Source organism: Nitrospirillum goiasense, from assembly GCF_034427435.1.
GTDB lineage: Bacteria > Pseudomonadota > Alphaproteobacteria > Azospirillales > Azospirillaceae > Nitrospirillum.
Genome location: NZ_JAXQNP010000003.1, coordinates 798487 through 854315 on the forward strand (window position 1 = coordinate 798487; position 55829 = coordinate 854315).

A 55829-nucleotide genomic window follows, 5' to 3' on the forward strand; every position below is an offset into this window, starting at 1 on the left:
CATGGGGGTGCCCTCCGGCGGCGCGATCTGCGCCCAGGCGACGGCGCTCAGAACGGGGGCGGACGCCAGCCCGGCGGCCAGGGTCAGCGCGGTCGCCGTGCGGGCCCATCCCGCGGTGGTCAACTTCGTGAACATGGGTCGTCCTCCATTCCTCAATTAAAGGGGCCTCATGAGAGGGGTGCCATCAAGGGAGCGGCCAAAGGTGGCGAAAAGAAGTCGCAACACAGCAAATAATGTGGTGTTGCTGGACCTATATCCTTTGCTCCGCCAAAGGCTTAACGCCAGCCCCCCCACTGGCTTGAACTCGTATCCGCACTGAAACGCCCCGGGGAACCATCCGGTTCCACCGGGGCGCGCATTACCCGGCGGGCGTCATTGCGCCCCTATCGGGATTAGCCGTGTGGGTGGGCCACCCGGTGGTGGACATGGTGCACGGCATGATGATGGTGATGGTGGTGATGATGGGGACGGTGAGCCGCCCGGTGGTGGACCACCTCCGCCTGGGCGCTGCCCGCCGTCATCAGCGGCGCCAACGCCAGGCCGAAGGCCAAGGCCAGGGCAGCGATCCCGCGACGGCGCCAGGATTGGCCGACGGGCGACGGACCGCTGGTGGTGGGGCGGGTCAGGACGGGCATGATCTCGATCCTTCTGACAGAAACATATCCCGGTGCTTCCGGGCCCTTTCAGAAGACCGCCCAAAGGTGGCGAAAAAACGCCGCGCCGCGGGATTCAATAAGACCATGCCATGGCGGGCCGCCGGCCCCGCCCCGTGGCCCGGCGCAAATTCCGTGCGCTTTAGGCCGATTTATGGGCCAGACCTTCCACCTTTGGGGAAGATCATGATCATTTGTTATAAGTGCCCGCTTGCAAATTTCACTGACGATCCCGGCCGGCGGATTGTACTGTCGGCGCCGTCTGCGAATTCAAGGAGTGGCCATGTCCGGCGCCGAGCACACTGCCCCCGCCATCCATCCCGAACTGAAGCGCCTGCGCGACAGCATCGATAACATCGATGCCGCCCTGATCTACATGCTGGCGGAACGCTTCAAGTGCACCCAGCAAGTGGGGGCGCTGAAAGCGCGCATCGACCTGCCGAGCAGCGACCCGGGCCGGGAGGCGGCGCAAATCGAACGACTGCGCCGCCTGGCCGAGGGGGCGAACCTGGACCCCGATTTCGCGACCAAGTTCCTGACCTTCATCATCAAGGAGGTTATCCGCCACCACGACAGCTTCCGGGCGGCGGATCAGGCCTAAAACCACGATCAGGGACTGTGGGGCTGGGGCGCATCATTCGTGTGCCCCGGTGCCGGTTGCGGCTTCTGCGGCTCCGGATGATGCTGGGGCGGCTGCGGGTGCTGTTGCGGCGGGGGGGCGTGCGGCGGCTCCGGCCGCGCCTGGGGCGGCGGCATGTGGGGCGGAGGCATGTGCGGCGCTTCGGCCCGATGCTCCACGTTCATATGGGGCGCCGGCTCCGGCGGTGATTGCGGCCGCATCTGGGGCCCCTCCGGCCGGCCGGCTGGAGGGGGAGCGTCGCGCCGGAAATCCCGCTGAAAATCCCGCTGGGGCCGTTCAGGCTGGTGCGCCGGCTGCGACTGAGGTTGCGGCTGGGCCGGCGCCGGGTGCTGTGGCGCCTGGGCGGGGGAATGGGGCGCCGACGGTTCCGCCGACGGGCCGGGGCGACCGTGCCAGGCGGGCGGGCCGGGCGGCTGGTTGTGGTTGGCCAAGGGTGGCAGCGGGCCCGCACCGGACGGGCCGGACTGCGTCATAGGCCGCCCCTGCGCCGCAGCGTTGGGCCCTGAAGAGATGGGGCCCGGAGAATTAGGATGGAAGCCCGGCTCATCGGCGCGACGGTCCAGGGCGCGCATACCCCCGGCATGATCGAACCCCGGCCTGTCACCCCGCGGATCGCCAGGGCGGAAGGCGCCTGCCTGCGCGGCGTCGGGACGCGGCCCAGCGCCAGGCCCCCGCAGGTCCAATGGATGCGGCGGACCGCCCGGCGGATGGGGCTGGAACTGAGGGCCGGGGCTAGGCGGGGGCTGGCCACCCCCCATGCCGGGCGGCGGCCCCGGCAGGTGCATGCGCTGCGCCAGTTGAGGCGTGACGCCCAGGGTGGCGGCCGTCGGCTGCAATGGAGGCCGCCCCACCACCATGCGGGCGTCGGCGAACTGCCGGCCATCCCAGGGGCGCGCACCGCCGTCACGGGGGCCGAGGCGCCCCGCGACCATGGCGTCAGCCGGCATCATCGAGGCGCCGCGGCGATTGGCGAAGTTGTTGATGGTGATATTGGTGACGTTCGTGACGTTGGTGACATTGTGGATGACCGTGATGTCGCGCACCACCGGCCTGTTCACGTATTCGACATAGCGCGGGCTGGTCCGATACCAGGGATGGTAGGGCTCCTGCCAACCCAACGGGCACCAGCCGACCGGGGGATGATCGGCGTAATGAGGCCCGCCGATGGAAACCCCGATGGCCACGCCCGCCCCGAAGAACGCCACCAGCGCCGGGGCATAGACCGGCGGGGGCGGCGGGCCGACGCTGACCACGGCACCCGCTGGGGCCCACGCCCAACGGCCGCCGACATCCACCCAGCGTCCGTAATGGAATGGGGCGAAGCCCCAGGGCGCATTGTCGATCCAGGTCCACCCCCAGGGCGCGACGTAGGCCCAATGGCCATCGCGGTAGGGAACCCAGCCGGGATCCACTTGGGGATACCAGACCTGGCCGTACTGGGGTGACGCCTGCCAACTGCCGTAGTCATCCAGGTCGTCGGCGCCGGGCATGGCGGCCACCACCGCTGGCGGCGTGGACGAACCGACGCGGTCGGCCCGCAGCATGGCGACCAGGAAGGAATCATGATCGGCGGGGCGGACATCGACATTGGGCGGAGTGTCGCCCGTGATCTCCCCGGTCTGGCCGCCGTTGAGGCTGAGGGACAATCCCTGCCCGCTGACGCGCGCCGCCCCCTCCAGCACGGTGACGCGCGTCGGGGTTTCGGTGTCGCCGGCCACGACCTCATAACGGCCGGGGGCGTCCAGCATCACGGTGCCGCGCGGCGTGCGCACGCTGTAGCTTTCGCCTGGGAGCAGGCCCCGGATCCGGACGTAGACGCGCCCCTGCGCCAGGTCGGCGCTCATGTTGCGGTCGTCCAGCGTGTCGATGTCCAACTCGGTGGCGCCATCCATCACCAGGCGGGTGGTGGACACGTCCACGGTGGCGCTGGATCCAGGCTCGGTCCACAGGGCGTTGCCGCTGGTCAGCGGATAGTTGGGGATGGCGGGATCCCACTGCGTTCCATCGGCGGTGTGGAAGGACACGGTGCCCTGCACCCGCGCCAGGCGCCCGACCCGGGCGGGCGGGTCACCGGCGTACTGGTCGCCGCCATCGTCATAGGCGGATGGTCCTTCCTGGGCCCGCGCCACGCCGCTTATCACGGGGGAGAAAGCCAATAAAACCGCCAGCGCGGTCATGGTGCCGCGCAGAACGGCGGAGCGCCGGGGCACGATGAAACTGGACATGATGGCGGAATCCACCCTGGTTATCCTTGATCGCTGTCAGGCTGCACCCCGATGGTGGCATAACTGCGCCGAATGATGGCCCCTATTTGGACAGGACGCGATTCATGTTGCCCGGCGCCAAAGGGCGCGCGCACAGTGCGGCCCCGCGCCAAGGCTCCAAATGGGCGCACCCAGCCGGCGGGCGGGTCCGAGTGAATGGGATTGAGATCATGCAGCAGTCTTTGGATACGGTTTCCCCCGACAAGGTCTCCTTGGAAACAGTCCGGGGCATGTTCGAAGCCGACAACGCCCCGCTCGTCCCCCGGGTCCGGGCCTTCCTGGCCAATGTGCTGCGCACACCCGTCTCACATGCCCGCTTCATGAACGAGCTGTCGCTCATGGAGCATATGGGCAGCAACAAGATCATGGCGACCCAGCATGGCCCCGGCATGGACCTGCCGACGCTGAAGCACCTGGCGGAAGAAGCCCGCCACGCCTTCTTCTTCAAGCGCCAGGCCGAGGCGGTGGCCCGCCGGCCGTTGGACTATGTCCAGGCCGATCTGCTGTCCCCCGCCGCGGGGCGGCTTTACTTCCAGAAACTGGACCTTGGCGTGGAGCAGGCGTTGCCGGGTGAGCCGCCCCGCTCGAAGGTGTTGTACCTGCACGTGTCGCTGATTGTGGAATTCCGCGCCGTGTGGTTCTACCACCTGTATGAGACGGCGCTACGCCAGGCGGGATCGCGGATCTCGCTGAAAAGCCTGCTGGCGGAAGAGCAAGGCCACCTGGGCGACATGGCGGCACGGCTGAAGGCGCTGGGCGCCTGGGACCCGGCGCGCCTGGGCCGGATGTGCGCCCTGGAAACCGCCCTGTTCGGCACGCTGTTGGGCCGCCTGGAGCGCGCGGTGGCGCCGCCGGTGGCCGTGGCCGCCTAAAGCCCACCCTCCAGCAACAGCGGCCAGGCCTGGGCGTTGCGCTCGGCGAACAAGCGTAGGTGCCCGATGGCCTTCGCCCCAACCTCCGCCGGGGTTATGACACGGTGGCGGATGGTCGCGGCCGGATAGAATTCCGCCAACCGGCGCACCCGTTCCGGCGGCATCATGTCATCGTCCGCGATGCCGACCAAGGTCACCGATCCGGTCATGCGGCCCGGCACCGGATGGGGCATGGTCCGCCCCCAATCCGCCCGATAGAAGCCACGCGACACGCACCAGCGCCGCCATTGCCAGAACACCCCCTTGGGCAGATCAGCGCCCAGGCCCAGCAACCGCCCCGGCAGATAGCCGCACATCAGGGTCGCCAGCGGCCCCAGCAGGAACCAGAAGGCGATGACCGAAGGCATGTAGCGCCACGGATGCTTGGTCCAATGGGCCGGGCCGGACGCCACGGCGATCAACCGCGCGACGCGTCCGGCGCTGGCATGGAAGGGCAGGCACAGGCCGCCCAATGAATGGCCGACGACCCAAATCTCGGCCCGGGGATAGCGCTGGCACATATGATCCAGCGCCGCAGCCTGGTCGACCACCCCCCATACGGCCATGGTGGCATCGGACCGGTTGACCGCACCGGCGGCGGAGGCACCGAAATCCCGGTAATCATAGGTCAGAACCGCCGCGTCCTTGGCAACGGCGAGCCAGGCGGCGAAGCGGCGATAGTAGTCGCGCGGCACACCCGTCGCCCCATGCAGGACGATCGCCAGCGCGGGCTCTTGCCCATGGAGCGGCAGTGTCAGCCGGCCGGCCAACCGGGCGCCATCCGGGGTGTGGAGGTCCACCGCCTGTTCCACCACGTCCTCCGCCATCAATCCCCCCTGTCGCCTGGTTCGCGATCTATTCTATGGTGATCGCCATAGAATGGTTATCACTAGACCGACCGACATACAATTGGCATGAAGGGGCATGCCACGCCTGTCCGATGCCAAGAAACACTTCGTCGATACCGCCGTGACCTTGTTCCGGCGCAGGGGCTACAACGGCGTCGGCCTGAATGAGATCATCGCCGTCAGCGGCGCCCCGAAGGGCTCGTTCTACCATCACTTCCCCGGCGGCAAGGAAGAACTGGCGGAAGAGGCGGCCCGGCTGGCGGGCCACCGCATCGGCCGTATTATCGACCAGGCGTTCGCCGACGCCGCCACCTTCGCCGATGGCGTGCACGCCCTGGCCGATACCATCGCCGACTGGTTCGAGGCGTCGGACTGGCGCGACGGCTGTCCCGTCACCGCCCTGGTCATTGGCGCCATACCCGAGTCCACCCGCCTGTCCGCCGTGGTGGCGGACGTGCTGGAGGATTGGGCGACACGCACGGCGGGACATGCCGAGCGTCTGGGGGTCAGCGATCCGCGCGAACGCGCGGCGCAATTCTTCATCGCGCTGGAGGGCGCGTGGCTGCTGGCGCGGGTGCAGCGTAGCCGCGCGCCGTTCCGGTTGGCCGCGGCCATGGTTTTGTAGGCCAAGCGGTGGCCTGGCTGAATATAAGGCAGACGATTTTCCCGTTAACAGATTAATATTGCTGCGATTCACGCCTATGGATTGCATTCCTTCCTGGGCGCGCTAGCATGACGCCAACGGGTCGGTTGGCGGGGTTGGGTTTTGATCAAGTGGGCGAAAGGGGCCTTGGGCCTGGCCGTCGTGGCCGCGGTGGTCGCCGGGTGGAACCTGGCCAGTGTCACCCTGCCCGTGGCGCGCGCCTTGGGCCAGGATCCCGCCAACCGCACCGTCCATGTCGTGGCCTACCACCGCGCCCTGATCCTGCCGGGTACGCTGGTGGTGGACGTATGGGGCGCCCAGCGCACGGCCACGCCGGAGGATGTCCTGCGTGTCCTGTTGCAAGCCGCCGCCGCGCTGAACGAACACAGCTACGACACGATCGTCCTCGCCTACCGGGGCGCCCCCCGGTTCATCCTGCCCGGATTTTATTTCCGGCAACTGGGGCATGACTACGGCCAGGGCCAGAACATCGCCGCCCTGATCCGCACCCTGCCCCAGAACGTCCGCACCCTGGATGGCGGCGCCGCGTTCGAAACCTGGACCGGGGGCATGCTGGGCGTGCTGGATCGGCAAATGGACGACGTGAAAACCTTGAGCCGCCGGTGGTGGATGGACCCGCACAGTTCATAAGCTGGCGCAGGTCCGTCAGGGCCAGCGCTCCACCGACAGGTGGACGCCGCCCACCTCCCGGCCCAGGCGCGTCAACGTGTCGGCGGTCACCAGGGCGGCGTCCAAACCGGTGACGCCATAACGCCCCATCAGCAGGCTGGAGGGGAACCACCACCAGACCTGGTCCCGCGACAGGCCGGGATGGCCGGCCAGATAGGCGTCGGTCGCGCGGTCGATGTCATCCAGCAGCGCGGGGGCCATCCCCCATTCCGCATAGAGATCGCCGATGGCCTGCCGCAATTGGGCGGCGTTCTGCCGGCGGGCGGCCAGGATGGCGTCCACCGTGGCGCCGCCCAAATCTGGCGGCGTGACCGTCACGCCATCCCGCGACAGGTCGGGCAACTGGCCGCGTATCGCCTCCATCTCCCGGGTCAGCCGGGCGCGTGCGTCCGGCGTGTCGCGCGGATCCAGGCTGTTGGTGGAATGGAACTCCACCACCGCCCCGGGCGCCACCTCCTTGCGCCGCCCCGCCAGAAAGGGAAGCAGGGCGCAGGCCGAGGCGCAGCGCCCCTGGACCCTGACATCCAGCCCACGGTCATGGATCAGCCGCGCCATGGCCAGGGCGACCATCACGTCGCCGCCGCCGGAGTCCAGCACCAGGGTCCGCGTCTCCGCCGTCAGGTTGCGGGCCAGCAGGTCGGCATCCCCCAGCGGGTGTTCCCCCGGCAGGAAGCGCCGCGGCAGGATCTCACCGCGAAAGGCCAAGGTCGCCGGGTCCACCCGCTGCCAGGCCCGGTCCTGGTACATCACCTGGGACCGCGCCTGGGTGGCGGGGAAGAGGAGGATGCCCGCCCACAGGATGCGCAGCACCAACCAGAACGGCCGCCCCGTCACTGGGCATGCCCTGGGCTGGGGGCATGCCAAGGGCTGGCGGATGCAGGAGGGCGAAAGCGGTGCATTGCGGGCCCGTACTGGTTGCGGCCAGCGCATCGCGGGACATCCGCATGGAACTGACACGATAGCTTGTTAGTCTATTCCCATCGCCCGGCCCATCGATAGATCGGCCAAGGGTGTACCCCCCATCGAGGAGAGATCGCATGGCCCAGTTGAAGCGCACCGCGAATGCCGTTTGGCATGGCACCGGCAAGGACGGCGACGGCGCCTTGACGACGCAGAGCGCCACCCTGTCCAGCGTGCCCTATTCCTACATCGCCCGCTTCGGCGACGGCAAAGGCACCAACCCGGAAGAGCTGATCGCCGCCGCCCACGCCGGCTGCTTCAGCATGGCGCTGGCCTTCATGCTCTCGGGCGCCGGTTTCACCCCGGAAGAAATCAAGTCCGACGCCCTGCTGACCATGGAAGGCGAGGGCGCCGGCTGGCGCATTTCCGCCATCAAGCTGACGGTGCGCGCCAAGGTGCCCGGCATCGAGGCCGGCAAGTTCCAGGACATCGCCGCCGAGGCCAAGGCCAACTGCCCAGTGTCCCGCGTGCTGAACGCCGAGATCACGCTGGACGCCGCGTTGGCTTGATCGCCACAGCGCACAAACGAAACGGGCGGGTGCCGCGAGGCCCCGCCCGTTTCATGTCGATACCAAAACAGCCCTTACTCGGCCGCTTCCGTCCGGCGGGGCTGACCGGTGCGGGAGGCCTTCAGGCCCTCAGCCACCAGGAAGGCCAGCTCCAAGGCCTGGTTGGCGTTCAGGCGCGGATCGCAGGCGGTGTGGTAGCGCTGGGCCAGCGCATGCTCCGTGATGGCCTGGGCACCGCCCGTGCATTCCGTCACGTCCTGGCCCGTCATCTCGAAATGCACGCCACCGGCATGCACGCCCTCCGCCCGGCAGGCGTCGAAGAAGCCCCGCACCTCGGCCAGGATACGCTCGAACGGGCGCGTCTTGTAGCCGGTGGCGGACTTGATAGTGTTGCCGTGCATGGGGTCGCAGCTCCACACCACGGTACGGCCTTCGTCGCGCACGCGGCGCAGCAGCGGCGCCAGCTTGTCCCCCACCTTGTCATGACCCATGCGGGCGATCAGGGTCAGGCGGCCGGCCTCGTCCATCGGGTTCAGGATGTCGATCAGGCGGATCAACTCATCCGGATCGGTGGTCGGACCGCACTTCAGGCCAATGGGGTTCTTCACACCGCGCAGGAATTCCACATGGGCCCCGTCGGGCTGGCGGGTGCGATCACCGATCCACAGCATGTGGGCGGAAACGTCGTACCAATCGCCCGTCGTGCTGTCGATGCGGGTCAGCGCCTGCTCATACGGCAGCAACAGCGCCTCGTGGCTGGTGAAGAACTCCGTCTCGCGGATCTGGGCCGTGGTTTCCGCCGTGATGCCGCACGCGGCCATGAAGGCCAGCGTCTCATCCAGGCGGTTGGCCAGATCGCGATACCGCTCGCCCTGGGGGCTGCGGTCAACGAAGCCAAGGTTCCACTGGTGCACCTTGTGCAGGTCGGCATAGCCGCCCTGGGCGAAGGCGCGCAGCAGGTTCAGGGTGCTGGCGGCCTGGTTGTAGGCCTGCACCATGCGTTCCGGATCCGGCACCCGCGCGTCGGCGGTGAAGTCGAAGCCGTTGATGATGTCGCCCCGGTATGAGGGCAGCGCGGTGCCACCGATCTCCTCCAGGTCGGCGGAGCGCGGCTTGGCGAACTGGCCGGCCATGCGGCCAACCTTCACCACCGGGGTGGCGCCACCGAAGGTCAGCACCACCGCCATCTGCAGCATCACGCGGAAGGTGTCGCGGATGTTGTTGGGGTGGAATTCAGCGAAGCTTTCGGCACAGTCGCCGCCCTGCAGCAGGAACCCCTGGCCCTTGGCCACCCGCGCCAGATGATCCTTCAGGCGCCGGGCCTCGCCGGCGAAGACCAAGGGGGGATAATTGGCCAGGCGGGCCTCCACGGCTTCCAGGCGCTGCATGTCTGGATATGACGGCATCTGCCGCACTTCCCGAGACCGCCAGCTATCGGGCGCCCAGCGCCCCGCCTTTTCCAGTGCCATGACCCACCTCGTGAAACCTGAAAACCGCCCCGTATCCCAAGACGTTAAGAGTAGCGCCGGGGGATTACCCAGGTCGCGGGCGGAAGCCCCCCTCAAGTCTGGCAACAAGCCGGTCTCGTTATGTACTGCCCCATTTTATACTTTTCCAGTCTTCTTGGGGGCTTTTTGCGCATTACTGTTACCCGGCAAATGCGGTTGCCGATGCCGCCCGTCCTTGAACCACCCCACCTATCCAGATGGCATTGCGTAGGCCTAGGCAAAATGGATTAGACTGAGCGTCTTCGCATGCCCAGAACGGGCAGGTCGCGGGGCCGCCAAAGGCGCCCGGGAGACATGGTATGACCGCCCAGCACACGCGCCCGCGCGCCACCTTCGCTCCTCTGGCCCGCCTGGGCTTGCTGGCCAGCCTCTTCGTCCCCGGGATGGCGGCGGCGCAAACCTACGCGCCGGGCTACTCCTCCGGCTGGTGGGCGCAACTGGGCCTGACCAACGCCATTGAGGTGGCGGCCACCGGCGGCAGCGGCATCACCATCGGCGTGGTCGATACCGGCGTGGTGGCGACCCAGGCGGACGTCACAGGCCGCGTGTCCACCGCCTCCGCCTGCGCGGCGCGCACCTTCACCTGCCCCAAGGCCTATACAGACGACAACGGCCACGGCACCGCCACGGCCGCCATCGCCGCCGGCGCGGTCACCAGTTCGGGCGGCGGCATGGCCGGGATCGCACCCAAGGCCACCATCCTGGCGGAAAAGGTGCTGAACGCCAGCGGCAGCGGCAGCGACGTGGACGTCGCCAACGGCATCATCAAGGCCGCCGATGCCGGCGCCCGGGTCATCAACCTGTCGCTGACCTACCTGCCCACCAGCACCATCGTCTCCGCCATCAATTACGCAGCCGGCAAGGGGGCGGTGCTGGTGTTCGCCGGCGGCAATTCCACGACCGCGTTGAACGGTGGCGCCAACACCAGCGGCCTGTCCGCCACCGCGCTGACCCACCTGGCATTCGCCGGGTCGGTCAACGGCGCCAACAAGCTGTCCAGCTTTTCCAACACGCCCGGCGCCGGGTCGGCCATCGCCGGCACCACGCGGGTCAGCTACGCCTCGCTCTGGTTGATGGCGCCGGGGGAAAGCATCGTGGCACCCGGCATCCAGTACGCCAGCAACGCCCTGGCCTATTGGAGCGGCACGTCCATGGCCGCCCCCATGGTGTCCGGCGCCGTCGCCTTGCTGGAGGCGACGTGGCCCGTGCTCTACCGCAACGGCACCGCCACCGCCGTGCTGTTCGCCTCGGCCACCGACATGGGCACCAAGGGCGTGGACAGCACGTACGGCAACGGCCTGATGAACCTGACGGCGGCGTTCAAGCCGCTGGGAACGCTGTCGGTGGTGCAGGCCAACGGCAAGTCCCTGCCCGTCACCAGCCTGAGCAGCACGCTGATCACCGGCGGCGCCCTGGGCGCGCTGAACAGCATCAGCGCCCAGTTGGCGGCCTACACCGCCTTCGACGGCTATCAGCGCAACTTCACCGTCAACCTCAGCGGCCTGATCGCCAAGCAGCCGGTGTCCGCCTCGTCCATCGTCGCGGCCCTGCCGGCGCCCACGGTGACGACCAGCAGCACCAAGTTCGCCGACGGCGGCAGCCTGACGCTGGCCTATACCGGCGATGCCAGCGGTGGCGGCGCCGGCGCGCGGGCCTTCCCGACCAGCCTGCCGCTGGCGGGGCGTGAGGGCTATGCCGGCCGCGACGGCTGGACCCTGGCCTACAGCCAGGGCGGCCTGACGCTGGCCACTGGCCGGGGCTTCCCGGCCGCGGCATCCTTCGCGCAGGCGCTGTGGGGCGGCGGCACGGCGGTGGCCGACGCCGCCGGCACCCTGGGCGTGTCGACCGCCCTCACCGGCTTGGCCCAGGGCGGCGGCTTCGCGGCCCTGGGGGCGGATTTGGATGGCTGGCTGGGCCGCGCCCTGGGCGGCGCGCGGCTGGCCGTCAGTTGGTCGGGCGCCTCGGCCCTGGATGGCACGGACCGCCGCGACCTGGGCGCCGACTGGAACCCCTGGCGGGGCCCGGTGCTGACGGGAGCCGGCTGGGACCGCCGGGCCGACGCCGTGGCCGCCGGCCTGAATTGGACCCTGGCGCGGGGCTGGACCACCAGCCTGACCGCCAGCCTGCTGGATGAGCGCGACGGCCTGCTGGGCAGCCGGTATCGCGGCGGCGGCGTACTGGGGCTGGGTGACCACAACAACACCGTCTCGGTGGGGGTGGCGACCGCCATGACCCTTTGGCAAGGCGGCAGCCTGATGCTGGATGCCAGCCTGGCGCGCACCGGGGCGGCGGACAACGCCCAGGGCGTGGTCAGCGGCATCGGCCCGCTGCTCTCCCGGTCCTACGGCCTGGCGCTGGCCCAGCGCGACGCCGTCGCGGCGGGCGACAGCTTGACGGTCATCTGGCGCCGGCCCCTGCGGGTGGTGGCCGGCAGCGCCACCCTGTTGATGACCGGCGTGGACGACCAGGGATACGCCACCACGGTGCCCACCCGGGTTTCCCTGCGGCCGGACGGGGCGGAAACCGACATGGCCCTGACCTACGCGGCCCCGGTGGCTACCGGCCGCTGGGGCCAGGCCCTGACCCTGAACACCAGCCTGGAACTGCGCCAGGACGCCGGCAACATCCGGGGCCTGACCGATCATGTGGCCCGCGTCGGCCTCAACTTCCGGTTCTAGGGACGGGGTTCGCCAGTCCGGTCCTGTGAAATTCAGGCGTCAGGGTGACCGGGCGCACATCCGGCCCGCGGCCGCTGCGTATCTTGGCCGGCATTCCAACCTTGATCGGAGCGCACCCGATGTCGCTTTCCATGTACCAGGCGTCCGTACCGGTGTTCCTGCGCCTTCTGGGCAACCTGTCGGCCATCCTGGAAAAGGCCCAGGCCCATGCCGAGGCCAAGAAGATCGACCAGTCGGTGTTCGTGAACGCCCGCCTGGCCCCCGACATGCACCCCCTGGCCCGCCAGATCCAGATCGCCAGCGATGCCGCCAAGGGCGCGGTCGCCCGCCTGGCCGGGATCGAGGTCCCCAGCTTCCCCGATACCGAAACCACCTTCGCCGACCTGCAGGCCCGCATCGCCAAGACGGTGGACTTCCTGAAGAGCGTGACCCCGGCGCAGGTCGACGGCAGTGAGGAACGCACCGTCACCCTGAAGATCCGGGGCGAGGATATGCACTTCCCCGGCCAGGCCTTCCTGCTGTTCTTCGCCACCCCCAACTTCTATTTCCACGTCACCACCGCTTACGACATCCTGCGCCACAACGGCGTGGAGCTGGGCAAGATGGACTTCCTGGGCCGCTCGTAAGCGACATCCCAGGACTTACCCGTGCACTGCGGCACGAGACTTTAAACTCGTGCCGCAGTAGCCCGCGACTGCGGGCGCCGGAGATTTCCGGGGAGCCAAAGGCGGACTGGAAATTGAATGCGTCCGCCCGCCGATTGAGGGGGCATTTGGGCGGTCACGATCAAATGCCCCGCGTATTGGGCTACTGCCATATTCTGTCAGTACACCCTGCCAGGGTCCTTCCAACACCAACCCCGGGAGGCCCCGAATGCTCACCTTCTTCCATTGTCCCCACACCCGCTCGTCCAGCATCCACTACCTGCTGGAGGAACTGGGCGTGGCCTATGATACCGAGATCATCGACATCCACGCCCAAAGGGGCGCCCCGGAAAGCTATCGCGCCATCCAAGCGCACAAGAAGGTGCCGGCCATCCGCCACACCACCGCGCAAGCGGATGTGGTGGTGACGGAACGCGCGGCCATCACCCTCTACCTGGCCGACGCCTTTCCAGAGGCGGGCCTGGCCCCGGCCTTGGACGATCCGCGCCGTGGCCCTTACCTGACCAGTTTGGTTTACGTCGACGCCGTGGCGGATCCCTGCCTGGTGGCGCACCTGAACCACTGGCAGTACGAGGGCAAGGGGGCCGCCTTCGGCACCTTCGCCGACATGGTGGCGAACCTGGACCGCACCTTGAGCGCCCACGCTTATGCCGTCGGCGACCGCTTCACCGCCGCCGACACCCAGTGGGGCGTCATGCTGTATTGGGCCATGGACGTCATGGGCCTGTTCCAGGACAAGCCGGTCTTCCGCGCCTATCTCAACCGTCTGGCCACCCGCCCGGCCTTCCAACGCTTCGCCAAGGCCATGGCGGCGGCGGCCTGATAAAAGGGCGGCCCTTAAAATTCGATCTCACGACCCCGGTCAAACTCACGGCCGGGGTCGAAATTCTCACCACCGGAAAGTGTTTCAAGGAACGGCACCAGAGGACCGCCCTCTTGCGCGAGATAGCGCTGGATGAAAGCAATACGGTCCCGAATCCGGTTGGAATCCTGTTCCAGCAAGGCCACCAATGGCTCCCACATTTGCCAGGTGCCCGCCCCCTCGCGCCCTAACGCTTGGGCCAGGGTTGCCGCCGCTGCGGGCGGTAGTGCACGTCGAGCCATCAGCCCCCCACGGCTTGTAATATCCCTCGCCACCCTTGATGACGAAGACGACCTTGGTCGCGGCATCGATGTCATAGACGTCGAGGACTCTATCGACGCCCAAGTCATTGGCGGGAAAGATCCTCTTGGCAAGCAAACCCAGCCATGACAGCTTGCACAGGCGTCACGAATATGGTTCAGGAATTAAAACTTGAAGTCGTTCAGGCTTTAAACAGACACCCCGGAAGGCGGCCATGTATTTTCCAGAATATATTGATACCGCCACTCAGTTGGTCATGGCATTCCTGTCCATGCTGGCCAGAGCTTATGTACTTCATTTTCTGGTCTGGTGGAGTATAAGGTCCGAAAATAAACGTCGCAGAAACAAGGGTAGCGACGCCCTCCTAAGTGTCCGCTATTGGTTTTTCTGAAAGCTTTCCCGTTTTACGGCCTCCGGTAAATCGCGCCACCCTTCATGACGAAGACGACCTTGGCGACGGCGTCGATATCCTGGGTGGGATCGCCGGTCACGGCCACCAGGTCGGCCAGCAGACCGGCATGGATGCGACCCAGGTGGTCGGCCTGGCCCAGGATGCGGGCGTTGGTGGCGGTGGCCGCTGTCAGCGCCTGGGCCGGGGTCATGCCGTAGCGCACCATCCACACCAGCTCGCGCGCGTTCTCGCCATGGGCGAAGACGCCCACGTCGCTGCCGCAGCCGATGATCACCCCCGCCTTCAGCGCGCGCCGAAAGGCGGCCTCCGCCGCCTGCATGGCCGGCGTGGGCGCGGACTGGCCGGGGACGTAGCCCTTGAAATAACGGCTGGTGGCCTCCGGCGCCGTCAGGGTGGGCAGGTAGGCAACGCCGCGCTTGGCCATTTCCCGGAAGGTGGCGTCGGTGCCGCCATAGCCATGCTCGATGGTGTCCACGCCGGCCAGCACCGCCCGGCGCATGCCCTCGTCCGACGCGGCATGCGCCGCCACCGGCCGGCCGGTGTCGTGGGCGGCGGCGATCAGGGCCGCCATCTCCGCCTGGCTGAAGGTGGGGCGGGTGCCGCCATCCGGTCCGGTGCGGTAATCGGCGTAGAACTTGATCCAATCGGCGCCCCGCGCCGCCTGGCCACGAGCGGCGGCGGCCACGGCCGCCTCCCCGCTCGCCTCCTCCGCCCCCTGGGGCAGGTCCATATCCTCGCGGAACTTGGCGACGGAGGGGCCATAGGCGCCGCTGGCCACGATGGCCCGGGTGGCGACGAACAGCCGCGGGCCGGGGACGAGCCCATCCTCGATGGCCTTCTTCAGGCCGACGTCGGCGTAGCCCGCCCCCTCCGTGCCCAGGTCACGCAGGGTGGTGAAGCCCGCCATCAGGGTGGCGGTCGCCTGCCGCCCCGCCCGCAAGGTGCGGTATGACAGGCTTTCGCGCAGCACCTGATCGTCCCACGACGCCTCGTCATAGGGGTGCAGGAAGAGGTGGGAGTGCAGGTCGATCAGACCGGGCAGCAGGGTGGCGCCCGGCAGGTCCAGCACCGGCACGCCCGCCGGCGCGCCCAGCGACGCCTCCGGGCCCACCGCCTGGATGTGGTCGCCCCGCACCAGCACGGCCCAGCCGGCGTGGGGGGCGGCCTCCTCCGCCGTCCAGACCCGGGCCGGGCGGATCAGCAGCATAGCGTCGTCCGCCCAGGCCGCCAGCGGCATCACGGCGAGGCAAACGGCGGCGCAGGCCGCGAGCAGCCGGCGCATGGCGTCAGGGCTCGTTCTTGGGATGGGCCTTGGCGGCGCCCTCATCCTTGAAGATGCCGAATTCCGGCGTGCCCCCTGCGTCACCCGGATGCGGTACATGCCGCTGGTGTTGAAGCCCCAGGCCAGCGTGCCGTCGGGCGCGGCGGCTATGACGCCGCCGTCACCGCCCAGGGCCGTCAGCCGGTGCTGGATGACCTCATCCACCGCCGCCTGCAGCTTCATATGCTTGTACTGCACCAGCGCGCAGATCTCCCGCGCCACCGTCAGGCGGATGAAGTATTCGCCGGACCCGGTGGCGGAAACGGCGCAGGACTGGTTGGAGGCATAGGTGCCGGCGCCGATGATGGGGCTGTCGCCAATGCGGCCCGGCCGCTTGGCCGTCATGCCGCCGGTGGAGGTGGCCGCGGCCACGTTGCCCTTGGCGTCCACGGCGACGGCGCCCACGGTGCCGAAGCGGTGGGCGTCCGCCGGCTCGAAATTCCGCAGGTCCAGCAGGGTGTGCTTGTCCGGTTCCGGCGGGGCGCCCGCCGGGCGCGGCGGCACGGGCAGGCCCTTGTCCGTCAGTTCCTTCACCAGCGCCTGCCAGCGCCGCTCGGTGAAGAACCACGCGGGCTCGGCCTGTTCCAGGCCCGCCTCCTTCGAGAACGCGTCGGCCCCCTCACCCGCCAGCATGACATGCGGCGTCTTTTCCATGACGGCGCGGGCCAGACTGATGGGGTGGCGGGTATGGGTGACGGTGGCGACGGAACCCGCCTTCAGGGTGGCGCCGTCCATGATGGCGGCGTCCATCTCGTTCCGGCCGGCGGCGGTGAACACCGCACCCCGGCCGGCGTTGAACAGGGGATCATCCTCCAGCACCTTCACCGCGGCCTCGACCGCGTCCAGCGCCGTGCCCCCGGACTTCAGCACGGCGGTGCCGGCCTCCAGCGCCGCGGTCATGCCGGCCTGGTAGGCGGCCGCCGCCTCCGGCGTCAGCTTGGCGGGGTCGACGGTGCCGGCGCCGCCGTGCAGTTCCAGAGCCCAAGGGCGTGCCTTTTCCGCCGCCAGCGCGGTGCCGCCCAGCAGCGCCCAGCCCAGCGCCATACCCGCCAGCAGCCGTGCCCCGTTCGTCCCCATATGCCCCTCCGTCCAACGCCGTATCGTGTGCCCGTCCCCAAGAGGGGCCCTGCCGATAGTCCCGCAAAACGGATAAAGGATAAAGACCCAGCCGTCGAAACGGTTAGCCGGTGGCCAGGCGGTCGCGCGCGCTCATGAACGGGCCGGTGGGCGGGCGGGCGTCGGCGAAGGCGCCAAAGCCGATTGGGCGGGGCATGTTGACATAGATGGCCTCCATCCCGCCCTGACGGCGGTAGGTTTCATGCCAGAAACCGGCGCCGGCATCCTTGGCCAGGAAGTCCCGCCACCAGGTGCGGTGGGGGTCGCTGCGGGTGAAGCGCTCCAGGCTGTCCAGGTCGCGCCAGTACTGCCGCATGCCGATGTGGCGCAAGCCATAGAGGACGGGCTCATGCGCCAGCAGGCCGTCGGGAAAGTCCCGGGCGATGGCGGTGAGGCCGCGCGACAACCGAAACAGCCCCAGAAGGCCCCGCAGGCTGTTCACATGGAATCCCAGGTAGATGACAACCAGATCCGGATAGCCGGACAGGTCGACCGAGGCGCGGCGCTGTTGCATGACCCCTCACGATGAAGTTTACTGCGTAAACATTTAGTCATCTAAGGCGGGGATGTTTACAGTGTCAACAGAGAAGTCGGGCTATCATCACGGCAACCTGCGCGAAACCCTGGTGCGCACGGCCCTGACCCTGCTGGAGGAAAGCGGGGTGGAGGCGCTGAGCCTGCGCGCGGCGGCGCGGGGTGCGGGCGTGTCGGCCATGGCGCCCTATCGCCATTTCGCCGACAAGGCCGCCCTGTTGGCGGCGGTGGCGGACCAGGGATATGCGGACCTGCGCGACCGGCTGGCCCAGGCCGACACCCAGGCGGATCCGCGCCAGGCCCTGGTGGAACAGGGTGTCGCCTATGTGCGCTTCGCCTGTGAGCGACCGGCCCTATTCCGCCTGATGCTCGGGGCGCCGGTGGCGGACCTGGCCCCCAACTCCAAGAAGGGGGGCGGCGGCTATGACATCCTGTCCACGCGGGTGGCCGGGCTGGTCGCGGAGGACAGGCGCGACACCGCCATCATCGCCGCCTGGTCCCTGGTGCATGGCTTGGCGTGCCTGGCGGTGGATGGCCGTCTGCATGGGGCGCATGGAGGTCCGCAGGGCGAAGCGGCGGCGCCCGACGCCCTGGCGCGGCAGGTGACCAGCCTGTTCGTCGCCGGCCTGCCGGCGTGATGGCGTCAATCCTGGACGGCGGCGGTCCGCGCAGGCGATGATGTCGCCCTTTCAACCTCTCATCACGGGGACGGCGCCGCCTCCATGACCGCACCTTCCGCACCGCCCACCGCCACAGGCCCCGCCGGCTGGACCCAATGGCTGGACCGCCGCGTGCTGACGGTGCTGTTCCTGGGATTCGCCAGCGGCCTGCCCTATCTGCTGTTGTTCTCAACCCTGTCGGCCTGGCTGACGGAGGTGCATGTCAGCCGCACGGCCATCGGCTTGTTCGCCATGGCCCGGACACCCTTCACTTTCAAGCCACTGTGGGCGCCGTTGATTGACCGGTTGCCCCTGCCGATACTGACCCGGACGCTTGGGCAACGCCGCGGTTGGGCTTTGGCCACGCAGGCAGCGTTGATGCTGACGCTGCTCGCTATGGCGTCAACCAACCCCGCTGCCAATCTATACTGGCTGGCGGTGGCCACGGTCGCCACTTCCTTCGCCTCGGCCAGCCAGGACATCGTATTGGACGCGATGCGTGTGGAACTGCTGCCCGACGCTTTGCAAGCTTCAGGTTCAGGCGGTTACATGGCGGGGTATCGTCTAGGTCTGATTGTGGCAGGCGCCGGCGCCCTGTACCTTGCGTCTATCCTGCCTTGGCCAGTCGTCTACGCCATAATGGCCGTGCTGGTGGCCGTTGGCATGGTGGCTGTCCTGCTTGCACGCGAACCTGCACGTCCTCCCGTCCCGCAGCGAACTACCCTTAAAATCTGGGTGAAAGAAGCGGTCGTGGCTCCCTTTACCCATTTCGCAACCCGTCAAGGCTGGATTTTCATAGTAGCTTTTATCGCAATTTACAAATTAGGTGATGTTTATGTAAATGCGATGGCGACAAATTTTTATTTGTCGGAAGGCTATACGAAGCAGGAAATCGCTGCGGTTACAAAGCTATTTGGTTTAATTTGCGCCCTATGTGGCGCGCTTTGCGGGGGGACTTTGGCCGAAAAGTTAGGTACTATACGCAGCCTTCTTTTATGTAGTGGCTTTATGATCTTCACCAACCTGATGTACGCCGTACTGGCCAGCCAACCGCATAGTGTTGCGTGGCTCACTGGCGTCGTGGGCCTGGAAATGTTCGCTGGCGGCATGAGCTCCGCAGCTTTCGCCGCCTTCCTGTCACGCCTCTGCGATACCGGTTTCACAGCCACTCAGTATGCTCTCTTTTCGAGTTTAGCGACGTTACCGTTGGACTGGTTTGCTGGAAGCAGCGGTCTACTCGCGGACCACCTCGAATCCTGGCCGCTCTATTTCGCCATCAGTGCTTCATTAGGCATACCTGGTCTACTGATGCTGGGGCTCATGTCGCGCCTGGCAGACATTAGCCATCGTCCAGCAACAGAAGAAGAAGCCAATCAAAGCGGGTCACGGCCCGTTCCCGCGTGATCGGACCGGACGGGCGCCGCCTCCAGCGTCACCGCCCCCAGGTCGATGCCCGCCGCCCCGCCCTTGGTTGACAGCGTCACGCTGCCGCCCACCAGGCTGACGGTGTTGGCCACGCCGGCGGCCCCCAGGTTTCGGTCCACCCCCGCCAGCAGGCCGCGCAGGTTGATGGGCCGGTCGGCGTAGATGATGGGGTCCAACAATTGCGTGCGCAGCACCAGCCGCCCGTGGGTCAGTGAGGCCAGCGGGTCCACCTCCACCACCGCGCGGGCCGCGGCGATGGACGGCCGATCCGGCGTCAGGGGATTGGCCAGGCTGAGGTCATGCAGCACCAGGCGGGCGGGAAAGCCCCTCTGCACCTCGGGATTGGCCCGTATTACCACGCCGCTGGCAGGGTCGTCGCTCAGGCGCGCCATGACCGTCTGCGCCCAGCCCGGCAAGTCCACCGCGTAGGGGAAGACCACCACCAGCACGACCGCCATCAGGATAAGGAACGTCACCAGGCGGAACAGCAGGCGGAACGGGGCCGTGATGAGGGACAGCATGCGGGTTTGACGGCGTCCGGGCGGATAGGATGCGGCGGTGACTGTATCGGTGGTGCCCTTGCCCCGCCACCTGTTCTTCGCCGCGCCGATCCCCGTGCGCGGCAGAGATCGGCGCCCGACAAGGGCCGTGGTGGGTCACGCATCGGACCCATGCCGAAAAATGCGCCATGGCCTTGGTCAGGGCCTTGACAGGCCCCCGTCAGGTGTCCTACATGACGGCCCTCACCAACGCCGGCCCGTCCGGCGGCGGTTTATGGCAGCGTAGCTCAGTGGTAGAGCAGGGGAATCATAATCCCTTGGTCGGGGGTTCAAATCCCTCCGCTGCTACCAATCCGGCGGTGTCTAACCCGCACCGACCGCTTACACGAACCCCCGGGAAGACCTGCACGGCTCCCGGGGGTTTGTTGTTTCAGGGCGATCCTTACAGCACTCACTGGCCCGCGGCGTTGCCGACGGACGCCGGCTCTGGCGCCTCTCCATTCATCACCCGCACGAACAACAGTTCGTCGCCCGCGCTGCTGGCCAGGGTCAGGGTGTCCACGTTGCGACCTGGGTCCACCTCCCGGGTCAGGGTGGTGGCGTTGGCCAGGACGTTGAGATAGTCCTGCTCCAGCTTGGCACGTTCAGGCGACAGGCAGGCCATGCGCGTGGTGGCGGCCGGCAGCACCTGCAAGTAGCCGCTGGCCAACGTGTAGCCCCCGCGATAGCGGTTGCAGCCGGCGCTGCCCGACAGGATGTTGGCGGCGCCGTCTCGGCTGAAGCGGATGCTGATGGGGCCGCCATTGCCACCGGGCATCAGCGGATAGGCGCCGCCGTTGTTCTGCTCCCAATGCTGCAGTTCCCACCCGGTGCCGGCCAAGTCCTCCGCCGAGACGTTGGACATGGGCTTGGGCATGGAACAGCCGGCCAAGGCCAAGGTTGCCAGACAGGTGATCACAACGGCGCGCCGCATCCCTCATCCCTCCAGAATTTCCGGCAAGCCCTTGTTCCGCATGCCGAATGTGGTGCCATCACTATGCGCGCGGCGGGTCGCCCCTGGCGATACCTCCTTATGATTGAACCGACCGGCTAGGGCCCCTTGCCCTCTGGCCTAAGCGGGGCCGGGCCAGGCGGGGGCGTTGAACCGTCCTTTTGCCAGAACCAGGCGAACGCGCGGGCGTATTCCGCCCCGGTTTCCGACGCGGCGCCCGGCGTGACCGCCAGGCTGTGGTCGGCGCCGGCGATGCGGCGCAGGGTGATGTCCCGGCCATCGGCCAGCAGGGTGGCGGCCGTCAGTTCCAGGGACAGCAGCGGCGTCGCCTGATCCTCCGTCCCGCCCGCCAGGTACACCCGCGCCGTGGCATGGCGCAGTTCCTCCGTCGCCGAAACCCGCAGGAAGGAACTCCACCGCCGATAGGGGTGGCCCCAGACAAAGGCGGTGGCGTTGTCTGGGTCGGCATTGATGGCGCGCACCTGGTCGGCCAGTCCATCGAGGCCGTCCCGGCCGACATGGGCCCAGCCGCCGCCCAGATAGGCGAAGGCGATGATGTCGAACAGGGGGGTGGGTCCACCAGCGCCGAAGGCCGCGACATCAGTGATGGTGGCGTCGTGCCCCGCCAGCAAGGCGGCCATCACCGCCCCCTCGGAATGACCGAAGGCCAGGGTGCGGGCGGGATCGATTCCGGGTTGGCGGCGCGCGTCCGCCAGTGCCGCCTGCAACGCGGCCAGCCACCGCTGGGCCGTGAAATCCCGGTTGAAGTCGGCGGCGCACCCCTCGGCGCCTGATGTCTTCGCCCCCGCCGGCAGGCCGGCATAGGGCTTTTCCACCGCCAGGACGGTGAAGCGACCATCCTTCAGGGCGGCGCCCAGGGCGAAAAAGCTGGTGCTCTTGCGCCCGTCCGTGGCGCCTTCCCGCTCATGGAACAGCGCGGCGCAGCCGGACCCCTGGATGATCACCGCCAGGGGCCGGGGCGCCCCCTGGGGCGCGGACAGGTAATAGGTGACGTCGCGACCCAGCGGGTCGGTGACATGATGTTCCAGCAGCGGCCACCCCGGCACCGGCAACCCCGCCGCGCACGCCTGGCCCACCAACGCCAAGCCCCAAAGGCCAAGGGCCATCCACCATACCCGCATCCTGCATTCCCCGGCTGCATCACACTGGGGAGTGTAGGGACGGGCACCGTTACAATCCAGGCGCGATTGGTGACGGGCCGGTAACAGCGGCGTGCGCCAAACGGCTGATCCCGCCCAGGCCCAGGCCATCGGCGCGGCCGGCGAAGTACCGGGGGTTCAACTCCGCCGCCCCGATATCCGTCACCGTGCCAAAGCCGACGGCGCTCAAATCCGTCGCTATCGCCTCCGGGGTGAAGAAGCTGCGCCACGGCTCCCCCTCCGTCGCCGCGCGATCCGCCATGGCCTGGAAGGCGGCGCGCTGCCCCTCGCTCAGGGTATCCGGCGGCAGGCTATAATCGAAAACGATGCCGCTGCCAGCGGGCAGGGCCGCGATGGCGCGCAGCGTGTCCAGGATGGCGTCGCGCGTGAGATAGATGGCCACCCCCAACCACGCGACGAAAGCCGGCCGATTCCAGTCAAAGCCGGCGCGGGCCAGCCCCTCCGCCACGGTGTCGTGTTCGAAATCGACGCCGGCATAGGCGACACTGGGCGGCGGCAGGATGCCCGCCGCCGCCAGCGTGTCCCGCTTCCACGCCTGCGTCGCCGGGTGATCCACCTCGAACACCCGTAGATCAGGATGGGGATTACGATAGGCGAAGGTGTCGAGGCCGGCGCCCAGCACCACGTATTGCCGCACGCCATCGGCGACGGCGGTGGCCAGCGTGTCCTCGGCGAACCGGCTGCGGGCCACGACGGAGGCGCGCAGGAAACGGACGGTGGGCGAGCGCAGCCGCGCCTCATCCGCCCGGATGCGCGCCTCGGCACCCGGCCCCAGGATGGGCAGGGCGACCGGATCGGCAAAGATGACGGGCGCATCCATGATCTGGTGCGCCGCCCGCAAACCGGCGACGGCAAGGGCGGTGCGGCTGGGGCCTCCGGCTTCCATCACGGAGCCTCAAGCAGCGACGGCCGTGTGCGCCTTGCCCTTGGCCGGCGTCAGGCGAATTTCCACATCCACGTCCAGATCGTTCAGGAAACGCAGCAACCGGTCCAGGGTGAAGCCCGACAGCTTGCCCCGGACCAGAGCAGACACCTTGGGCTGATCAATGCCCAAGATTTGCGCAGCCTGGGCCTGGGTCAGCTTACGTGCTTCGATCACGTCACTGATGCGCGACGCGATTTCCGCCTTGACCTGGCGTATCTCCGGGTCAGGCAAGCCTAAGTCCGCGAAGACGTTGCCGCTACTCACCATTACGTCGTCATTCATTGCGCTTATCCTTTTGGCGCCGACGATGATCTTCCTCAGCCAACTTCAGGCGGGTTTTGATCAAATCAATATCCGCTTGGGGAGTGGCGATGCCCCTTTTCGATTTCTTCTGAAAAGCATGAAGGACATAGATGGCGTCTTCAAAACGGACCGTATAAACGCACCGGTACGCGTCGCCATCATGATCATCAAGCAGTTCTAAAATCTGACTTCCGCCGAAGCCCTTCAACGGCTTCGCATTGGGATGCTTTTTCCCAATCTGGGCTTGGTACAGTCCAAAACCCACCAAATCCTGAACATCCTCAGGGAATTCCCTCAAATCCTTAAGGCTGGAGGCTATCCATCGGACGTCTCGTTTACCCAGAACCATAACCGGTATGCCCCCCTAAGGGCCGGCTGAATGGATGGTCATTTCAGCTTTTCCTTCATCGTGAGGTCGTCAGGCACATTATGCCAAATTTGGCATTTCCTCAAGCGCACAACGGCTGAGTGGATTTCCACGCTGGCTCCAAAGGCTCTATTTGTGTGGCGGCAGCTTAGGCCGCGCCCACAATCCAGCCGCCGCCCAGCACGCGATCGCCCTGGTAGAAGACGGCGGCCTGGCCGGGGGCGACGCCGAACTGGGGCTGATCCAGTTCCACGATGGCCCCGCCTGGGGCGCCCTCGCCCTCCAGGAACAGACGGGCCGACAGGGCCGGCTGGGCGGAGCGTAGCTTGACGGTCACGGGCAGCCCGTCAGCCGGGGCGGGGCCGCCCAGCCAGTTGACCTCGCGCACCATCACCCGCGTGCGGGCCAGGGCGGCGCGGGGCCCCACCACCACCTGGGCGCTGGCGGCGTCCACGCGCACGACGTACAGCGGATCGGTGTCGCCGCCGGGCTCCGTCGCCAGGGTGGCGTTGCCGCCCAAGCCCAAGCCTTTGCGCTGGCCGACGGTGTAGTTGATGACGCCGTCATGCCGGCCCAGCACGCGGCCATCGACATGGACGATGTCGCCCGGCGTGACGGCGCCGGGGCGCAGGCGGTTCACCACCGCGGCGTAGGAGCCGTTGGGGACGAAGCAGATATCCTGGCTGTCGGGCTTGTCTGCCACCGGCAGGTTGTAGCGGTCGGCCAGGGCCCGGGTTTCCGTTTTGGGCATGCCGCCCAAGGGGAAGCGCAGGAAATCCAGTTGCGCCTGGGTGGTAGCGAACAGGAAATAGCTCTGGTCCTTGGCCGGGTCGGCGGCGCGGTGCAGTTCCGCCCCGTTGGCGCCTGGCACCCGGCGCACATAATGGCCGGTGGCCAAGGCCTCCGCCCCCAGGTCGCGGGCTTGGTCAAGCAGGTCGCGGAACTTGACCCGCTGGTTGCAGCGCACGCAGGGGATGGGCGTCTCGCCGCGCAGATAGCTGTCGGCGAAATCCTGCATCACCGCGTCGGAGAAGCGGGATTCATAATCCAGGACGTAATGGGGGATGCCGATGGTCTCGGCCACGCGCGACGCGTCGTAGATGTCCTGGCCAGCGCAGCAGGCGCCCTTGCGCCCCACGGCCATGCCGTGGTCGTACAGCTGCAGGGTGACGCCCACCACGTCGTAGCCCTCCTCCTTCAGGAGGGCCGCGGTGACCGAGCTGTCCACCCCGCCGGACATGGCGACCACCACGCGGGTGTCGGCCGGCGCCTTATCGAAGCCTAGGGAATTCATGGGCCCGCATATGGGCCAAGACGCGCCAAAGCGCAAGCGCGGCCTGGCGGTCATTCCCGCAAGGCCGCGCTCCCGCGTTTGCATGACCTCAGACGCCGGCGCCCGCATCCGCGGGCTTGGCTGTCCTCGCTCCGCCCTGCGGTACTCGCTCCGGCGCCCGCCGTCGCGGGCTATAACGGCATGAGGCGACCCTCATGCCGTGGGCATCACTTCGCGCCCGGCAGCATGACGACCAGGCCGTCCAGCTCTTCGGAGATGCGGATCTGACAGCCCAGGCGCGAGGTCTTGGTCAGGCCGAACGCCAGGTCCAGCATGTCCTCCTCATCTTCCTTGGCGTCGGGCAGCAGGTCGTACCATTCCGGCGCAACGACGACATGGCAGGTGGAGCATGCCAGCGAGCCCTCGCAGGCGCCTTCCAGATCGATGTTGTGCCGACGCGCGACCTCCAGGATCGACAGGCCCAGCGGCGCGTCCACCTCGCGGCGGGTTCCATCGGTCTCAACGAACGTCATCTTGGGCATGGCACTGCATCGCTCTAACTAGGGGTTGGCCAACAAATCGGGATGTCACCCTCGGGCGCTGCGGACGCCCTGCGGATCAGCCTGCTTTGGTAGAGGGCGGCGGGGCGCTTGTAAAGATGGCGTCGCGCATGCCGGCCGCCAAAGAGCGGCCCCCGCGACCAGACGGAGGGCAGCGACACCGCCTTGGCCACGGAAACGCACATGAGCCGTCCGGCCGATAACGAGGCTGAAACCGGTTCCCAGTCCGCCCTTCCCCCTGGATCCATAATGGCTTAGCTTGGGTGCCCAACGGTTCGGGCGCCGGGCGCCGGACCATCCTGGATGGGGATCGCATGGATCGGGGATTGGGCAAGGGCGCGCGGCGCGCCGTGGTGGCGTTGGGCTTGGCATTGACGCTGGCGGGGGTCATGACCGCGCCGGTGGCGCTGGCGCAAGCGGCGGGCCAGGGGGCGGCGCAACAGGGGCAGGACAAGCCCTACAGCGTGCCGGAACACTACACCAAGTATGAATACCGCATCCCCATGCGCGACGGGGTGGAGCTGTTCACCGTCGTCTACGTGCCCAAGGACCAGTCCAAGACCTATCCCTTCCTGATGGTGCGCACGCCCTATGGCGCCGGCGCGCGGGTCGGACATGGGGAACTGTGGTACGGCAGCGAGGCCTATCCCAAGCAGCTGGGTCCGTCGCCGGACTTCGACAAGTCCGGCTATATCTTCGTCTTCCAGGACGTGCGCGGCCGCTATATGTCCGGCGCCAGCTGGGTGGAGATGCGCCCGCACATCGACGTGAAGAAGTCCAAGACCGACACGGACGACAGCAGCGACATGCACGACAGCGTCGACTGGTTGCTGAAGAACGTGCCGGGCAACAACGGCAAGGTCGGCATCTGGGGCATCAGCTACCCCGGGTTCTTCACGTCATCCAGCATTATCGACAGCCACCCGGCCATCAAGGCCGCCTCCCCCAGGCGCCGGTGACCGACCTGTACATGGGGGACGACGCCTATCATGGCGGCGCCTACATGCTGGCGGCCAACTTCAGCTTCTATGCCGCCTTCAAGCCGCAGAAGAACCCCACCACCGAGCCGCGCGGCTGGGGGGATTATGATTTCGGCACCACCGACGGCTATGACTTCTACCTGAAGAAGGGCAGCCTGGCGCAGATCAGCGACCTGTTCAGCAAGGAGGACGGGATCAATTGGCGCGAGATGGTGGACCACCCCACCTATGACGACTATTGGAAGCCGCGCGCCATCGCCCCGCACCTGAAGAACATCAAGGCCGCCGTGCTGACCGTGGGCGGCTGGTTCGATGCGGAGGATCTGCACGGCCCCTTCACCACCTACAACGCCATCGAGGCGCAGAACCCCGGCACGCCCAACAACCTGGTGGTCGGCCCCTGGGTGCATGGCGGCTGGGCCCGGTCCTACGGCCGCAAGCTGGGCGCGGTCGACTTCGCGTCCGACACCGGCGACTATTACCGCAAGAACATCCTCTTCCCCTTCTTCGAGCAGCACCTGAAGGGCGCGGCCGATCCCAAGCTGGCCAAGGCCACGGTGTTCGAGACCGGCACCAACGTCTGGCGCCAGTACGCCTCCTGGCCGCCCAAGCAGGCGCAGACGCGCACCCTGTACCTGCAGCCCGGCGGCGGGTTGGCGTGGACGGCGCCGGCGGCCGCCAAGAATGGCACCAAGTTCGACGAGTATGTCAGCGACCCGGCCCACCCGGTGCCCTATGTCGGCTATGTCACCACCGACGTGCCCAAGGAATACATGGTGGCCGACCAGCGCTTCGCCACCACGCGGCCGGATGTGCTGGTCTACCAGACCGCCCCGCTGGAGAACGACGTGACCATCGTCGGTCCGGTGTCGCCCAAGCTGTTCGTCTCCACCTCGGGCACCGACAGCGACTGGGTGGTCAAGCTGATCGACGTCTATCCCCAGGAACTGCCGCCGGGCCAGGCCAGCGGCGAGGGACCGGGCGACCTCAAGTCGGACGTGCCGCCGCCGTCGGTGGACATGGGCGGCTACCAGCAACTGGTGCGCGGCGACCCGCTGCGGGGCAAGTTCCGCAACAGCTTCGAGAAGCCGGAACCCATGGTGCCGGACCAGGTGACGCCCATCCGTTACGCCCTGGCCGACATCAACCACACCTTCCGCCGCGGCCATCGCATCATGGTGCAGATCCAGAGCAGCTGGTTCCCCTTGACCGACCGCAACCCGCAGACCTTCGTCGACATTCCCAACGCCAAGCCGGAGGACTTCAAGGCCGCGCGGGAGCGCATCTACCGCAGCCCCGACTATCCCTCGGCGCTGGAGGTGCGGGTGATGCCGGGGGTGGGGGCGCCCTGACAGCCCTTCAACACAGGACGGAGCGCCCTCAAGGTCAACGCGGCGCGGGGGCGCGCCGCAGGTCGTCGATCAGCGGCACGATGGCCAGCAGCAACAGCAGCAGGGCCAGCGGCACCGTGACGGAAAAGCCGATGACCTTGAAGCCCAGGGCGCCCAGGACCCCGCCGCCGAAGAACGACCCGACCAGGCTGCTCAACAGGCGCAGCTTGGGCAGGTCGGCCTGGACGCGGGCGCCATCCTGGCCCACCGCGCTGACGGCGTCCGGCGACCGCCGGTTCCAGTAGAGCATCTTGCCCAGCTCGATCCCGATATCCGTCACCATCCCCGTCATGTGGGTGGTGCGGATGCGGGCGCGGGATATCTTGGTGATGATGGCGTTCTGCAGGCCCATGATGAAACACAGCAGGGGCACGGCCACGCTCAGGAAATAGGGGACGGCGGGGCGCAGGATGCCCAGCGCGCCGAACATCAGCAGCAAGGCCGCCTCCAGCGACAGGGGCATGGCGTATTGGCTGGTGTTGCCCCGCCGCCGGCCCCAGTTGATCAGAATGGCGGAAGAGGCGGCCCCGGCCAGGAAGGCGCCGAGCGCGCTCAACCCAATCAAGACCATGTCCCTGGCGCCCAGCACCAGGTTGTCGGCCAGGCCAGACACCACCCCCGACATGTGCGAGGTGTACTGCCCCACCGCCAGGAAACCGCCAGCGTTGGTCATCCCGGCGACGAAGCACAAGGCCACGGCCAACTGCGCATCCTCCCGGTCGCCGCGTTCCGGCGCGATCAGGCGCCGCAGGCGGTCCAACGGCCCGGCGGGCCCTGGCCGGGGATGATCGTCAAAGGAGGAAACGCCGCTGTAAGTCTTGTCCATGCACCGCATCCCGGTGGCTGCCGGGCGGCATGGGCGCCGCCCACCCCCAGGATAGCGCCGGGGGGCGGGGCGTGATCAAGGCCGTGTTATGCTTAATCGTTGGCGGGGTCGTTGGCGGGCGGCGTGACGGCGCCCAACGCCTCGCCCAATTGCTGGCACAGGGACAGGCGGTCGGCCAGCGGCGGCACGGCGGCCAGGTTGTCGTTGTGGAACGCGGCGGACAGGTCCACCAGCGCGCCGGCGATGGCGCCGATGACCCCTAGGGTCGCCTGCTCCAGCAGGTCCTCGTCCACCGGGTTGGCCGCGTGCAGGTCCGCCACCTGGGCGGCCAGGTCCGCCAGGTCGGCATCTTCCGGCCCCTTGCCGGGCGTGCCGGGCAACTCCCCCTCCGGCCGCACCAGGTCCAGCAGGTAGCGGGCACGGGCGGCCGGGTCGCGCAAGACGGCATAGGCCTGTTCCACCGCCTGGCGATGGCGATCAGCCAGGGCGCGTTCCTGGGGCCCCCGCGTCTTCAGCCGTTCCGGATCCAGAATGCGGGCGAATCCCGCCCGCTGCCGGTCCAGCACGGCGCGTTCCACGTCGAACCGCCGCTCCAGGTTCAGGCGCGCGAAGGCGTCCAGGTCGGCCGGCGGCTGGATGGCGCCGCAGTTGTGGCAGAACAGCGCCCGGCCGGAAACCGGCTTGCCGCAGGCCCAGCAGTCGCCCATGCCCCCCGGCACGACGCCGGAGACACCCTGTCCCACACCATTGCGCGGGCTTTCAGTCCCGCCCGTACCCTCGGCCATGCGTCTGCCACCCCTGCTACACCCCCGCCCCCGGGGACACCTTACTGAGTCCGGCCGCCTCGCGTCGGCCGGGGCGCAACCCTACTGCTGCTGCGTCGTCTGGGAAACGACAGACTGCCTATCCTGTGGCGATAGGTCCGCCTGCTGCGCCACCGGCGACGGTACGCGGCGGGCGTGCAGGCCGATCCAGGCGTCCGCGAAGCGCGTCACCTCCTCCGCCGTGGTGGACCAGCCCAGGCTGACGCGGATGGCGGAGCCAGCCAAGTCCGGCGCCAAGCCCATGGCCGCCAGCACGTGGGAGGCGGCAACCTTGCCGCTGGAACAGGCGGAGCCGCTGCTGACCGCGAATCCGGCCAGGTCCAAAGCCATCACCTGGGTTTCCCCGCGCCAGCCGGGCGTCACCAGGCAACTGGTGTTGGCGACCCGGTCGGCACCCGCCCCCGCCACCCTCAAACCCGGTGCCGCCGCGCGCAACCGCGCCTCCAGCCCATCGCGCAGGCTGGCCAGCCGGTCGAAGGCGGACACGTCGCAGACGGCGGCCGCGGCGCCGAAGCCCACGATGCCGGCCACGTTTTCCGTGCCGGCCCGCCGCCGCCGCTCCTGCCCGCCACCCCGCAGAAGGGGGGTCAAGGGCACGCCGTCACGCACCACCAGCGCGCCCACCCCCTGCGGCCCCCCGATCTTGTGCGCGGAAATGGTCAGGTAATCGGGGGCGATGGCGGCCCAGTCCCAGGACAGGCGGCCCACCGCCTGGCTGGCGTCGCAATGGAACAGGGCGCCGTGCCGCCGCGCCAGGGCCGCCACCTCGGCCACCGGCTGGATGACGCCCGTCTCGTTGTTCACAGCCATGAGGGACAGCAGGGCCGGGCCGCCGGCCAGCAGCGCGTCCAGGGCAGCGACATCCACGACACCGTCGGCCGTGACCGGGCAGCGGATGGCGCCGGGTGTCGCTTCCAGCACGCTGGCATGCTCGATGGCGCTGGTGATCACCCGCCGGCCGCCGGCGCTGGTCAGCGCCAGGGCGTTGGCCTCCGTGCCACTGCCGGTGAAGATGAGGGTGGCGGGCGGCAGGCCCACAAGGTCCGCCACCTGCCGGCGCGCGACCTCCACCCGCCGGCGGGCCTCGCGGCCCTGGGCATGGACGGAGGACGGGTTGCCCGGCAGGGACAGCACCGCCACCATGGCGGCGACGGCCTCAGGGCGGGGCGGACAGGTGCCGTTATGGTCGAGATAGATCGACGGCATCAGCTATGACCGATCACGGAAGAAGGGACACCGGACGCACCTAGACGGACGGCCAGCCGGGCTTGCCGCCATCCTCGTCCAGAACGGCGGCGGAAATCATCTGTGGCGGCACCAGGGGAACGGCGGGGGCCGCCTGCTCCAGCTCCTCGATGCGGCGGCTGAGCGTGCTGACCTGGTCGGTCAGGGCCTGCAAGGCGCGGGCGACGGGGTCGGGCATATTACTGCAGGGCGTGCCATAGGCCAGGAACTGGTCCTTTTCCGTCTTGGCCTTGGAGGTGACGGCGCGGGCGGGAATGCCCACCATGGTGGCGCCAGCCGCCACATCGGAGACGACCACGGCGTTGGCGCCGATGCGGGCGCCGACGCCTATCGTGATGGCGCCCAGGATCTTGGCGCCAGCGCCGATGATGACGTTATCGCCCACCGTGGGATGGCGCTTGCCCTTGCTGAGCGACGTGCCGCCCAAGGTGACCGCATGATAGAGGTGGACGTTGCGCCCGATCTCCGCCGTCTCGCCGATCACCACGCCCATGCCGTGATCAATGAAGAATCCGGCACCGATGGTGGCGCCCGGGTGGATTTCGATGCCGGTGGCCATGCGCGCGACGTGCGAAATAAATCGTCCCAGCGTCGGCCAGCCGTGACGCCAGCAGTGGTTGGCGATCCGGTACAAAAGCACAGCATGTAGGCCCGGATAGCACAGCAGGACCTCCAAGGTGGAGCGCGCGGCGGGGTCGCGGGCCTTGATGCCCTCGATCTCTTCTTGAAGACGCTTGAACACCGATGCGCTCGCTGTGGTATAAATCGCGCCCGGAATGGTCGTCCTGCCATCAGCGCAGCCTGGCCATCCCGCCAAACGGGGGGTCAGATTGTTCGATGCGTCCGCACACGGCTCCAGGAGGCCCAGCCTTGCGATATAAGATCGCGCGCATGCCGGGTCAAGCGATGCCGGGGGCGGGGGCCATGACACGGCCGCTCCTCCCCCAGTCGGGTCCCCACGGTACGGGTGGTAGTTCCCCTACAGCAGCGGAAACGGAGCACGATGCCTGAAGTCATCATCAACGGGCCGGCCGGACGGATCGAAGGGCGCTACCTTCACGGCAAGTCGACCAACGCCCCCATCGCCCTGCTGTTGCATCCGCACCCGCAGTATGGCGGGACCATGAACAACAAGGTGGTCTACACCTTGTTCCACGCCTTCGCCCAGCGCGGGTTTTCCTGCCTGCGCTTCAATTTTCGCGGTGTCGGCCGCAGCCAAGGCACCTATGACCGGGGTGAGGGCGAGCTGTCGGACGCGGCGTCGGCGCTGGATTGGTTGCAGACCTACAACCCCAACGCCACGGCCTGCTGGATCGGCGGCTTTTCCTTCGGGGCGTGGATCGGCATGCAGCTGCTGATGCGCCGCCCGGAAATCGACGGCTTCGTGTCGGTGGCCCCGCCCGCCAACATGTTCGACTTCAGCTTCCTGGCGCCCTGCCCGTCCTCCGGCCTGATCGTCCATGGCGACAAGGACGAGCTGGTGCCCGACGCGGCGGTGACCAAACTGGTCAACAAGCTGTCGAATCAGCGCGACATCAAGATCGACTTCAAGAAGGTCGAGGGGGCCAACCATTTCTTCAACGACCGTTCCGACGCGTTGAACGAGGTCGTGGGGACCTACCTGGACAGCAATCTGGGCAAGACACTTGCCGCTGAATAGCTGCGGCCAAGCCCTTGTCCAACTCTGTGCCCGCCTGGGGAGACGCGCACTGAAAGCCGTTTCCCCGGTGGGTGTCGTTTCGTTTTTGGGTATTTCGTTGTGCGGCGTGCCGGCTGCGTGGGCGGTCATCGATGACGCGACGCCGCCCAACCCCACCCTGACCATGGTGTTCGCCGAGCAGCCGCCCCTGCTGGGCTGGAACCGGGAAACGCAGCAGCCTTACGGTCCGCTGGCCACCGTGATGAACCGGGTCGCGGCCCGCGCCGGCCTGACCCTGGTGTGGCAGGAGCCTTGGGCCAGGCGCCGCCTGCTGACGGATCTGGAGGCGGGCCGGCAACCGCTCTGCACCGTGAACTGGGCGCTGACCGCCGACCGGGCCAAACGTTTCAAATTCACCGAGCCCCTGGGCCCGGCACCGGACTGGGCGCTGCTGGTGCGGACCAGCGACCCGCGCATCGGCACCGCGCCCACCTTGCCGGAGTTGCTGGCCCGCCCGGACCTGGTCTTCGGCTTTTCCGATGGATCGTGGGCGGAGGAGCGTTATGTCCACCCGCCCGCGACCGCGGCGGCGGACCCCGCCCCGGCGCGCGATGTCCACCCGCATGACGCCCCCAACCGGGAACGGGTGCGCGGCGGCATGAGCGTCCTGGTGGCCATGGTCAACAAGGGACGCATCGATTTCACCATCATCGACCGCCGATCCCTGGACCGCATCATGGCGGAACAGGGAATCCACGCCGGCGACCTCAGGGCCATTCCCGCCCCCGATGCCGGCCCCAGCCAGCCCGGGCGGGTGATGTGCACCCTGTCCACGGCCAACACGGTGATCGAACGGCTGAACAAAGCCATCGCCGAAGAGGCCCGACTGCCGCTGGCGGGCGACTGAGCCTGCCGCAGCCCCGTTATCGCCCCGGCGCCGGATGGAACCGGCCGCCGGTCAGGGGTGCCGGCACCCCGGTGGTGCCGGGCAGGGACAGCGGCAGGCCGAGGCGGGAGCGGACGGCCAGGTAGCCGAAGGCCTGGGCCTCCACCGCGTCGCCGGACCAGCCGACCTCATCCACGCTGCCCACACGGACGCCCAGGACGTCCGACAGGGCCCGCATCAGGGTCCGGTTATGGCGCCCGCCCCCACAGGCCAGCCAGGTGCGGGGCGCCTCCGGCATGTGGGCCAGGCTGGCGGCCACGGCGGCGGCGGTGAAACGGGTCAGGGTGGCGGCGCCGTCGGCGGCGGACAGATGGGCCACGGGCGCCGGGTCGAAGGCGTCGCGGTCCAGCGACTTGGGCGCCGGCGCCGCGAAATAGGGATGGGCCATCAGGGCCGCCAGCGCGACCGTATCCACCCGGCCCCGCGCCGCCAGCGCCCCGCCGTCGTCATAGGCCAGGCCGGCCTTGGCCCGCACCCAATCGTCGATCAAGGCGTTGCCGGGGCCGGTATCGAACCCCAGCACCGCATCCTCGCCAGCCCCCAGCCAGGTGACGTTGGCCACGCCGCCAATGTTCAGCAGGGCCACCGGCCGGGGCAGGTCCGCCGCCAGCGCCCGGTGGAACAGCGGCACCAGGGGGGCCCCCTGCCCGCCCGCCGCCACGTCGGCGCCACGAAAATCGTTGATCACGGGCATGCCCGTCAGGGCCGCCAACAGGGCGCCGTCGCCGATCTGGCGGGTGACGCCCTGGTGCGGGGCGTGGTGGATGGTATGGCCGTGGAAACCGATGAGGTCCACCTGCGTCGGCGCCAAGCCCGCCTGTTCCAGCAGCACGGAAACGGCGTGGGCGTGCAACCGGGTCAGCTCGTCCTCCACCGCGCGCACCTGGGGACCGTCCACCTGCCCCAGGACGGCGCGCAGCCGGTCGCGGAACCCGTCTTCATAAGGCAGCGTCAGGTGAGCGCCCGGCTCCACCCGGTCACGGCCATCGGTGCGCACCAGGGCGGCATCGATACCATCCAGCGAGGTGCCGCTCATCAGGCCCAGCGCGCAAACCATGCTCATCATCCCGTTCCTTCCCCGGCGCCGGTCCCGAACGGCTTCCGGTTCCCGTCCGATTTGTGGCCCCTTTGGTTTTACGAAATCACGGGATGTGATAACAGACGTCTTCCTTTTCGACAGTCGCTTCAAAGCTGGCAGAGTTCATCCCATGAGCAGCGCGTCCCCCTACACCCCCAAGTCCGACTTCCTGCGCGCGATGGTCGATCGCGGGTTCTTCAATCAATGCACCGATCTTGAGGGGCTGGACGCCGCCTTCCTGGCCGGCCCGGTGACGGGCTATATCGGCTTCGACGCCACCGCCGACAGCCTGCATGTGGGCAGCCTGGTGCAGATCATGATCCTGCGCTGGATGCAGAAGACGGGGCACCGCCCCATCGCCCTGATGGGTGGCGGCACCACCAAGATCGGCGATCCGTCGGGCAAGGACGAGTCCCGCCAGCTTCTGACCAACGACGCCATCGCCCAGAACATCGTGGGCATCCGCAAGCCGCTGGACCGGCTGCTGGATTTCAACGACGGGCCCAACGGCGCCATCCTGGCCAACAACGCCGATTGGCTGGATGAGCTGGCCTACATCCCCTTCCTGCGTGACGTGGGCCGCCATTTCACCATCAACCGCATGCTGACCTTCGATTCCGTAAAGCTGCGCCTGGACCGGGAACAGCCGCTGACCTTCCTGGAATTCAACTACATGATCCTGCAGGCCTACGACTTCGTGGAGCTGAACCGCCGGTACGGCTGCTCCCTGCAATGCGGCGGATCCGACCAGTGGGGCAACATCGTCAACGGCGTGGAGCTGGGCCGCCGCGTGTCGCAGGCCGCCCTGTTCGGCCTGACCGCGCCGCTGCTGACCACCGCGTCGGGCGCCAAGATGGGCAAGACCGCCAACGGCGCCGTCTGGCTGAACCCGGAACGCCTCAGCGACTGGGATTTCTGGCAGTACTGGCGCAACACCGAGGATGCGGACGTGGGCCGCTTCCTGCGCCTGTTCACCGAGCTGCCGCTGGATGAGATCGCGCGGCTGGAGGCGTTGCAGGGCGCCGAGATCAACGAGGCCAAGAAGATCCTGGCCAACGCCGTCACCGCCTTGATGCGGGGCGAGGAGGCGGGAGCCGCCGCCGCCGAAACCGCCCGCCAGACCTTCGAGCAGGGGACCACGGCGGAGGGCCTGCCCACCATCGACGTCGGCCTGGCGGAGCTGGAAGAGGGCATCCCCGCCTACGCGCTGCTGCTGCGGTCCGGCCTGGCCGGCAGCAATGGCGAGGCCCGGCGCCTGATCAAGGGCGGCGGCGCCAAGGTGAACGACATCCGCATCGCCGATGAACAGGCGAAGATCACCACCGCCGACATCACCGACGGCGACATCATCAAGCTGTCGTCCGGTAAGAAGAACCACGCCCTGGTGAAGGTCGCCCGATGAACACCAGGGGCATGACCCTGCGCCTGATCCTGCTGGGCATGGCGGTCTGCGTGGCACTGTTCGGCACGCTGGGCATGGTCGTCACCCTACGGGTGGCGGCCGGCCTGCTGGGCCTGGGCTTCCTGGCGGCCCTGATGCGGGTGTGGACCAAGGTGAAGCCGGAGCGGCGGCTGCGCGCCACTCTGCGGCTGGCTCTGTTCTCGGTGCTGATCCTGGTGGTCATCGAGCGGCTGGCGGTGCTGGGCGGCTATGGCGCGCAATTGCATGAGGGTCTGCGCCTGGCCTTCGGCCTGGGGTTCTGATCCCCGGCCTAGAGGGGGGCCCTGTTCTTGCGGGACCCTGTCCATAGGGCATAGGCCGGCGGCCTTGCGGGCCGCCGCCGACATGCCAGACTGGCGGACATGGGGTGGACCGGGGGCGGCGCCCCCGGGGGAGCAAGGGGGCGCCCATGTCACAAGACGCCATTCCGGAAAGCGGCCGGCCGGCCGGAGCCGCGGCCCGCATCCTGTATCGCCTGCGTGCCACCCTGGGCCGCCGCGCCACCATCGCCTCGACACTCTGCCGCCTGTGGCTGGGCACGCTGTGGCGCCAGGCACGGCCCGCTTTGGCACGGCCCGCCATAGTACGGACGGCCACGGTCGTTTCAGCACGCCTACAAGCGACTTGGCGGGCGCGCCGGGAAGTGGTGGGGCGCGCGGCCCATGCTGGCAGCCTCGCCTGGGGCCTTCTGAAACCGCTGGCGCGGCGCCTAGGGGGCAAGGCGGATCAGGTCTGGCAGGCGACACGCGCCGGGGCGCGGCCCGCCCTGGCCCGCCTGAAGGCCTATCCCTGGCGGCGCCTGGGCGCGCGTCTGCTGGTGCCGGGGCAATGCGCCCTGGGCATCCTGTTCGGCCTTAGCCTGCTGCGCCGGGGCGACACGGTCCACATGCTGGCCGGCGGCCTGCTGTCCCTGTCCTTCGTGCTGATGGCTGTCATCTACGCTTGGACCCGTGTTCGCCAAGCCAGTGCCGAAACGGCGCCATCGGTGCTGGTGGATGCCGTCGCCGGCAAGGTCACCGCCCTGCCGGAGGAGACGCCGCCGGCGGTGGAGACAGCGCTTCCGGTCACGCCCGCGACAATGCCCGCCCCCGAGGCGCCCCCTAAGCCCAAGCGCAAGCGGGCGCCGCGCAAGGTCACGCCCCCACCGGTGGACCAGCGGACGGGCACCTGAGCCCCCACAAGCCAGAGGCGTAATTGGCCCCATGCCATCGCCCCATAATGGCGTTGATTTGCGCCCTGCCCGCAATACCATGGCTGCCAACGCCCTGATTCCAGGGAAAAACACGGGGGATATTCACACGATGCTGCAGATCGATGGGCTGACGCACACCTATGCCAACGGCGTGCAGGCGCTGCGCGGCCTGACCTTGGACATCCCCCGGGGGATGTTCGGCCTGTTGGGCCCCAACGGCGCCGGCAAATCCACCCTGATGCGCACCATCGCCACCCTGCAACAGCCCACCAGCGGCCGCATCACCTTCGACGGCGTCGACGTCCTGGCCGAACCGGCGCGCCTGCGCCAGGCCCTGGGCTATCTGCCGCAGGAATTCGGCGTTTATCCCCGCGTTTCGGCGGAGGACATGCTGGACCATCTGGCGGTGCTGAAGGGGCTGGCCAACAAGGCGGAACGGCGGGAGCAGGTCGCGGCCTTGCTGCAGCAGACCAATCTGTACGACGTGCGCAAAAAGGCGCTGTCCGGCTTTTCCGGGGGCATGCGCCAGCGCTTCGGCATCGCCCAGGCCCTGCTGGGCGACCCGCGCCTGATCATCGTGGATGAACCCACCGCCGGCCTGGACCCGGAGGAGCGCAACCGCTTCCATGGCCTGCTGTCGGACATCGGCGAGAATGTGGTGGTCATCCTGTCCACCCACATCGTGGACGACGTGGCCGACCTGTGCCCGCGCATGGCCATCATCGAGGGCGGGCAGATCGTGGCGGCCGGCGACCCCGCCGCGCTGATCGAGGGCATGCGCGGCCGCGTCTGGCGCAAGGTGGTGGCCAAGGCGGAGGTGGAGGCCCACCGCCAGGCGTATCAGGTTATCGCCACCCGCCTGGTGGGCGGGCGCAGTGTCCTGCATGTGCTGGCCGACGCCAACCCTGGTGACGGGTTCGAGGCGGTGCCGGGCGATCTGGAGGATGTGTATTTCGCCGCCCTGTACCAGCGGCGCCATCCCACCGTGCTGGCCGCCTGATCCCCCCTCCCGCCCTTACGCCAACGGACAGGTCCGCCCCATGGCCGCGCTGTGCCTCATCGCCCGTATCGCCTGGTTCGAGCTGCGCTACCAGCTGCGCCAACCAGCGTTGATCATCAACTTCATCCTCTTTTTCCTCATTACCTTCCTGGCGACCACCATCGACCAGATCCAGATCGGGGGCCGCAGCAACGGCGTCCACATGGACAGCCCGGTCATGGTGCTGCAGATCGCGGCCATCCTCAGCCTGTTCGGCATGACCATCGGCCTGCGCGGCCTGACCGACCCGGTGCTGCGTGACGCCGACACCGGCATGGCCGGCATCGTCGGAGCCACCCCGGTTCGTCGCCCCCTGATGCTGACGGGGCGGCTGCTCGGCGCCTTCGTGGCCTGCGCCGCCGCGGTTTCGTCCTGCCAATGGGGCATCCTGCTGGGGCGCCTGGCCTGGTGGGTCGACCCTGAACACTTCGGCGCCTTCCGCCCGCTGGACTACCTGTTCGCGCTGGGCGTGTTCAGCCTGCCCAACCTGTTGGTGACGGGCGCCCTGTTCTTCCTGGTGGCGGCGCTTACCCGCCGGCAAATGGCGACCTATGTCGTCATGATCGTGCTGATCAGCGGTTACGCCCTGATCAGCAGCGCCCTGGCGGAGCCCAGCCGCCGCGTCCTCGCGGCCTACGTCGACCCCTTCGGCCTGGCGCCGCTGGCCAACGCCACCCGCTACTGGACGGTGGTGGAGCGCAACACCCAGCTACCCGCCCTGGCGGGGGAATTGCTGGGCAACCGCCTGATCTGGGTCGGCGCGGCCCTGGTTCTGTTCGGCCTGGGACTGGTGGCCGATGGCTGGGCCTTGCGCCGTGGCCCCCGCAAGGCCGCCCCCGGCCGGGCCAAGGATACCACCGCGTCCCCGGCCCCGCTGCGGCCCGTCACCCCACGGCTGGGCACTGGAGCCGCCTGGCAAATGCTGCGCCGGCGCCTGGCGTTCGAGGTGGGCGCGACCCTGCGCAGCCCCAGCCTGTGGATCCTGCTGGCGCTCAGCATCGTCAACATGATGGCCACGCTGCTGCTGCAGAAGACCTTCTATGGCACCGCCACCTATCCCGTAACGCGGCTGATGGTGCTGGCGATCCTGGGCACCTTCTCCATCGCCCCCCTGGCCATCGCCGGTTACTACACCGGCGAATTCGTGTGGCGGGAGCGGCAGGCGGGCGTGGCCGAAATCCTGGGCGCGACCCCCGCCCCCGGGTGGGTCTTCACCCTGTCCAAGTTCCTGGCGGTGGCCTTGGTGCTGGCCGGCTTGTGGCTGGTGGCCATGGTGCCCACGATGGCGATGCAAATCGCCCGCGGGCCGGTGCCCATTGAGCCCGGCCTGTACCTGACGCCCCTGTTGGGCATGGCCTTTCCCGGCATGCTGATCGTGGCGGCGCTGACCCTGTTCGTGCAGGTGCTGTCCCCCAACAAGTTCGTCGGCTATGCCATCATGGTGCTGTATGTGGTGCTGAGCCTGGTGGCGCAGCGCCTGGGGCTGGAGGACAACCTGCTGGTTTACGGCGGCGCGCCGACCCTGCTGCTGTCCGACATGAACGGCTATGGCCGGTTCCTGCTGGCCGACACCTGGTTCAACATTTATTGGGGCATGGCGGCGGCGCTGCTGCTGCTGCTGAGCCACATGCTGTGGCCACGCAGCCGCGCCTTGACTTGGCGTGACCGGGGCCGGGCGCTGGTCACGGGCTGGACCGCCCCCACCCGCGCCCTGGCCGTCGTGCTGCTGCTGGGCTTCATCGGCAGCGGCGTCTGGATCCACCACAACACCCACGTCCTGAACGAATATCGCGACCGGCAGATGAACGAGGATCAGCAGGTCGCGTTCGAGCGGGCCTACCGCCAGTACGAGACCCTGCCCCAGCCGCGCATCACCAAGGTATCGGTGGACGTGGACATCTATCCCGAACTCCAGGGTTTTGACGCCCGCGGGCATTACACGCTGACCAACCGGACCCAGGCCCCCATCGGCCAGGTGCACATGGTGCTGCCCGTGCAAATCACGCTGGAGAAGACGGCCCTTGAGGGGGCCAAGCTGACCACCGACGACCACGCCCTGAACTACTACATCTTCACCCTGGACCAGCCGCTGGCCCCGGGGGAGACGCGGCAACTGGACTTCGCCATCAGCCAGCGCAACCCCGGCTTCACCAACGACGCCACGGCCCCCTTGGTGGTGGACAACGGCAGCTTCATCGGCTATCGCCGCGCCCTGCCCATCATCGGGTTCGACCGCGCGCGCCTGCTGGATGACAAGTTCAAGCGCCGCCGCTACGGCCTGCCCCCCATCGACCGCATGCCCAAGCTGGAGGACCAGAGCCAGTGGGCGGTGTCGGACCTGGGCCCGGACGCGGATTTCGTGGACTTTGAGACCACCGTGTCCACAGCACCGGACCAGACGGCTATCGCCCCGGGTTACCTGGACAAGGAATGGGTGGCCAAGGACACGGCCGGCCGCGACCGCCGCTATTTCCACTATCACACCGACAGCCCCATCGCCCATTTCGAGTCCTGGCTGTCGGCCCGCTACACCGTGGCGCGGGATACGTGGGGCGAAGGCGACCACGCCGTGGACCTGGCGGTGTATTACCATGCACCCCACGCCTGGAACGTGGACCGCATGATGCTGGGCATGAAACGGGCGCTGAGCTATTGCAGCGCCAATTTCGGCCCGTATCAGCATCGTCAGCTACGGGTGCTGGAGTTCCCGGACTACGCCAGCTTCGCCCAGAGCTTCCCCAACACCGTGCCGTATTCCGAAGGCATCGGCTTCATCACCGACCTGCGGGACAAAACCAAGATCGACCCGGTGTTTTATGTGACGGCGCACGAGGTGGCCCACCAATGGTGGGGGCATCAATTGATCGCCGCCAATGTCCAGGGCAACACCTTCCTGGTGGAAAGCCTGGCGCAGTACAGCGCGCTGATGGTGATGGAGCACGAATACGGCCCCAACAAGATGCGGCGGTTCCTGAAATACGAACTGGACAGCTATCTGCGCAATCGCGGGCACGAGGAGCTGGAGGAGCTGCCGCTGGCCCGGGTGGAGGGACAGCCCTACATCCACTACAGAAAAGGCTCGGTCGCCATGTACGCCCTGAAGGATTACCTGGGCGAGGACACGGTGAACCGGGCGCTGGCCCGCGTGCTGAAGGAAAGCAAGGCCCGCACCGACCGGTACGCCCTGTCCACCGACCTGGTGACGGCCCTGAAGGCGGAGGCGCCGGACCAGGCCGACCTGATCAGCGACATGCTGGAAAAGATCGTGCTGTATGACCTGAAGGTCACCGGCTCGCACGCGGAGGCCTTGCCCGACGGCCGTTTCAAGGTCAGCGTCACGGTCAGCGCCGCCAAGTTCGAGGCCGACGGCCAGGGCAAGGAGACGCCCATCCCCTTCGTCGCCATGCCCATCGACATCGGCCTGTTCCGGGCCGACCCGGGGGCGCCCGCCTTCGGTGACCATGACGTCATCCACCTGGCCAAGCACCCGCTGCATTTCGGGGAACAGACCATCGAGCTGGTGGTGGACAAGAAGCCGGACTATGTCGGCATCGATCCCTATAACAAGCTGATCGACCGCAACTCCGACGACAACCTGGCGCGGCTGGGCCAATCCGCGCCCTGACGGGGCCCCATGGATGGGGGCCGGCAGTGACGGGCGGGTATCCCCGTGCCCCCCGTCACTGCCGGTAGCTTTTAGCCGGGTAAAATAGGGCCATCACGCGGATTTAACCTGTTGCGGGGTGGGACCGGAGGGCCCGTCCTGGTAGGCTGCCCCCAACCGGGGCGTTCCGCCCCCAGAACCATATCCCGGAGGCCACCCCCCGCCCATGATGCATGAGACCCCCCTGATCGCCACCATCGTCGGCGGCCTTGGCTGCGCCTTCGTTCTAGGCGCCATCGCCACACGCCTGCGCATCTCGCCCCTGGTGGGCTATCTGTTGGCGGGGGTCATCCTGGGCCCGTTCACGCCCGGCTTCGTCGCGGACCAGCACCTGGCGCCGCAACTGGCGGAGATTGGCGTCATCCTGCTGATGTTCGGGGTGGGCCTGCACTTCTCCCTGTCCGACCTCATGTCGGTGAAGCTGATCGCCATACCCGGCGCGCTGGCACAGATCGGTGTCGCCACCCTGATGGGCATGGGCCTGGCCCACCTGATGGGCTGGGGCCTGGGAGCGGGCTTGGTCTTCGGCCTGGCCCTGTCGGTCGCCAGCACCGTGGTGCTGCTGCGCACCCTGCAGGAACGGCGGCTGATGGAAACGCAGGGCGGCAAGATCGCCATCGGCTGGCTGGTGGTCGAGGACATGGCCATGGTGCTGGCCCTGGTCCTGCTGCCGGCGCTGGGCGACCTGCTGGGCGGCATGGGCACGCCATCGATGTCGCAGCTGGGCCTGACCCTGGCGGTGACCCTGGGCAAGGTCGCGGTCTTCGTGGCCCTGATGCTGGTGGGCGGGCGGCGGCTGATCCCCTGGATCCTGCACCGGGTCGCCCAAACCGGATCGCGTGAGCTGTTCCGCCTGGCGGTGCTGGCGGTGGCCCTGGGCGTGGCCTTCGGCGCCGCCGAGCTGTTCGGCGTGTCCTTCGCCCTGGGCGCCTTCTTCGCCGGCATGACCCTGGCCGAATCCCCCTGGCGCATGAGGCGGCGGAGGAATCGCTGCCCCTGCGCGACGCCTTCGCCGTGCTGTTCTTCGTGTCCGTCGGCATGCTGTTCGACTGGCACATCATCATCCAGCATCCCCTGCCCCTGCTGGGCACCCTGGCCATCATCCTGGTGGGCAAGGTCGCGGCGGCCTATGCCCTGGTCCGGGCCTTCCGCCACAGCGAGGGCACGGCGCTGACCATTGCCGGCGGATTGGCGCAGATCGGCGAATTCTCCTTCATCCTGGCGGCGTTCGGCGTCGACCTGGGCCTGCTGCCCCCCACGGGGCAGAGCCTGATCCTGGCCGGCGCCATCCTGTCCATCCTGCTGAACCCGGTGGTGTTCATAGGCCTGCAGCGGCTGGCCACCCTGCGCCAGCGCAAGGGGACGGTCCCGGGAACCGCCGAGGTGGCGGCGGCCCCAGCCAAGGTCAAGGTCTTCACCGCGCCCGAACCCACCGCGTTGGAGGAGCATGCCATCATCATCGGCTATGGCCGCGTCGGCCGGCTGGTGGGGGAGGCCCTGCGCCAGGACGGCACCCCCGTGCTGGTGGTGGAAGAGGACACCGGCATCCTGGAGCAGTTGCGCGCCAGCGGGCAGGAGGTCATCGCCGGCAACGCCGCCCAGCCCGACGTGCTGGCCGCCGCCAATGTCGAGGGCGCGCGGTGGCTGTTCGTGGCGGTGCCCAACAGCTTCGAGGCCGGCCAGGTGGTGGCCCAGGCGCGCAAGCGCAATCCGCATCTGGACATCATCGCCCGCGCCCACACCGACGCCGCCGTGGACCACTTGCGCCAGCACGGCGCGAGCCTGGTCATCATGGGCGAGCGGGAGATCGCCCAGGCGATGCTGGCCCACACCCACGGCCTGCGCATCCCCGACCCCGCGCCGGCCCGGGAAACCCCGCCGGACGGGGCGCCGCCAGACGGGGCGATGGCGGAAGCGGTGTGATCAGGGTTTCGCCACCCCCAAGGCTGTGGCCAGCAACGGGGAGGGGGGCTCGGCGAAGGGATTGACCAGGGTAACCCCACCCAAGGTTCGCCCGTCCTGCCCATCCTCGGTGATCAGCAGGCGGCACCCCGCCCGCTTGGCGGTCGCCCATATCATGGCATCCCAGAACGACCAGTTGTGGGAGGCGACCGCATCCATGGCATCGACCAGGCAAATGTCGTCCGCCGCCACAACCGGCAGGGCGTCGCGCCACACTTGGACCATGGCCGCGGCCCGCGCCGCCGGAACTTTGTGGCGGCCCGTCAGCGTGCGGAAAAATTCCGCCAAAGCCTGGACGGTCAGAACGCAGTCCCGTCCGCGGGCGCGCGATAGGACGTCCACCGCCTTGCGATGCCGGTCACCGGCTTGATAGTCCGCAGCATAGACCAGGATGTTGGTGTCGATGGTGAACCGCATGGGTGAACTCAGCGGTCGTCGTACAGGTCGTCCCGGATGAAGGCTCCCCCCCCAGAGGCAGCCCTTCCTCAAGCATCGCCATGAGCCTATCCCAGGCACCATCATCCACCGGAGCCGTGTAGGGCACCAGCTTGGCAACCGGCGCGCCCCGGCGGGTTATGATCACAGTTCCCCCGTTCGCCGCCTCACCCAGAATGTCGGAGAATTGTTGATTGGCGTCGCGGGCCGAGACAATGCGGGTCATGGCTCAATCCCCTGGATAGAATTCGCCTTGCCCCCAGGATGCCCCTGGGACCTGATACAATCAAGCGGGGATGTAGGTACATACCTACATCCCCTCAAGACCTCACCGTGCCGGGTCCGGCAGCACCGGCTTGCGGTCCGGATAGGCGGGCCGCTTGAAGGTGGGCGGCGGGTTCTTGGCCAGCTGCTCCAGCGCCACGGCCACCGCCTTTTCCAGTTGCGGATCGTGGCCCTGGCGGATCAGGGCGGGGTCCTGCTCCACCTCCACATCCGGCGGAATGCCGATGTTCTCCACCTCCCACTCGCCATGGGTGCCGTAGATCGCCCAGCGCGGGGCGGTGATGGAACCGCCGTCCATCAGCGGCGGATAACCGCCGATGCCCACCAGGCCGCCCCAGGTGCGCACGCCCACCAGCGTGCCCAGTTGCGCCTTGCGGAACAGCCAGGGCAGGGCGTCGCCGCCGGAGCCGGACATCTGATTGATGATCATGACCTTGGGGCCATAGATGGCCTGCGCCGGCTCCACCATGTCCTCGCCCTCGCGGGTGGTGTTGATCATCTGCGGCGTCTTCTTCATCTGCTCCACGATGAAATCCGCGATCTGGCCGCCGTGGTTGAAGCGCTCATCGATGATGGCACCCTGCTTGCCCACCTGGGAGTAGTAGTAGCGGTTGAAGTTGGCGAAGCCACCGGCCGCCGTGTCCGGCAGGTAGACGTAGGCCAGGCGCCCGCCGGACAGTTCGTCGACCTTGCGGCGGTTTTCCTCCATCCAGGTGTGCAGGCGCAGCTTGGCCTCCGAAGCCAAGGGCACCACCGTCACTTGGCGCGACCCGCCGCCATCGGCCTTGGGGCCCACCGTCAGCACGGTCTGCTTGCCGGCCGTGCCCAGGAAGTAGCGGTAGACCTCCTGGTCCGCCTTCACCTCGTTGCCGTTGACGGCCAGCAGGTAATCGCCCACGGCGACGTTCACGCCCGGCTGGGTCAGGGGCGCCCGCGCGCCCGGTGTCCAGTTCTCGCCCTCCAGGATGCGGGCAAACTGATAGCGGTTGCCCACCACCTTGTAGTCGGCGCCCAGCAGGCCGACGCTGACCTTGTCCTGCTTGGGGAAGGTGCCGCCGCCCACGAAGGTGTGACCCAGGCCGATATGGCCGGTCATCTCGGCGAACAGGGTGTTCAGGTCCACGCGGCCGGCCAGCGCCTCCAGGAAGGGGGCGTAGACCCGCTCCGCCTTGGCCAGATCCAGGCCCTGGGCCTTGGGGTCGTAGAGGAAGTCACGCTCAATGCGCCAAGCCTCGTGGTACATCTGCCGCCACTCGGCGCGCGGGTCCACCCACACCTGCATATCGTCCAGCTTCAGAGCCCCGGCCCCCGCGTCCGGCGCCTTGTCGGCCCCGTTCACGAACCAGCGGCCGTGCTGGGCGTACAGCACCTTCTGTCCATCGGCCGAGACGAAGAAGCTGCCGGGGTCCACGCTGTCCAGGAACTTGTCGGTCTTGCGCGTCTTCAGGTCGAAGCGGGCGACCTCCAGGCTGGGCGAGCCGCTCTCGCCCCCCTCCAGGTAATCCTCGTCCGTCAGGGCGACGGGACCGGCGCTGGCGAAAATGACGCCCTCCGCCCCCACGTCGATGCCCGCCAGGTTCACGCGCGGGATGGGCAGGGCCAGGGTGCGCTGCTCCAGGCCGGCGAAGTCGATGCGGACATCCGCGCCCTTCTTGCCCTCACCCTTCTTGTCGCCGTCCTTTTTGTCGTCATCCTTCTTATCGGCCTTCTTGTCGGCCGCCGGTTCCTCATCGCTCTCGGGCGCCAGGGGCGACGGCAGGTCGCGGCGCAGCACCATGACGTAGACGCGGCCATTGGTGGCGCGGCCCATGCTGGACATGTCCAGCCAGCCCTGGTCCAAGCCGTTGTCGGTGAACGACACAAAATACAGGTACTTGCCGCCCCGGTCGAAGCGCGGTGACATGGCGTTGCTGCGCCCGTCCGTCACCATCTGCGTCTTCTTGTCGGCCAAGCTGTAGACGAAGATGCCATGCAGATGGTTGGGCAATTGCTTGGAATAGGCGATCCAGCGGCTGTCCGGCGACCACGCCGGGTTCAACTGGCTGGTGGGGCTGTCATAGCGGTCGGTGTCCACCTTCACAGGGGCGGGGTGGTCGCCGGCGTGCTCCACATCCACCACCCACAGGTTCAACCGCTTGTCGGTATAGGCGATCTTCTTGCTGTCGGGCGCCCAGACGGGGCTGTAGAAATAGCTGGGCGGCTGGCCCAGGCTGATGACCTTCACCGCCCCCTGCCCGTCGGACGACCGCAGGTGCAGGGCGTATTCGCCCCCTTCGTCGGAGAACCAGGCCACCGTCTTGCCGTCCGGCGACCAGGCCGGATCGCGGTCAGCCACGCCCGGGCTTTGCGTCAGGTTGCGCACGTCGCCCTTTTCCGCCGGCACCGACAGGATCTCGCCATGCGTCTCGAACAGCACGCGCTTGCCGGTGGGGGAGAGTGCCGCGTGCAGGATCTGGTCCGGGTCCAGGGTTTCCAGGTGCGCCCGGGTCTGCGGCAGCTCCCCGGAGATGGTCACCGGCACGGCGCGCGTCTGATGCGTCGCGGTGTCGTACAGGTTCAGGCTGCCGAACTGGTCATAGACGATGCCACCGGGGCCGGCCGCCGCCGACTGGATATCGAAGCCCTTGTCATTGCGGACGACGGACGTGACCTTGGCCGTCTTGACGTCATAGGCGTAGAGGGCCACGGGGCCATCGCGGTCCGACAGGAAATAGACGGTGTCGCCCACCCAGATCGGGTTGCGGTCGTTGGAGTTGTCGCGCGGGATCTTGACCACGCTGCTGTCACTCAACGCCGCGATCCACACCCGCGAGGTCTGGCCGCCGCGATAATGCTTCCACGCCGGCTGCCACTGCGAGAAGGGGACATAGGCCAGGCGGGCGCCGTCGGCCGAATAGCTGGCCTGGAAGCCCGAGGGTAGCGGCAGCTGCGTCGGCACACCGCCACCGACCGGAACGGTGTAGAGCTGTTCCAGGTCGCGCGGCGTGGTGCGCAAGGTGCGGAACAGCACGTTCTTGCCGTCCGGTGTCCAGCCCACCACCACGTCGCGGCCGGGATGCCAGGTCAGGCGCTGCGGCTGGCCCCCGGTGGCGGGCACGACATAGACGTCGGTGTTGCCGTCATAGGTGCCGGTGTAGGCTACGAGGCTGCCATCGGGGGAGAAGACGGGGCCGCTGTTCTGCCCCTGCCCCGACACCAGCAGCGTGGCCTGCCCGCCCGCCCGCGGCACGGTCCAGATCTGCCCGCCATAGTCGAAGGCGATCAGGCTGGCCGACAGGCTGGGATGCTGCAGCATCAGCGGCGGCGGAGCGGATTTTGATTCGGGCGGTTTGACCTGGGCCGTGGCCCCAGAGGATATGACCGAACCGGAAACCAAAAGGCACGCGAGCGCCACGCCAAGCCAACGCATCAGACACCGCCGGGTTGTGAAAAGACTTAAGCCGATTGTTCCATACCGTGCAGCCGCCCGCTACCGCCTTGAACGGCCTTGATGACCGGGAGGGCGGGACCGACCGTCGCACCAGGAACGGCCCTGCCGACGCCGCCCTCAAATCGGCGTCGTGCTACCGATTCCCGGTGGGAAATGCCGTCCAGGGTGGCAGAATCCACGCTGGCCCCCGGACCGGACCACGGTCCTAAGGGCCAGGGGGAAGAACGATGGGTTGGAAACGGTGGCCCGGGACCATGCTGCGCATGGCCCTGATGGTCGGGGCCCTGATGGCGGTTTTGGCCGCGGTGTCGCCAGGCCAGGCCCTGGCCGACGGGCCACAGCCGGCCGATGCCCCCGCCTTCTTCACCATCGTCTATCCCCGCGCCACGGAGAACGCCACCGACCCGCGTGACGATTACCCCTTGGGCCTGCTGCGCCTGGCGCTGGACAAGATGGGCGCCCACTACACCATCCGCCCCAGCGCCCTGGCCATGGAACAAGCGCGCGCCGCCGTCGCCCTGCAACAGGGGCGGGAGATCACGCTGCTGTGGAACGGCATGTCCACCCGGCTGGAGCGGGAACTGCGGCCCATCCGCATCCCCATCTACCGCGGCGTCCTGGGCTATCGCCTGTTCATCATCAACAAGGCGGCGCAGGCTCGGTTCTCCGCCGTCCGGGGTCTTGAAGACCTGAAGGCGTTGACGGCGGGCCAGGCCCTGGGCTGGCCGGACGTGGACATCCTGCAGGCGGCGGGACTGCCGGTGGAGGCCTTTCGCTACGATCTGCTGTTCCGCCTGGTCGGCCTGAACCGCATCGATTATTTCCCCCGCGGCGCCAACGAGATCTTCGCCGAGGTGGCGCAACGCGCATCCGAGGTGCCCGACCTGACGGTGGAGCGGGACCTGGTCCTGGTCTATCCCTTCGACAGCTTTTTCTATACCAGCAAGGCCAACGAGGCCCTGGCGTCGGTGATCGAACAAGGCCTGCTGAAAGCCTATGAGGACGGGTCCTACCTCAAATACTTCAACGACAGCCCCTACATCCGCCAGATGCTGACCGAGGCCCACCTGGACACCCGCCGCCGCATCGACATCCCCAACCCGCTGCTGTCGCCGGAGACGGCCGCCCTGCCGGACAAGTTCTGGTATGGGCGGTAGACGAGAAGAAGGGTTACCGTTATTGTATCCATCAAGTTTTACTTAATCATAATGACGGAGGTCTGCTCTTTGATGCAGCCAAAGATGAGCCATGTACATACATACGATGCAATCCGCAAATGTATATATTGCGGAAAGGGTGATAATTTTGAAAATCTAACGACGGAACACATCATTCCTGAGAGCCTTGGCGGAACAATAAAACTACCTTCTGCAAGCTGCTCCGATTGCCAAAAATTTACGAGCGCATTTGAGGGAAGGAACGCCGGCCGCCTGTTTCGGCCGGTGCGACGTCAATTCGATTTTCCCTCAAAATCCCGCGGCCGAAAACAGAAAGAATTACGTCAAAATGAAACATTTAGGGTAATTGTTGATGGAGTAAAACGTGACTTACCAGCTAAAGATTACCCAGGATTGCTGATAACATTTGAATTTCCATATCCGACAGCATTGATGGGAATCCCACCAACATTCGAAAATTTCGCGGGAGGAATATCAATTGCAACACTCCCCGACTTTGGCTTGAGGCTAAACGCTTTACGAGCAAGGTATGGAAATGCTGTTTCTTTTCCGACATCTGGAAATTCTGAGGACGTTGGCCGTCTGCTAGCAAAGATCGGTTACAGCTACGCCGTGGCAGAGCTTGGACTGAATGTTTTCAAACCTTATGTTCTTGGAATCATCCGAGGCCACGACGTCAGCTTATTGCGCCATTTAGTTGGCGGAGACCTAACAAAATCACCAGCCGGAGATGATCTTCATGAAATAGAGTTGGTACCGCCAGGAGCTTTAGGATTCCCGAACTTAGTAGTCGTTCGGATTCGTCTATTTGCAAACTGCCCTGGCACTGCAACCTATCTGGTTGTGGTAGGTGAAATCGGCACACTGACCTGACCGATCTCTTTTTATTGAGCCGTGCATTACGCCATCTTCTATGGCCCCCCTCACAACACCGGCACAGGCCCCAGCGGGAAGCGCTGCTTGATGCGGGCCAGCAGGCTGTCGCGCACCTGGCGGTAGGCGGCGAGCCGGGTTTCGCGGTTGCCTTCGATGAAGCTGGGGTCGAAGGTGTGCCAGAATTCCACGTCGCAGGCGGTGGTGCGGGTCATTTCCACCGCGCGGTGCTGCGCCTCCGGCGACAGCGACACCACCAGGTCGAAGCTGGTGTCCTCCAACTGGTCGAAGGTCTTGGCGCGGTGGCGGCTGATGTCGATGCCCATCTCCTCCATCACTGCGGCGGCGAAGGGGTCGGGGTCGCCCTCGCGCACGCCGGCGCTGTCGACATAGAGGCGATGGCCGTGCAGGTGGCGCAGCAGGGCGGCCGCCATGGGCGACCGAATAGAATTGTGGGTGCAGGCGAACAGGACGCTGGTGATCTGGGCCGGATGCACGGCGGGGGCGAAGGCGGCGAAAGGATCCGGGGTATCCGCCATTGCCGCCCTCAGCCCCGGATATGCAGGACGCAGATGAGGGTGAACAGGCGGCGGGCGGTGCCATGGTCCATGGTCACCTTGGCGGCCAGCCGCTCACGAAGCAGGTCGGAGCCTTCGTTGTGCAGGCCCCGCCGCCCCATGTCGATGGCCTCGATCTGGGAGGGGCTGGCGGTCTTGATGGCCTTGTAATAGCCCTCGCAGATCAGGAAATAGTCGCGGATGACGGTGCGCAGCGGCGTCAGCGGCAGGGTGATGCGGTCGACCTCCGCATCCCCTTCATCCCGCAGGTCGAAGACCATGCGGTTGTCCTCGATGGACAGGTACAGGCGATAGGGGCCGGCATCCGGATGGTCCACTAGCTGAAACTGCTGGTTCTCCTCCACCAGGTCGAACAAGGCCACCGCCCGCTCATGCTCCACCTCCGGCCGGCGGCGGATGGCCGTCTGCTCCACCAGCTGGACGTGGACGATGCGCTGGCGGCCATCATCCGGAGGCTTGGCGTCGGACATCCGAAGCCCCCTCAGCGGCCCAACCGCACGCGGACCGACAGCGCGTGCGCGCCCAGGCCCTCGGCATCCGCCAAGATGGCGGCTTGCGGCCCCAGGCGCCCCAGGCTGGCGGCATCGCAGCCCACCAGCGTGGTGCGCTTCATGAAGTCCAGCACGTTCAGGCCGGAGGAGAAGCGGGCGCTACGGGCTGTGGGCAGCACATGGTTGGGACCGGCGATGTAGTCGCCGATCGCCTCGGGCGTGTAGCGGCCCAGGAAAATGGCGCCGGCATGGGTGACCTTGGCCGCCAGGGCGTCCGGATCGGCCACCGCCAGTTCCAAGTGTTCCGGGGCCAGGCGGTCGACCAGGGCCACCGCCTCATCCAGGTCGCGCACCAGGATGGTGGCGCCGTTGTTGCGCCAGCTGGCGCCGGCGATGACGGCGCGGGGCAGCGTCTTCAGGTGGGTGTCCACCGCCGCCCGCACCGCCTGGATGAAGGCGGCGTCATCGCTGATCAGGATGGACTGGGCGCTGCTGTCATGCTCCGCCTGCGACAGCAGGTCGGCCGCGATCCAACTGGGATCGTTGGCGCCATCGGCCACCACCAGGATTTCGGACGGGCCGGCGATCATGTCGATGCCCACCGTGCCGAACACCTGGCGCTTGGCGGCGGCGACATAGGCGTTGCCGGGGCCCACGATCTTGTCCACCGGCCGGATGGTGCGCGTGCCATAGGCCAGCGCCGCCACCGCCTGGGCGCCGCCCACGCGGTAGATCTCATCCACCCCGGCGATGCGCGCGGCGGCCAGCACCAGGGGGGACAGCGCCCCCTCCGGCGTCGGCACCACCATGGCCAGGCGCGGCACGCCCGCGACCTTGGCCGGGATGGCGTTCATCAGGACGGAACTGGGGTAGGAGGCCAGGCCCCCGGGCACGTAGAGGCCCACGGCCGACAGCGGCGTCCAGCGGGCGCCCAGGCGCACGCCCGCGTCATCCACATAATCATAGGTGTCGGGCGTCTGGCGGCGGTGAAAGGCCTCGATACGGGCGGCCGCGACCTTCAGCGCCTCGATCACCTCGGGATCGCAGGCGGCCACGGCGGCCTCGATCTCGCACTCGGCGATGCGCAGCCGGTCGGGCGTCAGGTCCAACTGATCCCAGCGGCTGGTGTATTTGATCAGCGCCTCATCCCCGTGCAGGCGCACGTCGCGCAGCACCTCGGCCACGGCGTCGGCCACGTCGCTCTGGGATTCCCGCTTGGCATGCAGCAGCCGGTCGAAGTCCGCCTCGAAGCCGGCATCGGTGGTGCGCAGGTCACGCGGCATGGCTGACAACCTCCGTGAAACGGTTGATCCAGTCCTGGATCTCGGGGTGGCGCGTCTTGAACGCGGCGCGATTGACGATAAGGCGCGAGGTCACGTCGGCGATATGCTCGATCTCCACCAGGCCGTTGGCCTTCAGGGTGGCGCCGCTGGACACCAGATCGACGATACGCTGGCACAGGCCCAGGCTGGGCGCCAGTTCCATGGCGCCGTTCAGCTTGATGCATTCCGCCTGCACGCCGCGGCGGGCGAAGTGGCGGCGGGTGACCTCGGGATACTTGGTGGCGACGCGCACATGGCTCCAGCGCGACGGGTCGTCGCCCTGCGCCTCGGCCACCGGCTCGGCCACCGCCAGGCGGCAACGGCCGATGCCCAGGTCCAGGGGGGCGTAGATTTCGGGGTAGTCGAATTCCATCAGCACGTCGTTGCCGCACACACCCATCTGGGCGGCGCCGAAGGCGACGAAGGTGGCGACGTCGAAGCTGCGCACGCGGATGATTTCCACGTGCGGCAGGTTGGTGGCGAAGCGCAGCGCCCGGCTCTTGGGATCATCGAAGGCCGCCTCGGGCCGCAATCCCACGGCCTCCAGCAGCGGCCGCACCTCATCCAGGATGCGGCCCTTGGGCAGGGCCAGGGTCAGCCGCTCCGGCGCGCCGGAGACGGCGGCCGTATGCGCATGCCCCGACGGGGAGACCGGGGACAGCGGGGCGGATGAGGGCGGCGCGGCGGCAGGCATGGGAAACGCGGGCTCCGATGGACGAACCCCATTCCGGGTCCGGAGGGCCGCAGAATAGCAGATCATCCGCCTCCGCCAACGCCCTGGGATGGAGGGCAGCCCTGTCCGTTTGCGGGAGGCGCCACCCAGCGGCTTACAGCCCCTCCCGCCGCCATCCCCGCGTAGGCTTGCTTAATTTCCCTGCGGAGCCGGGCCATGGGCCGGCAGGGTGGCCAGCGCCGACTTGCAGTCTGGCGACAGCTTGTCCTCATGCGCCTTGAGGCAAGCCAGGATGCGGCCGCCACCGGGCTGCTCATCCTTGCACAGCGTCTGGCGATCCTGCTGGCAAGCCTTCATGGCCTCGCGGGCCACCGGGCCCGCCGGCTGGCCGTCCTGGGATTGGGCGAATGCCGCAACCGGCGCCACGACCAGCGAAAGGGCGAGGATGGCGCGTGAAAGCATCTGGGTCATCATGGGGGCATCCTTGTCATCAGCGGCGGCAAATCCGCCGTCTGGCCCTGGTACGCGGGAGTCATCGGCAAATCTTCGTCCGGCCATCCAGAAAAATTCGCCGCGCGACCCAAATACAACCAGCCCTGACCGGCGTATCAGCATCAAATCCCCCGTTCCGCATGAGGCCCGGTCATGGCCATCCCTGGTGGCGCCAGTGTCATTCCCTTGGAGTTCTACCCCGTCGTCGCGGCGGCGGTGGCGGCGGAACTGGCTTGGTACGCCCATCGCCGCCGGCCCTACCCCTGGGCGGAGACGGCGACCTCACTCGCCATTTTCCTGATCCGCGTTCCCGCGAAGCTGGCGTCAGCCGGCATCCTGGGCGCTGTCGCCTGGTTCATCTGGATGCACCGCGCCGCCACCCTGCCCTTGGACCGCTGGTGGGGCCTGGCCCTGCTGTTCGCGGCGGTGGAGTTCTGCTATTATTGGGCCCATCGTCTGGGGCATGAAGTGCGCTGGGTTTGGGCGTCGCACAGCGTCCATCATTCCCCCACCTCCCTGCACCTGGCCAGCGCCTTCCGCCTGGGCGCGACGGAAACCCTGTCCGGTGGATGGTTGGTCTACCTGCCCCTGTATTTCCTGGGTTTCAACCCGGTAGCCGTGGCGGCCATGCTGGCGCTGAACCTGTTCTACCAGTTCTGGCTGCATACCGAGGCGGTGGGGACACTGGGCCCGCTGGAATGGGTGTTGAACACCCCCGCCCACCATCGGGTGCACCACGCCAGCAACCCTTGCTATCTCGACCGGAACTACGGCGGCGTGGTCATCGTCTGGGACCGGCTGTTCGGCACCTTCGCCGCCGCGCGGCCGGAGGTGCCGCTGACATACGGGCTGGCCCATGCCACGCCCAGCGTCAATCCGGTGGTGGTGTGCTCGCGCGAATGGGTGGCCATGGGGCGTGACGTGATCCGGGCGCGAGGCCTGCGCGGGCGCCTGGGCCAGCTGTTCGGCCGGCCTGGCGACAGTTTGAGCGCGCGTGCCCTTATTCCGCAACGGGACTCCCCGTGACGGAGCGGCACCCCAACAGCCTCGCACCGGCGTGTCATGACGGCGGGGAAGACGACGACGCGCTGATGGCCCGCATCGCGCAGGGGGACGAACGGGCGCTGCGCCAGGTGGGTCAGCGCCACTACGCCACCACGTGGCGGTTGGCCAGGCGCCTGCTGACGTCGGACGCCGAGGCCGACGACGTGGCGCAAGAGGTCCTGGTGCGGGTATGGAACCACGCGGGGCGCTGGGCGCCCGGGCGCGCCCGTCTCTCGACCTGGCTGTACACCGTCACCTATCGGCTGTGCGTGGACCGACTGCGCGCCCGCCGCCACGCCCCGCTGGAAGAGGCGTTGAACGTGGCTGATCCGGCGGAGGGCGTGACCGAACGCATGGAACGCCGGTCGGAACGGCAGAAGGTGCGGGATGCCCTGGCCACCCTGCCGGAAAGGCAACGTGCCGCCCTGGTTCTATTCTATTACCAGGAGATGCCGGGGCCGCAGGCATCGGCGGTGTTGGGCCTGACGTTGCGCGCCTATTGGTCACTGCTGTATCGCGCCCGAAGCGCCCTGGAGCGGGCGTTGACCAAGGGCGGCAAGGAACTTGTTGGAACAGGGGGTGAGCCATGATCCTCGAGGAATTCGCCCAATTGCTGGCAGCCCACGGGCCGGATATCGAGCACTGGCCACCAGGCACGCGGCAGGCGGCCCGGCGCCTGCGTGACCGGGACACGGATGCGCGCACCCTGTGGGAAGGCGCCTTGCGCCATCGGATGCCCCTTGTGGACGACCAGCTGAACGGCATGCCGGACGCCAGCCGTATCCAGGCCGGGATCGACGCCAGCCTGCGCCGCATTCGCCGGCGTCAGGATCCCGCCGCACCTCCTTGGGCCCGGTGGTTGTCCTGGCGGCCGGCCGGTGCCGTTTTCGCCACCATGGCCGTGGCCGGCTGGCTGGCTGGCACCTGGCTGACACCAGCGCCCGAGACGGCGACGATGACCACGGCCTCGCTAACCTCCCTGTTCACCCTGACCGGCGTGGGCGGCGACTGGCTGGTTCAGTAGCGCCCCCGTCAATCGTCCAACGAAGGCTTGCTCCGATGCGGTCACCCATCCTGCGCTTGGTTTTCATCCTGTCCTTGGCCGTGAACCTGTTCCTGCTGGCCTTCATCGGGGCGCAACA

53 protein-coding genes, 1 tRNA gene and 3 pseudogenes (2 of these 57 only partly in view) are annotated in these 55829 nt (G+C 67.8%); 27 read left to right on the top strand and 30 right to left on the bottom strand.

The genetic code is table 11. The features are described 5' to 3' along the window. Both ULB03_RS17980 and ULB03_RS17985 read right to left on the bottom strand, forming a co-directional pair. Window positions 1-135, bottom strand: the 5' end (the start) of a protein-coding gene (locus ULB03_RS17980) for a hypothetical protein (RefSeq protein ID WP_322484481.1). It extends 393 nt beyond the left edge of the window; the window shows 135 of its 528 coding nt (coding positions 1-135); the start codon lies at window positions 133-135; its stop codon lies beyond the left edge, outside the window. Between the two features lie 257 nt (window positions 136-392). Further along, window positions 393-635, bottom strand: a complete 243-nt coding sequence (locus ULB03_RS17985) for a hypothetical protein (RefSeq protein WP_322484482.1) — start codon at window positions 633-635, stop codon at window positions 393-395. A 301-nt stretch (window positions 636-936) separates the two neighbouring features. Here ULB03_RS17985 and ULB03_RS17990 point away from each other — a divergent pair, with 301 nt between their 5' ends. Then, the gene (locus ULB03_RS17990) at window positions 937-1254 is read left to right on the top strand and encodes a chorismate mutase (protein ID WP_322484483.1); all 318 of its coding nucleotides are present in this window, start codon (window positions 937-939) and stop codon (window positions 1252-1254) included. 8 nt (window positions 1255-1262) lie between these two features. Here the strand turns inward: ULB03_RS17990 and ULB03_RS17995 are convergent, their stop codons facing one another. Further along, a complete protein-coding gene (locus tag ULB03_RS17995) occupies window positions 1263-3518 on the bottom strand; it encodes a DUF6600 domain-containing protein (RefSeq protein WP_322484484.1) in 2256 nt (751 codons plus the stop codon). Window positions 3519-3727: 209 nt separating this feature from the next. On the opposite strand from ULB03_RS17995, the gene ULB03_RS18000 reads away from it, so the two are divergent. Beyond that, window positions 3728-4429, top strand: coding sequence for a hypothetical protein (locus ULB03_RS18000; RefSeq protein WP_322484485.1), 702 nt, complete (start codon window positions 3728-3730; stop codon window positions 4427-4429). Here ULB03_RS18000 and ULB03_RS18005 read toward each other — a convergent pair. Continuing rightward, complete coding sequence (locus tag ULB03_RS18005) at window positions 4426-5295, bottom strand: alpha/beta hydrolase family protein (RefSeq protein WP_322484486.1); 870 nt, start codon at window positions 5293-5295, stop codon at window positions 4426-4428. The genes ULB03_RS18000 and ULB03_RS18005 overlap by 4 nt on opposite strands. A 97-nt stretch (window positions 5296-5392) precedes the next feature. Here ULB03_RS18005 and ULB03_RS18010 point away from each other — a divergent pair, with 97 nt between their 5' ends. Together ULB03_RS18010 and ULB03_RS18015 are read left to right on the top strand one after the other, a co-directional pair. Next, complete coding sequence (locus ULB03_RS18010; RefSeq protein ID WP_322484487.1) at window positions 5393-5941, top strand: TetR/AcrR family transcriptional regulator; 549 nt, start codon at window positions 5393-5395, stop codon at window positions 5939-5941. A gap of 165 nt (window positions 5942-6106) precedes the next feature. After that, window positions 6107-6610: a hypothetical protein gene (locus ULB03_RS18015; protein ID WP_322484488.1), complete on the top strand. Its 504-nt coding sequence runs from the start codon at window positions 6107-6109 to the stop codon at window positions 6608-6610. 15 nt (window positions 6611-6625) lie between these two features. Here the strand turns inward: ULB03_RS18015 and ULB03_RS18020 are convergent, their stop codons facing one another. Then, window positions 6626-7483, bottom strand: coding sequence for a hypothetical protein (locus ULB03_RS18020; protein WP_322484489.1), 858 nt, complete (start codon window positions 7481-7483; stop codon window positions 6626-6628). A gap of 203 nt (window positions 7484-7686) precedes the next feature. On the opposite strand from ULB03_RS18020, the gene ULB03_RS18025 reads away from it, so the two are divergent. Continuing rightward, a complete protein-coding gene (locus tag ULB03_RS18025) occupies window positions 7687-8118 on the top strand; it encodes an OsmC family protein (protein WP_322484490.1) in 432 nt (143 codons plus the stop codon). A gap of 74 nt (window positions 8119-8192) precedes the next feature. On the opposite strand, the gene ULB03_RS18030 is transcribed toward ULB03_RS18025, so the two are convergent. Next, window positions 8193-9587 carry a class II 3-deoxy-7-phosphoheptulonate synthase gene (locus ULB03_RS18030; protein ID WP_322484491.1) on the bottom strand — a complete coding sequence of 465 codons (1395 nt, stop codon included), beginning with the start codon at window positions 9585-9587 and terminating at the stop codon, window positions 8193-8195. 338 nt (window positions 9588-9925) lie between these two features. Between ULB03_RS18030 and ULB03_RS18035 the strand changes: the two genes are divergently transcribed. The 3 genes from ULB03_RS18035 (at window position 9926) to ULB03_RS18045 (ending at window position 13792) form a co-directional block, all read left to right on the top strand. After that, complete coding sequence (locus tag ULB03_RS18035; protein WP_322484492.1) at window positions 9926-12304, top strand: S8 family serine peptidase; 2379 nt, start codon at window positions 9926-9928, stop codon at window positions 12302-12304. A gap of 119 nt (window positions 12305-12423) precedes the next feature. Then, on the top strand, window positions 12424-12930 hold the full coding sequence (locus ULB03_RS18040) for a DUF1993 domain-containing protein (RefSeq protein ID WP_322484493.1): 507 nt from the start codon (window positions 12424-12426) through the stop codon (window positions 12928-12930). A 247-nt stretch (window positions 12931-13177) separates the two neighbouring features. Beyond that, window positions 13178-13792 carry a glutathione S-transferase family protein gene (locus ULB03_RS18045; RefSeq protein ID WP_322484494.1) on the top strand — a complete coding sequence of 205 codons (615 nt, stop codon included), beginning with the start codon at window positions 13178-13180 and terminating at the stop codon, window positions 13790-13792. A gap of 14 nt (window positions 13793-13806) precedes the next feature. Here ULB03_RS18045 and ULB03_RS18050 read toward each other — a convergent pair whose 3' ends face one another. The 3 genes from ULB03_RS18050 to ULB03_RS18060 all read right to left on the bottom strand — a co-directional run bounded on the left by ULB03_RS18050 (window position 13807) and on the right by ULB03_RS18060 (window position 17455). Further along, on the bottom strand, window positions 13807-13977 hold the full coding sequence (locus ULB03_RS18050; RefSeq protein WP_322484495.1) for a hypothetical protein: 171 nt from the start codon (window positions 13975-13977) through the stop codon (window positions 13807-13809). 519 nt (window positions 13978-14496) lie between these two features. Next, window positions 14497-16902, bottom strand: coding sequence for an isoaspartyl peptidase/L-asparaginase (locus ULB03_RS18055; RefSeq protein ID WP_322484496.1), 2406 nt, complete (start codon window positions 16900-16902; stop codon window positions 14497-14499). 103 nt (window positions 16903-17005) lie between these two features. Then, entirely contained in the window at window positions 17006-17455 is a 450-nt protein-coding gene (locus ULB03_RS18060) for a monooxygenase family protein (protein ID WP_322484497.1), read from the bottom strand. 61 nt (window positions 17456-17516) lie between these two features. Here ULB03_RS18060 and ULB03_RS18065 point away from each other — a divergent pair, with 61 nt between their 5' ends. Both ULB03_RS18065 and ULB03_RS18070 read left to right on the top strand, forming a co-directional pair. Beyond that, complete coding sequence (locus ULB03_RS18065) at window positions 17517-18113, top strand: TetR/AcrR family transcriptional regulator (protein ID WP_322484498.1); 597 nt, start codon at window positions 17517-17519, stop codon at window positions 18111-18113. Window positions 18114-18197: 84 nt separating this feature from the next. After that, a complete protein-coding gene (locus tag ULB03_RS18070) occupies window positions 18198-19538 on the top strand; it encodes an AmpG family muropeptide MFS transporter (RefSeq protein ID WP_322484499.1) in 1341 nt (446 codons plus the stop codon). On the opposite strand, the gene ULB03_RS18075 is transcribed toward ULB03_RS18070, so the two are convergent. Further along, complete coding sequence (locus tag ULB03_RS18075) at window positions 19508-20080, bottom strand: hypothetical protein (protein ID WP_322484500.1); 573 nt, start codon at window positions 20078-20080, stop codon at window positions 19508-19510. The two genes, ULB03_RS18070 and ULB03_RS18075, sit on opposite strands and share 31 nt — an antisense overlap. Before the next feature lie 255 nt (window positions 20081-20335). On the opposite strand from ULB03_RS18075, the gene ULB03_RS18080 reads away from it, so the two are divergent. After that, window positions 20336-20410, top strand: a tRNA-Met gene (locus tag ULB03_RS18080). A 100-nt stretch (window positions 20411-20510) separates the two neighbouring features. Here ULB03_RS18080 and ULB03_RS18085 read toward each other — a convergent pair. The 7 genes from ULB03_RS18085 to ULB03_RS18115 all read right to left on the bottom strand — a co-directional run bounded on the left by ULB03_RS18085 (window position 20511) and on the right by ULB03_RS18115 (window position 25641). After that, window positions 20511-21032 (bottom strand): META domain-containing protein, encoded by a 522-nt coding sequence (locus tag ULB03_RS18085; protein ID WP_322484501.1) that lies wholly within the window; start codon window positions 21030-21032, stop codon window positions 20511-20513. A 116-nt stretch (window positions 21033-21148) separates the two neighbouring features. Then, a complete protein-coding gene (locus tag ULB03_RS18090; protein WP_322484502.1) occupies window positions 21149-22177 on the bottom strand; it encodes an alpha/beta hydrolase family protein in 1029 nt (342 codons plus the stop codon). 64 nt (window positions 22178-22241) lie between these two features. Beyond that, a complete protein-coding gene (locus tag ULB03_RS18095; RefSeq protein WP_322484503.1) occupies window positions 22242-23117 on the bottom strand; it encodes a class I SAM-dependent methyltransferase in 876 nt (291 codons plus the stop codon). Window positions 23118-23126: 9 nt separating this feature from the next. Continuing rightward, entirely contained in the window at window positions 23127-23438 is a 312-nt protein-coding gene (locus ULB03_RS18100) for a helix-turn-helix domain-containing protein (protein ID WP_322484504.1), read from the bottom strand. Then, window positions 23431-23808: a type II toxin-antitoxin system RelE/ParE family toxin gene (locus tag ULB03_RS18105; RefSeq protein ID WP_322484505.1), complete on the bottom strand. Its 378-nt coding sequence runs from the start codon at window positions 23806-23808 to the stop codon at window positions 23431-23433. Before ULB03_RS18105 ends, ULB03_RS18100 begins: the two co-directional genes overlap by 8 nt. A 166-nt stretch (window positions 23809-23974) precedes the next feature. Next, window positions 23975-25120: a tRNA 2-thiouridine(34) synthase MnmA gene (gene mnmA / locus ULB03_RS18110; protein ID WP_322484506.1), complete on the bottom strand. Its 1146-nt coding sequence runs from the start codon at window positions 25118-25120 to the stop codon at window positions 23975-23977. Between the two features lie 206 nt (window positions 25121-25326). Next, window positions 25327-25641 carry a ferredoxin family 2Fe-2S iron-sulfur cluster binding protein gene (locus ULB03_RS18115; protein ID WP_145732486.1) on the bottom strand — a complete coding sequence of 105 codons (315 nt, stop codon included), beginning with the start codon at window positions 25639-25641 and terminating at the stop codon, window positions 25327-25329. Window positions 25642-26162: 521 nt separating this feature from the next. Here ULB03_RS18115 and ULB03_RS18120 point away from each other — a divergent pair. Beyond that, window positions 26163-27991 (top strand): annotated as a pseudogene (locus tag ULB03_RS18120) (CocE/NonD family hydrolase). Between the two features lie 55 nt (window positions 27992-28046). Here the strand turns inward: ULB03_RS18120 and ULB03_RS18125 are convergent. From ULB03_RS18125 to cysE, 4 genes and pseudogenes are all read right to left on the bottom strand, one after another. Continuing rightward, window positions 28047-28790 (bottom strand): annotated as a pseudogene (locus ULB03_RS18125) (YoaK family protein); the annotation flags it as partial. A 158-nt stretch (window positions 28791-28948) separates the two neighbouring features. Beyond that, window positions 28949-29641, bottom strand: coding sequence for a hypothetical protein (locus ULB03_RS18130; RefSeq protein WP_322484507.1), 693 nt, complete (start codon window positions 29639-29641; stop codon window positions 28949-28951). Window positions 29642-29722: 81 nt separating this feature from the next. After that, window positions 29723-30886 (bottom strand): cysteine desulfurase family protein, encoded by a 1164-nt coding sequence (locus ULB03_RS18135; protein ID WP_322484508.1) that lies wholly within the window; start codon window positions 30884-30886, stop codon window positions 29723-29725. Between the two features lie 40 nt (window positions 30887-30926). Next, window positions 30927-31667, bottom strand: coding sequence for a serine O-acetyltransferase (gene cysE / locus ULB03_RS18140; protein ID WP_322484509.1), 741 nt, complete (start codon window positions 31665-31667; stop codon window positions 30927-30929). A 261-nt stretch (window positions 31668-31928) separates the two neighbouring features. On the opposite strand from cysE, the gene ULB03_RS18145 reads away from it, so the two are divergent. Together ULB03_RS18145 and ULB03_RS18150 are read left to right on the top strand one after the other, a co-directional pair. Then, window positions 31929-32585, top strand: coding sequence for an alpha/beta hydrolase (locus ULB03_RS18145; RefSeq protein ID WP_004271979.1), 657 nt, complete (start codon window positions 31929-31931; stop codon window positions 32583-32585). Window positions 32586-32691: 106 nt separating this feature from the next. After that, entirely contained in the window at window positions 32692-33471 is a 780-nt protein-coding gene (locus ULB03_RS18150) for a substrate-binding periplasmic protein (RefSeq protein WP_322484511.1), read from the top strand. Between the two features lie 16 nt (window positions 33472-33487). On the opposite strand, the gene ULB03_RS18155 is transcribed toward ULB03_RS18150, so the two are convergent. Beyond that, window positions 33488-34573: an anhydro-N-acetylmuramic acid kinase gene (locus ULB03_RS18155; RefSeq protein ID WP_322484512.1), complete on the bottom strand. Its 1086-nt coding sequence runs from the start codon at window positions 34571-34573 to the stop codon at window positions 33488-33490. 145 nt (window positions 34574-34718) lie between these two features. On the opposite strand from ULB03_RS18155, the gene tyrS reads away from it, so the two are divergent. The 7 genes and pseudogenes from tyrS (at window position 34719) to ULB03_RS18190 (ending at window position 43847) form a co-directional block, all read left to right on the top strand. Continuing rightward, the gene (gene tyrS, locus ULB03_RS18160) at window positions 34719-35990 is read left to right on the top strand and encodes a tyrosine--tRNA ligase (RefSeq protein ID WP_322484513.1); all 1272 of its coding nucleotides are present in this window, start codon (window positions 34719-34721) and stop codon (window positions 35988-35990) included. Then, entirely contained in the window at window positions 35987-36292 is a 306-nt protein-coding gene (locus ULB03_RS18165; protein ID WP_322484514.1) for a hypothetical protein, read from the top strand. Before tyrS ends, ULB03_RS18165 begins: the two co-directional genes overlap by 4 nt. 146 nt (window positions 36293-36438) lie before the next feature. Further along, entirely contained in the window at window positions 36439-37200 is a 762-nt protein-coding gene (locus ULB03_RS18170) for a hypothetical protein (protein WP_322484515.1), read from the top strand. A 130-nt stretch (window positions 37201-37330) separates the two neighbouring features. Next, the gene (locus ULB03_RS18175; protein WP_322484516.1) at window positions 37331-38221 is read left to right on the top strand and encodes an ABC transporter ATP-binding protein; all 891 of its coding nucleotides are present in this window, start codon (window positions 37331-37333) and stop codon (window positions 38219-38221) included. A 40-nt stretch (window positions 38222-38261) separates the two neighbouring features. Next, entirely contained in the window at window positions 38262-41885 is a 3624-nt protein-coding gene (locus ULB03_RS18180; RefSeq protein WP_322484517.1) for an ABC transporter permease/M1 family aminopeptidase, read from the top strand. Window positions 41886-42093: 208 nt separating this feature from the next. Next, a pseudogene (locus tag ULB03_RS18185) lies at window positions 42094-43181 on the top strand (monovalent cation:proton antiporter-2 (CPA2) family protein); the annotation flags it as partial. A 228-nt stretch (window positions 43182-43409) separates the two neighbouring features. Next, window positions 43410-43847 carry an NAD-binding protein gene (locus tag ULB03_RS18190; RefSeq protein WP_322485227.1) on the top strand — a complete coding sequence of 146 codons (438 nt, stop codon included), beginning with the start codon at window positions 43410-43412 and terminating at the stop codon, window positions 43845-43847. Here the strand turns inward: ULB03_RS18190 and ULB03_RS18195 are convergent, their stop codons facing one another. From ULB03_RS18195 to ULB03_RS18205, 3 genes are all read right to left on the bottom strand, one after another. Further along, on the bottom strand, window positions 43848-44303 hold the full coding sequence (locus ULB03_RS18195) for a PIN domain-containing protein (protein ID WP_322484518.1): 456 nt from the start codon (window positions 44301-44303) through the stop codon (window positions 43848-43850). It abuts the gene before it with no gap. Continuing rightward, window positions 44245-44547 carry a type II toxin-antitoxin system Phd/YefM family antitoxin gene (locus tag ULB03_RS18200; protein ID WP_322484519.1) on the bottom strand — a complete coding sequence of 101 codons (303 nt, stop codon included), beginning with the start codon at window positions 44545-44547 and terminating at the stop codon, window positions 44245-44247. The genes ULB03_RS18195 and ULB03_RS18200 overlap by 59 nt, the downstream gene beginning before the upstream one ends. Window positions 44548-44649: 102 nt before the next feature. Continuing rightward, window positions 44650-47901: a S41 family peptidase gene (locus ULB03_RS18205; protein ID WP_322484520.1), complete on the bottom strand. Its 3252-nt coding sequence runs from the start codon at window positions 47899-47901 to the stop codon at window positions 44650-44652. A gap of 389 nt (window positions 47902-48290) precedes the next feature. Between ULB03_RS18205 and ULB03_RS18210 the strand changes: the two genes are divergently transcribed. Then, entirely contained in the window at window positions 48291-49193 is a 903-nt protein-coding gene (locus ULB03_RS18210) for a hypothetical protein (RefSeq protein ID WP_322484521.1), read from the top strand. A gap of 72 nt (window positions 49194-49265) precedes the next feature. Beyond that, on the top strand, window positions 49266-50087 hold the full coding sequence (locus tag ULB03_RS18215; RefSeq protein ID WP_322484522.1) for an HNH endonuclease: 822 nt from the start codon (window positions 49266-49268) through the stop codon (window positions 50085-50087). A gap of 50 nt (window positions 50088-50137) precedes the next feature. Here ULB03_RS18215 and ULB03_RS18220 read toward each other — a convergent pair whose 3' ends face one another. The 5 genes from ULB03_RS18220 to ULB03_RS18240 all read right to left on the bottom strand — a co-directional run bounded on the left by ULB03_RS18220 (window position 50138) and on the right by ULB03_RS18240 (window position 53625). Next, window positions 50138-50626, bottom strand: a complete 489-nt coding sequence (locus tag ULB03_RS18220; protein ID WP_145732513.1) for an arsenate-mycothiol transferase ArsC — start codon at window positions 50624-50626, stop codon at window positions 50138-50140. 8 nt (window positions 50627-50634) lie between these two features. Further along, a complete protein-coding gene (locus ULB03_RS18225; RefSeq protein WP_145732515.1) occupies window positions 50635-51135 on the bottom strand; it encodes a UPF0262 family protein in 501 nt (166 codons plus the stop codon). Window positions 51136-51146: 11 nt separating this feature from the next. Then, complete coding sequence (hisD, locus tag ULB03_RS18230) at window positions 51147-52439, bottom strand: histidinol dehydrogenase (RefSeq protein WP_322484523.1); 1293 nt, start codon at window positions 52437-52439, stop codon at window positions 51147-51149. Beyond that, on the bottom strand, window positions 52429-53172 hold the full coding sequence (hisG, locus tag ULB03_RS18235; RefSeq protein ID WP_322484524.1) for an ATP phosphoribosyltransferase: 744 nt from the start codon (window positions 53170-53172) through the stop codon (window positions 52429-52431). The genes hisD and hisG overlap by 11 nt, the downstream gene beginning before the upstream one ends. Window positions 53173-53343: 171 nt before the next feature. Continuing rightward, window positions 53344-53625, bottom strand: a complete 282-nt coding sequence (locus tag ULB03_RS18240; RefSeq protein WP_322484525.1) for a cysteine rich repeat-containing protein — start codon at window positions 53623-53625, stop codon at window positions 53344-53346. A 171-nt stretch (window positions 53626-53796) separates the two neighbouring features. Between ULB03_RS18240 and ULB03_RS18245 the strand changes: the two genes are divergently transcribed. The 4 genes in view from ULB03_RS18245 to ULB03_RS18260 are tightly spaced (at most 35 nt apart) and all read left to right on the top strand, a layout consistent with a single transcriptional unit that may run on beyond the window. Further along, the gene (locus tag ULB03_RS18245) at window positions 53797-54669 is read left to right on the top strand and encodes a sterol desaturase family protein (protein WP_322484526.1); all 873 of its coding nucleotides are present in this window, start codon (window positions 53797-53799) and stop codon (window positions 54667-54669) included. Further along, the gene (locus ULB03_RS18250; RefSeq protein ID WP_322484527.1) at window positions 54666-55277 is read left to right on the top strand and encodes a sigma-70 family RNA polymerase sigma factor; all 612 of its coding nucleotides are present in this window, start codon (window positions 54666-54668) and stop codon (window positions 55275-55277) included. Before ULB03_RS18245 ends, ULB03_RS18250 begins: the two co-directional genes overlap by 4 nt. Then, complete coding sequence (locus ULB03_RS18255; protein WP_322484528.1) at window positions 55274-55711, top strand: hypothetical protein; 438 nt, start codon at window positions 55274-55276, stop codon at window positions 55709-55711. Before ULB03_RS18250 ends, ULB03_RS18255 begins: the two co-directional genes overlap by 4 nt. A gap of 35 nt (window positions 55712-55746) precedes the next feature. After that, on the top strand, window positions 55747-55829 hold the start of the coding sequence (locus tag ULB03_RS18260) for a periplasmic heavy metal sensor (protein WP_322484529.1). It continues 376 nt past the right edge of the window; the window shows 83 of its 459 coding nt (coding positions 1-83); the start codon lies at window positions 55747-55749; its stop codon lies off the right edge, out of view.

Bases quoted from the DNA above. Each gene is read 5' to 3' on its own strand.
- ULB03_RS17985 (WP_322484482.1), bottom strand. From the start codon at position 635: ATGCCCGTCCTGACCCGCCCCACCACCAGCGGTCCGTCGCCCGTCGGC.
- ULB03_RS17990 (WP_322484483.1), top strand. From the start codon at position 937: ATGTCCGGCGCCGAGCACACTGCCCCCGCCATCCATCCCGAACTGAAG.
- ULB03_RS17995 (WP_322484484.1), bottom strand. From the start codon at position 3,518: ATGTCCAGTTTCATCGTGCCCCGGCGCTCCGCCGTTCTGCGCGGCACC.
- ULB03_RS18000 (WP_322484485.1), top strand. From the start codon at position 3,728: ATGCAGCAGTCTTTGGATACGGTTTCCCCCGACAAGGTCTCCTTGGAA.
- ULB03_RS18005 (WP_322484486.1), bottom strand. From the start codon at position 5,295: ATGGCGGAGGACGTGGTGGAACAGGCGGTGGACCTCCACACCCCGGAT.
- ULB03_RS18010 (WP_322484487.1), top strand. From the start codon at position 5,393: ATGCCACGCCTGTCCGATGCCAAGAAACACTTCGTCGATACCGCCGTG.
- ULB03_RS18025 (WP_322484490.1), top strand. From the start codon at position 7,687: ATGGCCCAGTTGAAGCGCACCGCGAATGCCGTTTGGCATGGCACCGGC.
- ULB03_RS18030 (WP_322484491.1), bottom strand. From the start codon at position 9,587: ATGGCACTGGAAAAGGCGGGGCGCTGGGCGCCCGATAGCTGGCGGTCT.
- ULB03_RS18035 (WP_322484492.1), top strand. From the start codon at position 9,926: ATGACCGCCCAGCACACGCGCCCGCGCGCCACCTTCGCTCCTCTGGCC.
- ULB03_RS18040 (WP_322484493.1), top strand. From the start codon at position 12,424: ATGTCGCTTTCCATGTACCAGGCGTCCGTACCGGTGTTCCTGCGCCTT.
- ULB03_RS18045 (WP_322484494.1), top strand. From the start codon at position 13,178: ATGCTCACCTTCTTCCATTGTCCCCACACCCGCTCGTCCAGCATCCAC.
- ULB03_RS18055 (WP_322484496.1), bottom strand. From the start codon at position 16,902: ATGGGGACGAACGGGGCACGGCTGCTGGCGGGTATGGCGCTGGGCTGG.
- ULB03_RS18060 (WP_322484497.1), bottom strand. From the start codon at position 17,455: ATGCAACAGCGCCGCGCCTCGGTCGACCTGTCCGGCTATCCGGATCTG.
- ULB03_RS18070 (WP_322484499.1), top strand. From the start codon at position 18,198: ATGACCGCACCTTCCGCACCGCCCACCGCCACAGGCCCCGCCGGCTGG.
- ULB03_RS18075 (WP_322484500.1), bottom strand. From the start codon at position 20,080: ATGCTGTCCCTCATCACGGCCCCGTTCCGCCTGCTGTTCCGCCTGGTG.
- ULB03_RS18085 (WP_322484501.1), bottom strand. From the start codon at position 21,032: ATGCGGCGCGCCGTTGTGATCACCTGTCTGGCAACCTTGGCCTTGGCC.
- ULB03_RS18090 (WP_322484502.1), bottom strand. From the start codon at position 22,177: ATGGCCCTTGGCCTTTGGGGCTTGGCGTTGGTGGGCCAGGCGTGCGCG.
- ULB03_RS18095 (WP_322484503.1), bottom strand. From the start codon at position 23,117: ATGGAAGCCGGAGGCCCCAGCCGCACCGCCCTTGCCGTCGCCGGTTTG.
- ULB03_RS18100 (WP_322484504.1), bottom strand. From the start codon at position 23,438: ATGAATGACGACGTAATGGTGAGTAGCGGCAACGTCTTCGCGGACTTA.
- ULB03_RS18105 (WP_322484505.1), bottom strand. From the start codon at position 23,808: ATGGTTCTGGGTAAACGAGACGTCCGATGGATAGCCTCCAGCCTTAAG.
- mnmA (WP_322484506.1), bottom strand. From the start codon at position 25,120: ATGAATTCCCTAGGCTTCGATAAGGCGCCGGCCGACACCCGCGTGGTG.
- ULB03_RS18115 (WP_145732486.1), bottom strand. From the start codon at position 25,641: ATGCCCAAGATGACGTTCGTTGAGACCGATGGAACCCGCCGCGAGGTG.
- ULB03_RS18130 (WP_322484507.1), bottom strand. From the start codon at position 29,641: ATGGCCGAGGGTACGGGCGGGACTGAAAGCCCGCGCAATGGTGTGGGA.
- ULB03_RS18135 (WP_322484508.1), bottom strand. From the start codon at position 30,886: ATGCCGTCGATCTATCTCGACCATAACGGCACCTGTCCGCCCCGCCCT.
- ULB03_RS18145 (WP_004271979.1), top strand. From the start codon at position 31,929: ATGCCTGAAGTCATCATCAACGGGCCGGCCGGACGGATCGAAGGGCGC.
- ULB03_RS18155 (WP_322484512.1), bottom strand. From the start codon at position 34,573: ATGAGCATGGTTTGCGCGCTGGGCCTGATGAGCGGCACCTCGCTGGAT.
- tyrS (WP_322484513.1), top strand. From the start codon at position 34,719: ATGAGCAGCGCGTCCCCCTACACCCCCAAGTCCGACTTCCTGCGCGCG.
- ULB03_RS18165 (WP_322484514.1), top strand. From the start codon at position 35,987: ATGAACACCAGGGGCATGACCCTGCGCCTGATCCTGCTGGGCATGGCG.
- ULB03_RS18170 (WP_322484515.1), top strand. From the start codon at position 36,439: ATGTCACAAGACGCCATTCCGGAAAGCGGCCGGCCGGCCGGAGCCGCG.
- ULB03_RS18175 (WP_322484516.1), top strand. From the start codon at position 37,331: ATGCTGCAGATCGATGGGCTGACGCACACCTATGCCAACGGCGTGCAG.
- ULB03_RS18180 (WP_322484517.1), top strand. From the start codon at position 38,262: ATGGCCGCGCTGTGCCTCATCGCCCGTATCGCCTGGTTCGAGCTGCGC.
- ULB03_RS18195 (WP_322484518.1), bottom strand. From the start codon at position 44,303: ATGCGGTTCACCATCGACACCAACATCCTGGTCTATGCTGCGGACTAT.
- ULB03_RS18200 (WP_322484519.1), bottom strand. From the start codon at position 44,547: ATGACCCGCATTGTCTCGGCCCGCGACGCCAATCAACAATTCTCCGAC.
- ULB03_RS18205 (WP_322484520.1), bottom strand. From the start codon at position 47,901: ATGCTGCAGCATCCCAGCCTGTCGGCCAGCCTGATCGCCTTCGACTAT.
- ULB03_RS18210 (WP_322484521.1), top strand. From the start codon at position 48,291: ATGCTGCGCATGGCCCTGATGGTCGGGGCCCTGATGGCGGTTTTGGCC.
- ULB03_RS18215 (WP_322484522.1), top strand. From the start codon at position 49,266: ATGCAGCCAAAGATGAGCCATGTACATACATACGATGCAATCCGCAAA.
- ULB03_RS18220 (WP_145732513.1), bottom strand. From the start codon at position 50,626: ATGGCGGATACCCCGGATCCTTTCGCCGCCTTCGCCCCCGCCGTGCAT.
- ULB03_RS18225 (WP_145732515.1), bottom strand. From the start codon at position 51,135: ATGTCCGACGCCAAGCCTCCGGATGATGGCCGCCAGCGCATCGTCCAC.
- hisD (WP_322484523.1), bottom strand. From the start codon at position 52,439: ATGCCGCGTGACCTGCGCACCACCGATGCCGGCTTCGAGGCGGACTTC.
- hisG (WP_322484524.1), bottom strand. From the start codon at position 53,172: ATGCCTGCCGCCGCGCCGCCCTCATCCGCCCCGCTGTCCCCGGTCTCC.
- ULB03_RS18240 (WP_322484525.1), bottom strand. From the start codon at position 53,625: ATGATGACCCAGATGCTTTCACGCGCCATCCTCGCCCTTTCGCTGGTC.
- ULB03_RS18245 (WP_322484526.1), top strand. From the start codon at position 53,797: ATGGCCATCCCTGGTGGCGCCAGTGTCATTCCCTTGGAGTTCTACCCC.
- ULB03_RS18255 (WP_322484528.1), top strand. From the start codon at position 55,274: ATGATCCTCGAGGAATTCGCCCAATTGCTGGCAGCCCACGGGCCGGAT.